The organism is Agrobacterium sp. 5Ca50, assembly GCF_055381905.1.
Map to the genome: position 1 here is coordinate 3,615,971 of NZ_AP026438.1, position 57,671 is coordinate 3,673,641.

The window sequence follows — 57,671 nt, forward strand, 5'->3', positions numbered from 1 at the left end:
ATATTTCACGACGATGGTTTTATTTTCGTATTTCTGCATGAAGGGCAGGGCTTGCGCCAGAAGCCGTGCTTGCATTTCGCTTTCAGAACTTGCCATGTAAAAACCCTCGTCGTTGGTTGCGGCCTTTTAGCGCAAGTTTTTGACGGAGGGAATAATCTCAATCGCTTAATGTGCCCGACAAATGGTAAAACCATAAATTCCTCGAGGGTGTGATTTTCCGGCGATTGACAGGCGCGGGGAATAGGCAGAGCTTGGTCGGATAGGGCACATTGTGCGGGAGGCGCATGTGTCAAAACAACAAAAGTGATGACAGGGAGTGGACGGCAGATGACCATGCCGGACAGCAACAAACAAAGCGGTATGAAAGACGAGATCCTGGCCGGTGAATATGTGCTGGGTGCATTACCGCCTGAGGTTCACGAGCAATTGACGCGGCGTATCCGGCAAGACCGGTCATTTGCGCTAATGGTCAGCCGCTGGCAGGCCAATTTGCAGCAGGTCGCGTTTGAAGAACAGGCCACTCACACAGCCTATGCCGGGAAATTACAGACACAGACTGCAGCCATTGCGATGATGCAGGCGCGGCAACACGCGACAAAAAGACTGACTCTGGAATATCTTTGGAATTCTGTGCGCTTCTGGCGCGCCATCGCCTTCGGGGCGATATTTTTTGCGGTACTCCTGTCATTCATGCACTGAATGACAGGAGCTGTATCTCAGACGTAGCCGACAGTCCGCACTATTTCAGCCCGCAATTCATCAAGGCCGGAAGATTTTTCCGACGATGTGGCAAGTACTTCCGGATAAGCGGCCGGGTGCTTGCGGATTTTCTCAAGCGTTTCGCCAATCAGACGCGGAACACCAGCTTCCTTGATCTTGTCGGTCTTCGTGAGAACCAGCTGATAGGAAATGGCCGCCTTGTCCAGAAGCGTAAACACTTCGTCGTCGTTTTTCTTCACGCCGTGGCGGGAATCGATCAGCACATAAACGCGCTTCAACGTCGCACGGCCACGTAGGTAGTCAAAGACTAGCTTGGTCCATGCATCGACCTGCTCTTTCGGAGCCTGTGCGTATCCGTAACCGGGCATATCGACCAGCGCCATCGGCGGAAGGTCGTTTTCCTGGCCGGAATAACCGTCGGGCACGAAGTAGTTGAGTTCCTGCGTACGGCCCGGCGTGTTCGATGTGCGGGCCAGTCCCTTATGGCCGACCAGCGCATTGATAAGCGAGGACTTGCCCACGTTGGAGCGCCCGGCAAATGCGATTTCCGGCGGTCCCTCAGGCGGCAGGAACTTCATGGCGGGTACACCGCGAATGAAGATCCAGGGCCGTCCGAACAGCGGTTTTTCCTGAGGCGAATCCGTCGTCATTTCGGTTCGGCCGTTTTGCGTTTGAACAAGCCCTTCAGATTGTCGAACAGCTCAATCTTTGCGCCATGACGCTTCATGATAAGCGCCTGCTGGCTGATCGACAGGGTGTTGTTCCATGCCCAGTAAATAACCAGACCGGCCGGGAAGGACGCGAGCATGAACGTGAAGATCAGCGGCATCCAGGTGAAGATCATGGCCTGTGTTGGATCTGGCGGGGTCGGGTTCATGCGCATCTGCAGGAACATCGTGATACCCATGATGAGCGGCCATACACCAATCATCAGGAAGTGCGGTACGTCATAAGGCAGCAGACCGAACAGGTTGAACAGCGAGGTCGGATCTGGCGCGGAAAGGTCGTGGATCCAGCCAAAGAACGGTGCATGGCGCATTTCGATGGTAACGTAGATAACCTTGTAGAGCGCGAAGAATACGGGGATCTGCAGCAGCATCGGCCAGCAACCGGCCACCGGGTTGATCTTCTCTTCCTTGTAAAGCGCCATCATCGCCTGCTGCAATGCCATGCGGTCATCGCCATGCTTGGCCTTCAGCTCTTCCATTTTCGGCTGCATGCGCTTCATGTTGGCCATGGAAGCGTACTGCTTGCTTGCAAGCGGGAAGAACAGCGCCTTCACGACGATGGTCGTCATCAGGATCGCAACACCGAAGTTGCCAAAATAACGGAAGAAGAAGTCCATCATTTTGAACATTGGCTTGGTGATGAAGTAGAACCAGCCCCAGTCGATCATCAGATCGAAGCGCGGGATGGACAGCGATGTTTCATAGCGGTCGACCAGCGGAACTTCCTTGGCGCCGGCAAATACCAGGCTCTTCAGTTCCGTGGACTGGCCAGGGGCGACCGTAATGGCGTCGGTACGATAATCGGCCTGGTAACGGGGCTGACCATCGGTGAAGTGCGAATAACGGCCTTCGAAAGGTACGGTCTGCGGCGGAACAATCGCTGCTGCCCAGTACTTGTCGGTGATACCGATCCAGCCGCCAGTGCCCTTAGGCAGGGTAAGCGCGCCTTCTTCAGCCTTCTTGTAAGTTTCTTCCGTCAGGCTTGCATCAGGACCAGTCACACCGATGAAGCCTTCATGAATAACGAAAACAGACGGGGTGGTCGGCTTGTTGTTACGTGTCACGCGGCCGTAAGTGGAGAAGGACACTGCTTCCTGTCCTGGGTTCTCGACCTTGTCGGCAACGGTAATCATGTAGTGTTCATCAATCGAAATGGTACGGGTGAAAACCACGCCCTTTTCGTTGGTGAAGGAAAGCGTAACCGGTGTCGTTTCGGTCAGCTTGTCGCCAGAAGCGACAGTCCAGACAGTCGACGGGCCCGGTACTGAGCCTGCGCCTTCGCCGGCAATGTAACCAAGCTCAGTAAAGTAACCGTCCTTGCTGTCCGATGGAGAAAACAGCGTGATGATCGGGCTCGAGTCATCAACGGTCTCATGGTAGTCCTTGAGACGGATGTCATCGAGGCGTGCGCCTGTCAGATTGATCGAACCGGCAACTGCGCTGGTATCGATTGTGATACGCTGTGACTTGGCTAGGGATTCTTCGCGGGTCGCGGTTGCCGCTGGTTGGCCTGCAGCACCTGGAAGCGTGCCGTCTACCGTTGCACCCGACGTGGTCGACGCGGCGCCATTGGCTGCCTGCGTCTGTTCAACCTGCGCCTTGCGCGCTTCTTCAGCCAGACGTTGCTGTTCTATGCGCGGGTTCATGTAAAAGAATTGCCAGGCAAGGACGATGACAACCGAAAGGGCTATCGCGATGAAGTAATTGCGGTTCTTTTCCATCATTCTTTCCTGGAGCGGGTCTCCTGGGACCGTTTCGGTTTCCCACGGCCTTCGATACGATCGGCAAGCTGGGAGGACAGTTGGGCGAAAGGTGTTTTCAACACGTCACGCCGTGCGACAATCACATAGTCATGTCCGGGTTTCATTGCAAACCCGGCTGACAGCCTGACGGCTTCCTTGAGGCGACGGCGCATTCGATTGCGCTCGACCGCATTGCCTTGCTTTTTGGTGACCGTAAAACCGACACGAGCGTCGCTCTCAGGTTCTTTGCGGTCAAGAACTTCAAGAAGGAAATTTGCCCCCTTGCGTCTCTCTCCCTTTTGCACGGCAAGAAAATCCGGCCGGTTTTTCAACCGCCCGGGGGATTTCTTCGTCTCAGTCATCTGCCCGCGACTTTTCAATCGGGCAATCGGCAATTAAGCCGACAGACGGGCGCGGCCGCGTGTGCGGCGAGCAGCCAGAACCTTACGACCACCAGCGGTAGCCATACGGGCACGGAAACCATGACGGCGCTTGCGAACAAGCTTGGATGGTTGGAATGTACGCTTCGACATTTATTTAATACCGCGGTGTGCGGCCCTTCTTGGCTTAGCCCTTATGGGCAGGAGCGTTTCGATTGATGCCCGGCACGCGCATTAAGCGCATAATAGCCAGACGTGCGGGCTTATAAGGGCTTAAGACCTCTAAAGTCAATTGCTGAACCGCAGCCTGTTTTGTCTGCAAGATAAACAGCCGGAACGACTTTGCCGCGTATTAGGAACAATTGCATCACTTCAGAATGTATAAATTTTGTTCCAGCAACGGCAAGTAATTAAAATCGGAAATTCTTTCTTAATGGTGCGTAGATAAATGTTGTTGTGACGAAAGGTCATGGCGGCTTCCTTTTTTCACTATTGCGTGAGGGAGCAGCACTTTGGAGGGATTGCAGTGAAAATACGGGGCAAGATTAATCTTCTCGTGGGGCTTTTAAGCCTTGTCGCGTGTACAATCGGGGGCTTGTCTATCTATGCCGTCAATGAGTACCACAGCCGGGTTGTTGCTTTTGATGCGGCTGCCGATCGTGCACATAAGGGGGAATCGCTCAATCGTCTGGTAACCGCCGTTGTTATGGAAGCACGCGGTATCTATGCGGCAAAGGACACAGCAACCGCATCGAAGTTTGGCGATGGCCTATTGAAGAACCTCGATTCCATGGAAAGCCTGATTGCCGCCTGGAAGCCAATGGTTCCTGCTGCACAGTCCGCCGCCTTCTCCAACCTTGAAAGCCGTTTTGCCGAATTCAGGAAGTTCCGTACCGAAACAGTCCGTCTTGGTCGCGATGTCAGCCCGCAAGCGGCCAATGAACAGGGTAATAATGACGCCAACCGAGAAAACCGTAAAGCTTATCAGGTTGATATCGACGCAATCGTCAAGGCTGACGTCGACGAGTTGAACGGGCTAAAAGCCGGTATCGAGAATTTCGGTCAGGCGATGTTCTGGATCGTGTCTCTGGTGACGGCTGCCGGCGTTATCGTTGGTTCGGCTTTTGGCCTTTACATTGGCTCCAAGCAACTGAGCGGCCCTATCCTTAAAGTCTCCGGTGTGATGAATGCTGTCGCTGAAGGTGATCTGGAGGCGGATGTCCCTTATCTTGACCGCAAGGATGAGATTGGTGAAATGGCCGCCGCCGTTGAAGTCTTCAAGCGCAATGGTCTTCAAGTGCGCCAGATGAATGCGCAGGAAGCTGCCATGCGAGCAAAGAGCGATGATCTTCAGGCCGGTATGGCCGAAGTTGTCGGCGCTGCCGCAGAAGGTGACTTCAGCCGCCGTATCAACAAGGATTACGGTGACGACAACCTCAATCGCTTCGCGCAAAACATTAACACGCTGCTGGTCAGCGTTGATAATGGCGTATCCGAAACCGGCCGCGTTATTGCAAGCCTTGCTGATGGTGATCTGACGCAGAGCATGCGTGGTGAATTCCACGGTGTGTTCAGTGAACTTCAGGGCAACGTCAACAATACCCTCGCCAAGCTGCGCGTCACTATGAGCGACGTTCGTTTGGGCACGCATAGTATTAATGACAGCGGTCTCGAACTCCGCTCGGCTGCCGACGATCTTTCCAAGCGTACCGAACAGCAGGCTGCGGCACTGGAAGAAACCTCTGCCGCTCTGGACGAGATTACCGCCGTCGTACGTAACTCGACCTCGCGAGCCCAGGAAGCCAGCACCATGGTTTCCGAGGCTAAGGAAACAACAGAGAAGTCTGGCAAGGTGGTTCGTGAAGCCGTTTCGGCAATGGGGCGTATCGAACAGGCATCGCGTGAAATCAGCCAGATCATCAACGTCATTGATGAGATCGCTTTCCAGACCAATCTCTTGGCGCTGAATGCCGGTGTTGAAGCCGCCCGTGCTGGCGAAGCCGGCAAGGGCTTTGCGGTGGTTGCGCAGGAAGTGCGTGAACTGGCGCAGCGCTCTGCAAACGCTGCCAAGGATATCAAGGCGCTGATTACCAAGTCCGGTTCTGAAGTGTCGCAGGGCGTAACACTGGTTCAGAAAACCGGTGAAGCGCTGGATGAAATCGAAAGCCGTGTTCTCAGCATCAATGAGCACATTCACTCGATTGCAACAGCTGCCAAGGAACAGTCGACCGGCCTGCAGGAAGTTAACACTGCCATCAACCAGATGGACCAAGTCACACAACGTAATGCGGCCATGGTCGAGGAAACCTCTGCTTCAACCCATAAGCTGACAGAAGAAGCTGGCAATCTGATGCGTTTGGTCAGCCAGTTCAGAGTTGGCGAGGGTAACCCGGTTGCACAGTCCCGTCCGACACTTGCCCGTTCCGGCCAGAATGGCATGACGGCGGTTGCCTCTCCAGCCCGTCGTATGATGGGTGATGTCGCCCGTGCGTTTAACGGATCGGCCGCTGTTGCCCAGAATACCCGCGAATGGGAAGACTTCTGATATCGTGAGTGATCAGCGGACATCCTCCGTGAAATAACAAACGCCACCTTTTCAGGTGGCGTTTCTGTGTTATGCGAGGAACGTGTTGGCAGGCATTGGAAAAACACGGATGACCCCTTATTATGTCTGTCAGATAATGCCCAACGGATGCCCGACACCTCAAATGGGGCATCGCAGACAGGAATGAGCCGTTGTTTTCAGAAGGAGCAGACAAGGCAGGTCCAGTATTGGAGAAAGCTCCCAATGACATGCCGGGGCTGACCAAAGGTCTGTCCGGACGTCTGCTGCTCTTGACCGTGATTTTTATCATGGTGGCGGAAGTGCTGATTTTTCCACCATCTGTCGCCAACATGCGCCTGTCCTGGCTCAATGACCGCCTCAACACAGCTGCTGCGGCCGGTGCCGTCATCGATGGTTTACAAGCGGAACTTCCTCGCTCCGTGCAGGATGACACATTGTCGGCAATAGGCGCAAAGCTGATTGCCCTTCGTAAAGACGGAACCTCGCGTCTTCTGGCGGCGACCGAAATGCCACCAAGTGTCGATCAGCAGTTTGATCTCTCCCACATGTCGCAACTCGGCGCCGTCAGGGATGCCTTCTCCACTCTGCTTTTTGGTGGTGATCGCATGATGCGGGTGTTCGGCGTGGTCGGTGAGACCGACACCATCATTGAACTTGTCATGCCGGACAAACATCTGCGCAAGGCAATGCTCGCCTATGCTGGCAATGTCTTCCTGCTGTCGATCGTCCTTTCGATGATTACCTCATTTCTGATTTTCGTTTCGATCAACCGCATCATGATCCGGCCAATCCGCCGTATCACCCGTGGCATTCAGGACTTTTCAGAGCAGCCGGATAATCCGTCACGAATTTTCACGCCCGATAATGGTCCTGATGAGCTCTCGGTGGCCGGACGGCATCTCGCAGATATGCAGACACAGCTTCACCGGACGTTGAAGCAGCAGAAAAACCTCGCTGACCTCGGTCTTGCCGTATCCAAGATCAATCATGACATGCGCAATATTCTGTCATCGGCGCAACTGATGTCGGACAGACTGGTGGACGTAAACGATCCAATGGTCCGCAGTTTTGCGCCCAAGCTTCTGAGAACCATCGACCGGGCCGTTGGTTACACAAATGAAGTGCTGACCTACGGTCAGGCCACCGAAGCCGCGCCAAGACGTCGTCCATTGAGATTGAGCACAACGCTGCAAGAAGTGCGCGATATTCTGGCCATTGGCCCTCAAAGTGGCATTGAATTTGTGTCGCAGCTGCAGTCGGAACTGGTTGTCGATGCCGATGCAGAGCAACTGTTCCGCATTATTCACAATATCTGTCGCAACGCGGTGGAAGCATTGTTGAATATGGAGTGGGACGAAAGCATGCCGCCGCGCACGCTGATTGTCTCCGGCCAGCGCAACGGCAATTCTGTGAGCATCACCATTGATGATAATGGCCCGGGCATGCCACTCAAGGCACGTGAAAACCTGTTTTCCGCGTTTCGTGGCTCTGCCCGCTCCGGCGGCACGGGCCTTGGCCTCGTCATTGCCCGTGAACTTGTACTTGCCCATGGTGGTACGATTGCGCTGGTGGAAAAGCCGGAGCCGGGAACCCGTTTTCGCATCGAAATATCGGATCGGGCCGTTACAACCGAAACCGGAATGAAAACGGCCTGATCTTTATAAAGACGTCAGCGGTTTTTTACTTCAAAAAGTCAGGACCGAAACCAAGGATTTTGTCATCGATATCGCCGATGGCTTTTTTATCCTTACCCTCGTAATCGATCGATTTAAGAATGTGCTGGATGACATTGATGCGTGCGCGCCTTTTGTCGTTGGCACGGACAACTGTCCATGGAGCGTCATCCGTATGGGTCTTATCCAGCATCTGGTCGCGCATTGCGGTGTAATCGTCCCACTTTGTTAGCGCGGCGATGTCCATATCCGACAGTTTCCAGCATTTCAGCGGGCTGTGACGGCGATCATGGAAACGCTCGATCTGCGTTTCACGACCAATATCCAGCCAGAACTTGAAGAAATGCACATCGTCATGGACGATCATTTTTTCCAGCCGTGGCGTTTCCTTCAGGAAGCGCTTGTGCTCTTCCGGCGTACAAAAACCCATGATCGGTTCAACGCCGGCACGGTTGTACCATGAGCGGTCAAACAGCACGAGCTCGCCTGCTGTCGGGAAGTGGGAGATATAGCGCTGGAAATACCATTGACCGCGTTCGGTTTCCGTCGGCTTGGTCAGCGCAACAACCCGTGCGGAGCGAGGATTGAGGTAGGCTTTGGTGGCGAAAATCGTACCGCCCTTACCGGCAGCGTCCCGGCCTTCGAAGACCGCCATAACCTTCTTGCCTGTTGACTGCAGCCAGAACTGCACTTTTACCAGTTCAATCTGCAACGCTTCCAGCGCATTGTCATAATCTTCACGCTTCATTTTCTTGTCGTAGGGATAACCTCCGGCGGAAAGCTTGGAGTCTTCGACCCAGGAGGGCAACGTTGGGTCATCAATATCGAATGTCCGTGTCTTGCCATTGATATCAAGCTCAACTGCCCGGTTCTTGCTGGTATCAGCCATGGTATCTCCCTTTTCCACGCGCACAGGACGTGTAATTATCCACCAATCAGCACATATTGCATGTTGAAATTCAAGCAATTTCAAGAACAGATTTTTGTCGCCGGCTAAGGAAAATGGCCCTTTTTTATTCTCGGGGATAATGAGCTGTTTAATAACCGCCGGCTTGATGAATATCTGTCATGAAGTCACGATATGACGGATCGATGCGCCAAACGTTTCGCGATTCTGCGGACATGATGTGCAATGCATTATAACTGGCGACGTTTGGAAGCGGACATGGCAATGGCGACGGATGACAACAACAATGCTGGCAACAGTGTCATCGCTAAGATGGGACGGAACTGGCTCGTTATCTTGTCTTTGACCTTGCTGGCGCTTCTGGCTGTTCTGGAAAAAGGTTCGCCCTGGCTGGTGGGCGGCGCTTGGATATTGGCGCTGGTCGCATTGTTGCTGCGCGATAAATCAGCCCGTCCAGAAATCCCCCGCATGCTGCCACCTGTTGTCGTCGAAGCCGATGATGCGGTGCCGGAAAGCTTCGCTAGCTTCAAGGCCGGTCTCGCCGTGCTGGACAGCCCAATATTCATTCTGGACAAGTCGGCGGCCATTCTGTTTGAAAACGAGGCTGCTGAAAAAATCTTCGGTCAGCTTACCACCGGCACGCATATTTCGGCCCGCCTGCGTTCGCCCAGTATACTGGACATGATCCGCGAAACCATCATGACTGGAGAGCCGAACCAGATCGAGCATTCCGAAAGACTGCCGTCCCAACAGGTCTTTATTGTCCGTATTGCACCGGCCGACCTACCGAAATCGCAAGACAAACGTTATTACATCCTTTCATTCCGCGACATTTCCGAACTTCGTCGTATCGACCGCATGCGCAGCGACTTCGTTGCCAATGCTAGCCATGAACTGCGTACACCGCTCGCCTCTTTGCGTGGATTTATTGAAACCATGTTGGGACCAGCCAAGAATGATCCTGCGGCGCAGACGCGCTTTCTGGGCATCATGCTCGATCAGGCAACCCGCATGAGCCGGCTGGTCGATGATCTCATGTCATTGTCGCGGCTGGAGCTACGCGCTCATATTGCTCCGGATCAGAAGGTCGATCTTGTGCCGCTTCTCGGACATGTGCGGGATGCTCTGGTGCCGTTGGCCAATGAACTTGATGTCTCGATCAATCTGCATGTGCCCGAAGGGGCCGTCGAAGTGCAGGGCGAGCGCGACGAATTGGTGCAGGTATTCCAGAACCTGGTCGAGAACGCCTGTAAATACGGCCAGGAAGGCAAGGTCGTTGATATCTGGCTGAAGACACCGCCCGGAAAGCCGGTAGAAGTCAGCGTTATTGATAAGGGGCCGGGCATTCCCAAGGAACATTTGCCGCGTTTGACGGAGCGGTTTTATCGCGTGAGCGTCACTGATAGTCGCTCCAAAAAGGGCACAGGTCTCGGTCTTGCGATCGTCAAGCATATCCTGACGCGCCATCGGGCACGGTTGATCGTGAAATCCGAATTGGGCGAAGGAACCGAGTTTACCGTCAGATTCTGACATACTCAGTCATCAAGTTTTTCAACTGATATAAAATAACATTTTATATCAATGGCTTGGTGTGTCACAAATGTTTCATTGAAATGACATAAAAGCATAAGCCAAGCGCGGCTAATAAGGACGCGCCGAACGCAGGAAAGTGCGAGTGCCGCATAGGCTGCGTCCTTACAAACCCATAATGGGAGAGACAAATGAACATCGTTAAATTGACCGCAGCAGCTTTGGTGGCTTCCGTTGCATTTGCAGGCGCCGCCGCTGCTCGCGACCAGGTACAGATCGCAGGTTCTTCGACCGTTCTTCCATACGCGAAGATCGTTTCCGAGACGTTCTCCGAAACCTTCCCGGCCTTCAAGGCGCCAGTTGTTGAATCCGGCGGCACCGGTGGCGGTCTCAAGGCATTCTGCTCCGGCGTTGGTGAAGGCACCATCGACGTTGCCAATGCGTCGCGCGCAATCAAGGGCGAAGAGCTCGAAGCTTGCAAGGCTGCTGGCGTCACTGAAGTTCAGGAAGTCAAGATCGGTTATGACGGCATCGTTTTCGCGATGGACTCGTCCAACCCAGACGTCAAGTTTGAGCCGAAGGACATCTACCTCGCTCTCGCAGCTGAAATCGTTCAGGACGGCAAGCTCGTTGCCAACCCTTACAAGAAGTGGTCCGAAATCAACAAGGAACTGCCTGATGTAGCAATCGCTGCTTACATCCCTGGTTCCAAGCACGGCACACGCGAAGTCTTCGAAGAGAAGATTATGGCTGAAGGCTGCAAGGAAGCTGGTGCAACTGACGCCATCAAGGGTCTGGTTGCTGATGCCAAGCAGGCTGCTGCTAAGTGCGTAGCTGTTCGTAAGGACGGCGCTTCGGTTGATATTGACGGCGACTACACAGAGACCCTGGCTCGTATCGACGCCAACAAGACCGGTCTGGGCGTATTCGGCCTGGCTTTCTACGAAAACAATGCTGACCGTCTGAAGGTTGCTACCATCAGCGGCGTTGTTCCTTCCACGGAAACCATTGCTTCTGGCAAGTACCCAGTATCCCGTCCGCTGTTCTTCTACGTGAAGAAGGCTCACCTGGGCGTTATCCCAGGCCTGAAGGAATACGTTGAGTTCTTCACGTCTGAAGAAATGATCGGCCCAGACTCTCCGCTGGCCGCTTACGGTCTGGTTGCTGCGCCTGACGCAGAGCGCGACGAAATCCGCGCTAACTTCGAATCCGGTAAGACTCTCTAATATCTTGACGGCGCGGGGTTTTCCCCGCGCCGTTTATTCCCTTGGGTGTCTGGCTTGTTCCGGTTTCACCCTTGGCGTATTGGGATTGTGAAAACGGTCAGGCTGCCCACAGAGGCGTGTTATTTGCCACCGTTACGTTGTTTTGCTGCACCCTGCCGCCCCGGCATGCCGAGGAAATTTTATGAACACATCGATCCTTTTGCTCATACTGGCATTGATCGGCATTGCCAGCTACCTGCTTGGTAGCCGCCGTGCTGCGGCGCTTGCCGGCGGCCGTTCCGCCGTCATGCATTCCCGCTCGGGTTATCACGGTTCTTATGTTCTTTTGTGGGCCGTCATTCCAGCCGCCATCATTCTGGGTATCTGGCTGATTGTCAGCCCAATGGTCATCACCTCCACCGTGCGTGGCGGTTTCCCGGAAGACGTTCGCGCCCAGTCGCAAGCCCAGCAGGGACTGGCTTACGGCATGGTCGGCGCAATTGCGCGCGGCATGAACGCCCTTTCGGCTGAAGAACTCGCCGCGGTTGAGGCTGGCACGACAGATATCCGTCCGCTTCTGTCTACCCGTGGTATTGCCTTGGCCGGCGACCCTCAGCCCTACATGATCGTTTCTGCCAAGGAACTAAACGACCTGACCTCGATGAGCCGCATTGCGATGATCGTTGTGGTGCTTGGTCTGGCCCTTGGCGGTGCAGCCGTGTCTTTCCGTTCGATTGCGCCGCGCTTCCGCGCCCGTAACAGAGTGGAAAAATTCATTCTGACCGGTCTGATACTTGCCTCCTCGATCGCGATCCTGACCACGGTCGGCATTATCCTGTCGATGCTGACGGAAGCGATCCAGTTCTTCAATATGGTGCCGGCACATGAGTTCTTCTTTGGAACCGTGTGGGACCCACGTTTTGCGGCTGCTGGTGCAACGGACAGTTCCGGTCAGTTTGGTCTCATCCCACTGTTGATGGGTACGCTGTACATCGGTCTGGTTGCCATGCTCGTGGCCGTACCGGTTGGCCTGTTCTCGGCTATCTACATGGCGGAATACGCTTCGCCGCGTGTTCGCTCGATGGCCAAGCCACTTCTCGAAGTGCTCGCCGGTATCCCAACCATCGTTTACGGCTTTTTCGCCCTGACGACTGTTGGTCCGTTCCTGCGTGACATCTCCACCCAGATCAACGGTCTGGCAACGGGTAACTACACCACCTTCATCCAGGCACAGAGTGTTCTGACCGCTGGTTTCGTTATGGGCATCATGCTCATTCCTTATGTGTCGTCGCTGTCGGACGATATCATCACCGCCGTGCCGCGGGCACTGCGTGACGGTTCGCTCGGCCTTGGTGCAACCCGTTCGGAAACCATCAAGCGCGTTGTTCTGCCAGCTGCCTTGCCGGGTATTGTTGGTGCTATCCTCATGACGGCATCGCGCGCTATCGGTGAAACCATGATCGTTGTTCTGGCCGCCGGTGTTGCCGCGCGCATCCAGTTCAACCCATTTGAACCGATGACGACCGTGACCGTGAAAATCGTCAGCCAGTTGACGGGCGACCTTGAATTTACCTCGCCCCAGACGCTGGTTGCTTTTGCCCTCGGCATTACGCTTTTCACCATCACGCTTTGCCTCAATATCTACGCGCTTTACATCGTGCGCAAATACCGGGAGCAGTATGAATGACCGACGCAGTTTCCTCGCCGGCCTCCACTCCGTCTGCCAAGGCGTCCACAAACCGTCGCGATATCGGTATTAAGCGTCGCTACGCTGCTGAACGCCGGTTCCGTGCCTATGGTGTCGCTGCGATCTCGTTTGGCTTGATTTTTCTCGCGCTGTTGCTGTGGTCGGTGATTGGCAAGGGCTATACCGCCTTCCAGCAGACGATGATCACGGTGCCTGTCGAGTTCTCCGAGCAGGTTATCGACCCGAACAATGAGCGCGCTCAGAATCCGGCAAAGTTGATGACCGCCAACTACCCGATCCTGGCACGCGACGCTGTTGCCAAGGTTCTGGGTATTGCACCTGACAACCGTGCAGACCTGCGCGCTGTCAATGCCATGATCTCCGATAGCGTGCGCACTCAGCTTCGCGATATCGTGACCAAGGATCCGTCGGTTATCGGTACGACCCGCAACGTGTCGCTGCTGGCGGCGGGCGACATCGACTCTGCTTACAAGGGTCAGATCGACCTGTCTGTGGCCGAAGCCAGCCGCAAGGTAAAAGACAATCAGGTTGGCTGGATGAACCAGCTTGCTGAGGCTGGCCAGTTGGCCAAGCACTTCAACACCGGCATCTTCTTCAATGGCGCATCCAGCCGCCCGGAAGCCTCTGGCGTGGGCGTTGCGCTGATCGGCTCCTTCTACATGATGCTGATCGTTCTGGTGCTGTCGCTGCCAATCGGTGTTGCCGCTTCCATCTATCTGGAAGAGTTTGCTCCGAAGAACCGCTTCACCGACCTCATCGAAGTCAACATCAACAATCTCGCGGCCGTTCCGTCCATTGTGTACGGTCTGCTTGGTCTGTCGGTGTTCATCAACTTCATGGGCTTCCCACGTTCGGCATCGATTGTTGGTGGTCTGGTTCTGACCCTGATGACCCTGCCAACCATCATCATTGCTACCCGTGCGGCACTCAAAGCAGTTCCGCCATCTATCCGCGCTGCGGCCCTTGGCCTCGGTGCATCGAAAATGCAGACGATCTTCCATCACGTATTGCCTCTGGCCATGCCGGGTATTCTGACCGGCACGATCATTGGTCTTGCACATGCTCTGGGTGAAACCGCACCGCTGCTTCTCATCGGCATGGTGGCCTTCGTTGCCAACTACCCGACCACACCAATGGACCCTGCTACTGCCTTGCCAGTCCAGATCTACATGTGGGCAAATGAAGCAGAACGCGCTTTCGTAGAGCGTACATCGGGAGCAATCATCATATTGCTTCTGTTCCTGATTGTTATGAATGTAGGCGCAATCCTTCTGCGTCGACGTTTCGAACGGCGCTGGTAAAAGGAGCTTGAAGCAGATGAACATGATGTCGGAAGCAGCAGTTGAAAAGGCGCTGGACAAGAAAATGAATGATGTTTCGCTTAAGATGATCGGCAAGGACGTTTCGGTTTATTACGGAGAGAAGCGCGCGCTTTTCGACGTGAACCTCAACGTTCGCGAAAACACCGTAACTGCGCTGATCGGCCCATCGGGTTGTGGTAAGTCCACATTCCTGCGCACATTGAACCGCATGAATGATACCATCGATGGCTGCCGCGTTACCGGCAAGATCACGCTCGATACGGATGATATCTACGATCCGGCCATCGACGTGGTGGAACTGCGTGCCCGCGTCGGCATGGTGTTCCAGAAGCCAAACCCGTTCCCCAAGACGATCTATGAGAACATCTCTTACGGCCCACGTATTCACGGCCTGGCAAAGTCGCGTGCGGACATGGACCAGATCGTTGAATCCAGCCTTCACAAGGCCGGTCTCTGGAACGAAGTAAAGGATCGCCTGCACGAATCGGGTACCGGTCTTTCCGGTGGTCAGCAGCAACGCCTCTGCATCGCCCGTGCGGTTGCCGTCAGCCCGGAAGTCATCCTGATGGATGAGCCTTGCTCGGCTCTCGACCCGATTGCAACGGCACGTGTGGAAGAACTGATCCACGAACTGCGCACCAACTACACCATTGTCATCGTGACGCACTCGATGCAGCAGGCAGCTCGCGTTTCGCAACGCACGGCGATGTTCCACCTCGGCCATCTTGTCGAAGAAAACGACACTGACAAGATGTTCACCAATCCAGACGACCAGCGCACGCAGGATTACATCATGGGACGCTTCGGCTAATCCTGGAGTAATCGCCCGCTGTTAACGTGAAAGAATTGTGCCGGAGCGACTTGGAGCCATTTAGCTTCGTCTCGCGTCCTTGCAGAAGCCGGAGACTTTGAAATGACATCGACACATTCGCATATCTTGTCTGCTTATGACGATGAGCTGAAATTCCTGACACGCCGCATCTCTGAGATGGGTGGTCTTGCAGAACAAATGTGCGCGGATGCAGTTCGCGCATTGGTCAACTCCGATGCGGCTTTGGCCCAGAAGGTCATTTCAGAAGACGTCGTACTTGACCACGCGGAACGCGAAATTGGTGACAAGGCAATTGTGACCATTGCCAAGCGTCAGCCAATGGCGGCCGACCTGCGCGAAATCATCGGTTCCCTGCGTATTGCAAGCGACCTGGAGCGCGTTGGCGACCTTGGCAAGAACACTGCCAAGCGCGTAATCGCTGTTCAGGGCACGGGCGTACCACGCAAGCTGGCACGCGGCCTGGAGCACCTGTCCGAGCTGGCACTGGTTCAGCTCAAGGAAGTGCTTGATGTTTACGCAACGCGTTCTGCCGAGAAGGCCAATGCCATCCGTGAGCGTGATGAAGAAATCGACGCTATGTATACCTCGCTGTTCCGCGAACTGCTGACATACATGATGGAAGATCCGCGCAACATCACCACCTGCACGCATTTGCTGTTCTGCGCCAAGAACATCGAACGTATCGGTGACCACGCAACCAATATCGCCGAAACCATCTATTACATGGCAACAGGCAGCCAGCTTGAAGGTGATCGTCCGAAGGACGACAGCTCCAACACGCTCGGTGCTGTAACCGAATAATAGATAGACGGACTTGAGCGGAGTACAGCCATGTTGCCGAAGATCGCAGTCGTAGAAGATGAAGAAGCCCTGAGCGTTCTGCTGCGTTACAATCTAGAAGCCGAAGGCTACGAAGTCGACACGATCACCCGTGGAGACGAAGCAGAAATTCGTTTGCAGGAACGGGTTCCTGACCTTCTGTTGCTGGACTGGATGCTGCCGGGTGTTTCCGGCATCGAACTGTGTCGGCGCCTCAGAATGCGGCCTGAAACAGAACGCCTGCCGATTATCATGCTGACGGCGCGTGGTGAAGAAAGCGAACGCGTTCGCGGTCTCGCCACCGGAGCGGATGACTATGTCGTCAAGCCGTTCTCCACGCCAGAGCTGATGGCACGTGTGAAAGCTATGCTGCGCCGTGCGAAGCCCGAGGTGCTGTCTTCGGTGCTAAAATGCGGTGATATCGAGCTTGATCGTGAAACGCACCGCGTTCACCGTAAAAGCCGTGAAGTGCGCCTTGGGCCAACCGAGTTCCGCCTGCTGGAGTTCCTGATGTCCTCACCGGGGCGCGTGTTCTCACGTTCGCAGCTGCTCGACGGTGTCTGGGGGCATGATATCTACGTCGACGAACGCACCGTTGACGTGCATGTAGGACGTCTGCGCAAGGCGCTGAACTTCTCCAATATGCAGGATGTCATTCGCACGGTTCGTGGTGCGGGTTATTCGATGGAAGCTTGATCCGGTCTTTCATCATGTAAAAACATCAAAGGCGCGGCTCATAGTCGCCCTTTTTGTTTCTGGGAGAGCTTTCACTACCCATGAGTTCACAACTCATCGATGCCACCGTTGCTCGATATGAGAACGCGGCATATCCAGTTTGGTGCAAAATTGACCTGAAAATTTGCGGTTTCAGACACGCCCAATCCGACGAACAAAACGATGGTTCGAATTGGTCGAAATCTATCATTTTCAGACAGGCTGTGAGGAGTAACTAGGCCCTAAACGCAAAAAAGCTCCGGAGACCGGAGCTTTTTTGCAGGCTGATTTAGATAACTAAATCAAGAAATTGGTGCCCAGAAGAGGACTCGAACCTCCACACCCTTGCGAGTACCAGCACCTGAAGCTGGCGCGTCTACCAATTCCGCCATCTGGGCGACGGAGAGCGATGTACGGCGAGCAGCGCTCTATGTCAACGGACTTTTTTATTTTTTATGACAAATTGTTTTCAGTCATACGGATTGGCGATTCAACTAATTGAAAATAAATAGTATTTTTACGTGAAAATTTCCGCGCATGGTTTTGCACAGCCTCTAAGCCCTTGTTTTATGCGGATTCTGCGTTTTGCCTGATTTGCCAAGATGCTGGTTTTGCGTGGCACCAATTCCCTCACATATCAGAGCCTTAAATAAGGCTGGCCTGTATCGATACAGGAATCTCTGGTTGTAACAGAATAAATCATATCTTTAGGCAAAAAGGGGGCTTCCGCCTCTGCCTCTCGTGATGCTAAGACAGCTTTTCGGTTACAGCGCCCGTTATTTTGGCAATGGGGGCAGCGAGGCTGGAACAGCAAAACGGAAACTGCCTTGTGAAGCTCTTCCCGTGTTGTGGCTCCGGCATCGGAACAGACTGAAATTACGATAATGACTCAACCATTCCCGTCTGTTGGCACAAACGGGAACATAAAAGTGGGAGCTATACATGAATTCCAAAATTGGCCTCATTGCGGCAGCCTTGCTGTCTGCAACATGCTTCGCCAATGTAGCAAGCGCGAAAACCTTCGTTTACTGCTCCGAAGGTTCTCCAGAAGGTTTTGACCCGGGCCTCTACACCGCCGGCACCACCTTTGACGCCGCTGCACACACTGTTTACAGCCGCCTGCTCGAATTCGAGCCCGGCACAACCAAGCCAGTTGCTGGTCTTGCTGAAAGCTGGGAAGTTTCGGAAGACGGCACGGTTTACACCTTCAAGCTGCGTCCGGGCGTAAAGTTCCAGACAACTGATTTCTTCACGCCAAGCCGTGAACTGAACGCCGATGACGTTGTTTTCTCCATCGAGCGCCAGATCAAGACTGACAACCCATGGCACCAGTATGTTGCTGGTACATCCTGGGAATATGCTGCCGGCATGGGCTTCCCAGAGCTGATCAAGTCGGTTGAAAAAGTCGACGACATGACGGTCAAGATCACCCTGAACCGTCCTGAAGCACCTTTCCTGGCAAACCTTGCGATGCCATTCGCTTCGATCGTTTCGAAGGAATACACCGACAAGCTCGCTGCTGACGGCACCAAGGAACAGCTGAACCAGAAGCCAGTTGGCACCGGTCCGTTCGCATTCGTCGGTTACCAGCAGGATGCCGTTATCCGTTACAAGGCTAACAAGGAATACTGGGGCGGCGCGCCTAAGGTTGACGATCTCGTATTCGCGATCACCACCGACGCTGCTGTTCGTTACCAGAAGCTCAAGGCTGGCGAATGCCACCTGATGCCGTTCCCGAACGCTGCTGACGTACAGTCCATGAAGGCTGATCCAAACCTGCAGGTTATGGAACAGGAAGGCCTGAACGTTGCTTACCTCGCCTACAACACAACGCAGGCTCCGTTTGACAAGGTCGAAGTCCGCAAGGCGCTCAACAAGGCTATCAACAAGCCAGCTATCGTTGATGCAGTGTTCCAGGGCATGGCAACGCCTGCCAAGAACCCGATCCCACCGACAATGTGGTCTTACAACGACAAGATCGAAGATGATTCTTACGATCTCGACGCTGCCAAGAAGATGCTTGAAGAAGCAGGCGTGAAGGACCTCTCCATGAAGGTCTGGGCAATGCCGGTTTCGCGTCCTTACATGCTCAACGCACGTCGCGCTGCTGAAGTTATCCAGGACGACTTCGCAAAGATCGGCGTAAAGGTTGAGATCGTGTCCTACGAATGGGCCGAATACCTCGACCGTTCAAAGGCTAAGGACCGTGACGGCGCTGTATTCCTAGGCTGGACTGGCGACAATGGCGATCCAGACAACTTCCTCGACACACTTCTCGGCTGCGAAGCTGTTGGCGGTAACAACCGTGCGCAGTGGTGCAACAAGGAGTTCAACGATCTGGTGAAGAAGGCCAAGGTTACGACCGATCAGGCTGAGCGCACCAAGCTCTATGAAGAAGCTCAGGTTATCTTCAAGAAGGAAGCTCCTTGGGCAACCATCGACCACTCCCTGTCCATCGTTCCGATGCGTAAGGAAGTCAGCGGCTTCGTTCAGAGCCCGCTGGGTGACTTCACATTCGAAAATGTGGACATCGCTGAGTAAGCTGTCATCGTTAAGCGTGCCGCGTGCCTTTTAATAAAGGCGCGCGGCATTTGCTTTGTGCAGTTCCGACAAATTAAGATGTAGGCAAAATCGCCACACCTACCAACGAACAGGTTCCTGAAGGAACAGATCGAAGGTCTACTATGATTGGCTTCCTTGTACGGCGCATAGCTGTGCTCATCCCGACATTCATCGGGGTTTCTATCGTTGCATTTTTGTTCATTCGCTTGCTTCCGGGTGACCCGGTTGCCCTGCTGTCGGGTGAACGCGTCATGTCCCCAGAGCGCCACGCACAGATCAGTGCTGCGCTCGGCATGGATCGCCCGCTGGTCATCCAGTATCTGGATTACCTTGGCGGCGTCCTCACTGGCGATTTCGGCACATCCATTGTGTCCAAATCGCCTATTCTCGGCCAGTTTCTTGCACTATTCCCGGCAACGGTTGAACTGTCCTTCTGTGCGATCGTGCTGGCTATCGCTATCGGTATTCCGGCCGGCATCATTGCCGCCATCAAGCGTGGTTCTGTCTTCGATCAGGGCCTGATGGGCGTTGCTCTTGTTGGTTACTCCATGCCGATTTTCTGGTGGGGGCTTCTGCTGATCATCCTGTTCTCTGGTATCCTGCAATGGACACCGGTGTCAGGACGCATCTCGCTGATGTTCTTCTTCCCGCCTGTTACCGGCTTCATGCTGATCGACTCGCTGCTATCTGGCCAGAAAGGCGCATTTGCGTCGGCTCTCAGCCACCTGGCGCTGCCATCCATCGTTTTGGCCACCATTCCGCTGGCTGTTATCGCCCGCCAGACACGTTCGGCCATGCTGGAAGTGCTGTCGGAGGATTACGTCCGTACCGCACGCGCCAAGGGCCTGTCGCCCTTCCGCGTTATCGGCATTCACTCGCTTCGTAACGCCATGATCCCTGTCATCACCACCATCGGCCTTCAGGTCGGCGTGATGTTGGCTGGCGCTATCCTCACCGAAACGATCTTCTCCTGGCCGGGCATCGGCAAGTGGATGGTCGATTCGGTCTTCCGCCGTGATTACCCTGTCATTCAGGGTGGTTTGTTGTTGATTGCGGGCATCATCATGATCGTCAACCTTATCGTTGATGTTCTGTATGGCCTCATCAATCCACGTATCCGGCACTAAGAAGGAGAAATTCCCATGGCCGATACCGCCATTTCCAAATCCGCAGAGCCGGTTTCCGCCTCTGCGATGCGTCGCCAGATGCTCAAGGAGTTCTGGTTCTATTTTTCTGAAAACAAGGGTGCCGTCATTGGTCTCTATGTTTTCATTGCTCTGGTTATCGTTGCTGTTTTCGCACCGATCATCGCACCACATTCGCCGTTCCAGCAGTATCGTGATGCTATTCTTGTTCCACCGTCATGGATGGAAGGCGGACGCCTGACATATCTTCTCGGCACAGATCCGGTTGGCCGCGATATTCTGTCCCGCCTGATCTACGGTGCGCAGTATTCGCTGTTCATTGGTGTGTTCGTCACCACGTTGTCGCTCACCAGCGGTATCGTGATCGGTGTCATCGCCGGTTATTACCGTGGTTGGGTCGATACGATGATCATGCGCCTAATGGATATCATCCTGGCGTTTCCATCGTTGCTGCTGGCTCTGGTTCTGGTTGCCATTCTCGGACCAAGCCTGACCAACGGCATGATCGCGATCGCGCTGGTTCTGCAGCCACACTTCGTGCGCTTGACCCGTGCTGCCGTCATGGCGGAAAAGACCCGTGACTACGTCACCGCGTCACGTCTGGCCGGTGCTGGTCCGTTCCGCCTGATGTTCCGCACCATTTTGCCGAACTGCACCGCACCACTGATCGTTCAGGCAACCTTGTCCTTCTCCAACGCCATTCTCGATGCGGCCGCTCTCGGCTTCCTTGGTATGGGCGCTCAGCCTCCTGCACCGGAGTGGGGCACGATGCTCGCCGAAGCACGCGAATTTATTCTGCGCGCATGGTGGGTTGTTACATTCCCTGGTCTTGCCATTCTCATCACCGTTCTTGCCATCAACCTGATGGGCGACGGTTTGCGTGATGCGCTTGACCCGAAACTGAAGAGGTCCTGATATGGCACTTCTGCAAATTGATAATCTCACCGTTGAGTTTGAAACCGCCAATGGCTGGTTCAAGGCTGTTGATGGCGTTTCGATTTCGGTCGATCCGGGTGAAGTTCTCGCCATCGTTGGTGAATCGGGCTCCGGCAAGTCGGTGTCAATGCTGGCTGTCATGGGCCTTTTGCCGTGGACTGCGCGCATCACCGCTGACCGTATGTTGTTTCAGGGCAAGGATATCCAGAAGCTGTCTGCTGCGGAACGCCGCAAGCTGATCGGCAAGGATATTGCCATGATCTTCCAGGAGCCGGTTGCAAGCTTGAACCCTTGCTTCACCGTCGGTTTCCAGATCGAGGAAGTTCTGCGCATTCACCTTGGTCTTGGCCGCAAGGAGCGTCGTGAACGTGCTCTCGAACTGTTCCGGCTGGTTGGCCTGCCTGATCCGGCTGAAAGGCTCAAGCATTACCCGCACCAGATGTCCGGTGGTCAGTGCCAGCGTGTGATGATTGCCATCGCCATTGCCTGCAACCCCAAACTTCTGATTGCTGACGAACCAACAACGGCGCTTGACGTGACCATCCAGAAGCAGATTCTCGATCTGCTGATGTCGCTGCAGGCGCAGAACGGCATGGGTCTGATTATGATCACCCATGACATGGGTGTCGTGGCGGAAACGGCTGACCGCGTGGTCGTGCAGTACAAGGGGCGCAAGATGGAGGAGGCCGACGTGCTGACCCTCTTCGAAAACCCGAAAAGCAACTATACCAAGGCTTTGCTTGCCGCATTGCCGGAAAATGCAACAGGTGACCGGCTGACGACCGTTTCCGCATTTTTCGATGGCGCACCAACGCCTGCGGGAGAAACAGCATGACAGCGAACCAATCCAACAAGACCATGCTGGAAATTCGCAACCTGAAGAGGGATTATGAACTGCCGGGCGGCATGCTCAAAAAAGGCAGAACAATCCATGCCGTGAAAGGTGTGTCCTTTAAGCTGGAAGCCGGCAAAACATTGGCAATCGTCGGTGAATCCGGTTGCGGCAAGTCTACGCTTGCCCGCATGCTGACCTTCATCGACGAGCCGACCTCTGGTGAACTGCTGATCGATGGCAAGACGGTTGATACCCGCCCAGGCCATCTGACGGCGGAAATGCGCCAGAAGGTTCAGATCGTGTTCCAGAACCCATACGGTTCATTGAACCCGCGTCAGAAGATCGGCGATGTTTTGTGTGAGCCTCTGCTCATCAATACAAAGATGTCATCTGCCGAGCGTCGTGAACGTGCAACGGAAATGCTGATCAAGGTCGGTTTGGGTCCGGAACACTACAATCGCTATCCGCACATGTTCTCCGGTGGCCAGCGCCAGCGTATCGCCATTGCGCGTGCCTTGATGCTGAACCCGAAGCTACTTGTGCTGGACGAACCGGTATCGGCGCTCGACCTTTCGGTTCAGGCTCAGGTTCTCAACCTGCTGGCTGACCTGCAGGACGAGTTTGGCCTGACATACGTGTTCATCAGCCACGATCTTTCTGTGGTGAAATACATCGCTGACGAAGTCATGGTGATGTATTTTGGTGAAGCGGTGGAGTACGGCACGCGTGAAGAGGTCTTCTCGGATCCGAAGCACGAATACACCCGCACCTTGTTTGCGGCCACGCCGCAGGCGGATATCGAAAGCATTCGCAAGCGCATGGCAGCCAAGGCTGGCGCCCGCGAACAGCGCGCATAATCGAAAAGAAATGCCGGGTGCTGTGCGAAAGCGGCACCCGGCATTCAATTATCCAAGGCAAAACAGGCACAAACCGTGGTAAAGGGTGGCATGCCCACAACTCTTTCAAACCCTGTTTATACGCCGCCGTTGGAGCCATACCTGTCCATCGTCCACCGGGATGACGACATTCTTGTCCTCGACAAGCCAAGTGGCCTTTTGTCTGTGCCGGGGCGTGACCCTGTTCTTTACGACAGTCTGGCGACCCGCGTTCAAAAGCAGTTTCCCAAGGCATTGATGATCAACCGGCTGGACAAGGACACCTCCGGTCTTGTCCTGATGTCGTTGAACCGCAAGGCGCACGCTACCATTGCTGCCCAGTTCGAAAACCGCACGACACGCAAATCCTACATAGCCGTTGTCTGGGGGCATCTTGCGCAAGAAAGCGGCCTAGTTGATCTTCCGTTGGCAATTGATCAGGACAACAAACCGCGCCACCGCGTCGACCATGAAAATGGCCGTTCGGCGCAGAGCGAGTGGCATGTGCTGGACCGCCTGCCATTACCGGCTACCCGGGTCAAGCTGCACCCGTTGACAGGCCGCACCCACCAGCTGCGCGTTCACATGCAGGCGATCGGCCACCCAATTCTCGGGGATGCTTTCTACGCCAGTGGTGACGCGCTTGATGCAGCGGATCGCTTGTTGCTGCATGCCGAGGAAATCGGTTTTCGTCACCCGGACGGACGTGATGTGTCGTTTCGCGTTACGTGTCCGTTTTGAGGTGGCTGCGTGAGCAAGGAACCAAACAACACAGATCTGGTCGTGGATTTTGTCGGTGGCGCTGTCGGTCACCGCTTTCGCGCCGGCGAGGGGCGGGGACAGGCCCTGGCAAAGGCTGTAGGGCTGACCAAGGGGCGCTTACCGACTATCGTTGATGCAACGGCAGGTCTCGGCCGCGATTCCTTTCTGCTTGCTTCACTTGGTGCCAATGTCACGATGATCGAGCGGTCGCCGCAGATGCATGCGCTACTGGCGGCAGGACTTGAGGCCGCAATGGCCGAAGGTGGTCGCTACGCTGAGACCGTGGGCCGCATGACCCTGCTGCACGGCGACTCCAGACTGCTTTTGCCCGGGCTGGAAACGGACGTCGTGTTGGTCGACCCTATGCATCCTCCCCGCCACAACAGCGCACTCGTCAAAAAGGAAATGCGCGATCTCCGCGACATTGTCGGCGCAGACGATGACCAGGCCGAATTGATGCGCGTGGCGCTTGGCGTTGCAAAAAAGCGTGTGGTTCTCAAATGGCCACAAAAGGCGGACCCGATGCCCGGTCTGCCGAAACCCAATCATCAGATCGAAGGTAAAAATACACGTTATGACGTGTTCATGATCTTTGGAAAGACGGATGAAACGGCAACAGGGCAGGGGTAGCGCTTGCCCGCAACAAAGTAAGGTATTCTGATGTTTTTAAGCAATGACGACCTTGTTGAATTGACCGCATTTCGCCGGGAGCTGCACCGGTTTCCGGAAGTCTCCGGAGAAGAGAAAGAGACCGCGCAGCGCGTCCGCACTTACATTGAGCAGATGAAACCGGAAAGGATCATCGAAGGTCTGGGCGGCCATGGTCTGGCTGTGATCTTCGAAGGTCGTGAACCCGGTCCCTCACTGCTCATTCGCTCCGAGCTGGATGCCTTGCCGATCTTTGAAAAGACCGGTCTTGCCTACAGCTCACAAAGTGATGGCAAGGGCCATTTGTGTGGACATGACGGGCACTCCACCATTCTTGTGTCGCTGGGCCTTGGACTTTCACGGCAGAGGCCGCAAAAGGGCCGCGTTATCCTGATGTTTCAGCCGGCAGAAGAAACCGGCGCTGGTGCCGCCGCTGTATTGGCTGATCCGCGTTTCGCCGAGATTGTGCCTGACGTTTCCGTTTCACTGCACAATCTGCCCGGCTTGCCACTTGGCCATGTCAGCATCATGGAAGGCGTGGTCAACTATGCCTCGCGTGGCATCAAGATCAGCCTCAGCGGCAAAACTGCCCATGCATCGTCACCGGAACAAGGCATCTCACCGATGCTGGCACTGTCAGAGTTGATGCCTGCGCTGGTTAAACTGGGTGTAGGGCTGCCAAAGGCCGACGAGCCATTTTTGCCGGGTGCCGACTTTCGCATGGTCAACGTCACCCATGCCAGTATGGGTGAAGCCGCCTTTGGCATTTCCCCTGCCGATGCCGAGCTTTGGGCGACATTGCGCACATTGTCGGATGACAATATGGATACCCTGTGCGCTCAGGCGGAAGAGCTCGTCACAGATATTGCCAATAAAAACAGTCTGAAATTTTCCATAGCCTACGATGATATTTTCCTGCATTGCGAAAATTCGCCCGAGGCGACCGCACATATCATAACCGCACTAAAGGCCGAGAACATTCCCTATACCGAGGATTTTCTACCGATGCGCGGATCAGAAGATTTTGGACGTTTTGGCGCTGTTTCACAGTCTGCTATGTTTTTTCTGGGGGCTGGGCAGAGCCACGCAAATCTGCACAATCCGGACTACGACTTTCCCGATGAGTTGATTGATATTGGCGCCCGGATTTTTATGCGGATCATCCGCAATATCAATGGATAACAACGGATATGGTCACGAACAAAATGACCAGAATCGGTGTCAGCCATCATCTCATCAGTGGTTACAGAAACGAGAGAGTGATGATGTTCTGATGGCTGATGTCGAGGTGATTGCACCAACATGAGCGGGATGGGCGCAGTTTTCTTGACCGCTTCGACATAAACTCGTCACGAACTGCACATTACCCCTTGCACGCTCCCGTTTTGCCCGTTATGAGAACGCCGCACTTGAAGCTTTATGGCTTCCTGTGTCCGCGGAGAGGTGGCAGAGTGGTCGAATGCACCGCACTCGAAATGCGGCATACGGGCAACCGTATCGTGGGTTCGAATCCCACCCTCTCCGCCATAACAGCCTTCAATATAAGGCATTTCCCTCATTATCAAATAATAGCCAAAACTGATCTGTATCTATCGTCACGCGCTATTTCTTAAGATAGCGCCACGCGACCGTCGGCAGCAATTTGGACGCACGACATGGTTGCGACAGCCGATACATAAGTTCGATCCCGTCGTTAATCGACCTTCGTCGCCATTTCGTCTCTCCATGTCGTTCTCACGGCAGTCGATGAGAGAGGTTGATGTTCTGCTGGCAGGGCTGAGTTGTACTGCCGATCTGGCATAATCTTTTCGTGGAGGAAAAGGTTTCGAACCCGGCTGAACTGCCGTGTCGAAAGAATTGCCAGCCGAGCAGCAACAGTTTCGAATCTAAACCCAGAGGAGGAATGGGAATGAGCAGAAACAGAGGTGTCGTGTATTTGCGGCCGGGCCAGGTCGAGGTGAGAGATATTGACGATCCCAAGCTCGAGGCACCGGACGGGCGTCGGATCGAGCATGGAGTCATCCTGAAAGTCATCTCTACCAATATTTGCGGGTCCGACCAGCATATGGTGCGCGGTCGCACGACGGCCTTGCCAGGTCTCGTCCTTGGCCATGAAATTACGGGTGAGGTCATCGAGAAGGGTGTCGATGTCGAGATGCTGAACATCGGCGATATCGTCTCGGTGCCGTTCAACGTCGCATGCGGCCGTTGCCGCTGCTGCAAGTCGCAGGACACTGGCGTCTGCCTGACCGTTAACCCATCACGCGCGGGCGGCGCCTATGGCTATGTTGACATGGGCGGCTGGATCGGTGGCCAGGCCCGTTACGTCACCGTTCCCTATGCCGATTTCAATCTGCTGAAATTTCCCGATCGCGACAGAGCTCTATCGAAAATCCGCGATCTCACAATGCTGTCCGATATTCTACCGACTGGTTTTCACGGTGCGGTGAAAGCGGGGGTTGGTGTCGGATCGACCGTCTATGTAGCAGGCGCCGGTCCGGTGGGTCTCGCGGCAGCGGCTTCAGCGCGTATTCTCGGTGCAGCGGTCGTAATGATCGGGGATTTTAACAAGGAACGCCTTGCACATGCTGCCAAGGTTGGCTTCGAGCCGATTGATCTGTCGAAAAGCGATCGTCTCGGCGAGATGATCGCACAGGTTACAGGAACGGATGAGGTCGATAGTGCCATTGATGCCGTCGGTTTTGAGGCCCGCGGCCATTCGGGCGGCGAACAGCCGGCCATCGTTCTGAACCAGATGATGGAGATCACCCGTGCGGCAGGCTCCATCGGTATTCCGGGCCTCTATGTCACGGAAGATCCTGGTGCGGTCGATGATGCTGCCAAAAAGGGTAGCTTGTCCCTTCGGTTGGGCCTTGGTTGGGCGAAGGCGCAGTCTTTCCACACTGGCCAGACGCCCGTGCTGAAATACAATCGTCAGCTCATGCAAGCCATCCTTCACGACCGGCTGCCAATCGCCGACATCGTCAATGCAAAAATCATTTCGCTTGATGACGCCGCGCAGGGCTATGAAAACTTTGATCAGGGCGCGGCAGTAAAATATGTGCTGGACCCTCATGGTGACCTGATGAAGGCTGCCTGATCGTCTCAAGCAGCCTTGCGTCTCGCTGTCCTTGTCCGCCTCAGTAACGAGGTCGGACTAAGGACAGCAGTTCAGCTATGCCATCATCTAACGCGATGGAGAATGGATCATCATATCAGTACTTTAGGTGTTCCCACGGCCATTAAGGAGAAATGCGTTGCATTCTATTGGGCATCCGCACATGGCTCTAAATATCGCGGGGGCGTCGTATCGATAGACTCCGGGTCGCCCCTTTGTCACCGGAGAGTTGCAATCTCGCAAAACTCGCGTATAAGCACAGCATCTTGATTTCTGGAAAGGGAGCGGATCGATGCAAAATATCTCCTCACGCCCCATCGGGGCCTCGGTCTAGCTCAGTATAAGCTGACTTAGGTCGCTCCAACCGCTGTCATCGACGGCGGATAGCGAACACGTATCCAGAGTTATCATTCATGGGCACTTTTTCCGGGGACGCTTTTGCTTCCCACGAGCCAGCACGTTTGCCGGCTAATATTCATCATTATTTCTCCAGCAAAAGCTGGATTGAGGGTGCAGCTCTCGACCAGCTTGAAAAAATGTCGCGTTTGCCGGGTGTCAAAGCCGTCGCGGCATTCCCTGATCTTCATCCTGGCAAGTACGGTGCAACCGGTGTTGCCCTGCTGTCTGAAAGGCTGCATCCGCTGCTGGTCGGTAACGACATCGGCTGCGGCATGTCTTTGTTCGAGCTGGATCTTCCGGTCCGCAAGCTTAAGCTGGACAAGGCGGCAAACCGGCTGCGTCGCATGGATAGCGTCAAGACTGACGATGCATCGCAAAGGCTTGGCGACATCGACCTGCCAAATGACCTCTTCTCGCACGCCTTGGGGACGATCGGCGGCGGCAATCACTTTTGTGAGCTGCAGGCGGTCGAAAGTCTGCTCGGCGACGTAGAGGGGGCTGCGTTGGAGAAGCAGAGCTCATATCTGCTTGTTCATTCCGGTTCCCGTGGTTTGGGTGCAGATGTGTTTTCAAGCATTTATGCACACATACCAGACCTGGTACATGGCCTTGACGCCGTCACTGACGCTGCGGTTTCATGGCTGGAAAAGCACGATCAATGCGTAACCTGGGCGTGGCTCAATCGACGCATGATCGCCGAAAAGGCAGCTTCTCTACTCAACGCCGATCTTCGTCTTGTGGCGGATGTGCCGCATAATCTGGTTCGCAGAACATCAGATGGTTTCGTCCACTACAAGGGCGCTGCAGCCGTAACGCCGGGAGAGATTGCTCCCATCGCAGGATCGCGGGCGACACTGAGCTATGTCGTGAAGGCAACCGACAAGGTTGGTGTTTCCCTAGGCGGCATTTCCCACGGTGCCGGGCGCAAATATGACCGTGCCACCATGCACGGTCGCGTTGGCAAAACACGGTCGGAACGGGACGGCCTCTTGCGCAACAGTTGGGGTGGCGTGGCGATCTGCGATGATCGTGATCTGGTCATCGAGGAAGCCTCATCCGCGTACAAGGATGCGGGACAAGTGGTAACGGACCTGCAGGCCGAGGGGCTGATCGACAGCCTTGCGGCCATGCGCCCGCTTGTTACCTACAAAAAGGCAGTGGGGGAGGATGGCGTTACCCAACATACTGGCAAACCCGATCACCGTCGCAAGGAAGGCCACAAAAAGGGAGGTCATAAAGATGACCGCTATTGATCTGTTGATTACGTCAGGCAATGGACCGACGGAATGCCGCATCGCTGTCAAAGCGTTGCTGGATATTCTTCAGAGGCAGGCGCGCGAAAACAACTGCCTGTGTGAATTGAACATGGGGCCGATGCCTGACGCACATGGTCCCAAGTCTGCTCTGCTGAACCTTGAAGGAGAGGCGGCTGCACAACTGGCTGCGGACTATTGTGGCACTGTGAAGTTCCTGTTCAAGAGCCCTGTTCGGCCGGGCCATAAACGCCAGAACTGGTTTGTTTCGGTGCAAAAAATTGACCTTGATGTCGGCGAAGATGTCGAAATTGATGCCAAGGACCTACGCTTTGAAACGCTCAGAGCCGGAGGTCCAGGCGGTCAGCACCAGAACACCACCGATAGTGCCGTGCGTGCAATCCACACTCCGACGGGATTACGCGTCATTGCCAGAAATGAGCGGTCGCAACACCGCAACAAGGCTCTGGCGGTGAAACGACTGGCTTCCATGCTTCAGCATCTTCAGGACAGGAAAACCGTCACGGCAAAATCGGAGCGTTTTATTGCCAATCGTTCAATCGAGCGTGGCAATGCCGTAAAAACCTTCAGGCTGTAGCCGCAATATCTTGGCGCATCGGTAGGTAACTGGTGCGCCAAGATGACGGGTTTTGTGCACGGCCCAATCATCAGTATTATTTGCTTTCGAGAATATCGACGATTTGCTGATAACCCCGGGTTTGCGCATGCTGAAGCGGTGTTATGCCATCATTGTCGGCGATATTTTTATCGGCACCTGCATCGACAAGCAGTTTGACAATTTCGACGTGTTTTGGGCCGCCATCGCTCAGAATGATCGCCTCAAGCAGTGCGGTCCATCCGAGGTTGTTGACGTGGTCGATATCAACACCTGCGTCGATCAGCGTTTTCACTGTCTCGACATGACCGCGTTCCGAGGCTGGTATCAGCGCCGTTCCACCATAGCGGTTGGTGCTTTTCAGATCAGCACCATGCGAAAGCGTTAATCGCAGAATTTCCAGGTGCCCACGCGCACCGGCGTAGAGATAGGGGCTGTCCTGAATAGCGTCCTTTGCGTTGACGTCAGCTCCCGCCTCGATCAACATTTTCGCCGACTCGACATCATTGGCATGGGTGGCAATCAGTAACGCAGTTTGGCCACGCGCATCGCGTAGCTCCAATGCAGCACCGGCTTTGATTGTCGATGCGATGGCAGGATGGTCACCGCCTCGCACGAGTTCCAACAGATCTGGTTTTGTGTCCGCCATTGCCGCTCCCACCATCACGCTATAAAGAGCGATTGCCCGGATGACGACCCTTAGTGATCTCTGCATGAGCGGCCATGTCCTCAACAATCTAAGCACTCCCTTGTTTTCACTCCACCGTCTTACAGCCGTTAAAAAGGCAGAGATATGTCTCGGCTTGACGTGTCGGATCAATCTGCCGTGAGCATGATTGCCGGTGGCAGACACTTGATGAACCGTTCACTTTATGCCCTATGCTGTCACCAATGTCGCGCATGAGGGGTTGTGCAGAGGTGGTTAAAGGCACGTATTCCCGGTTGAATTGGATAATCAGCATTCTTGCTGTCTGGCTCGTTTGCGTCGGCCTTTATGGGGCTGTTTCCGTCAATATCTCCCTCAAACGGGCCACTGATGAGCTGAATGATGCGGGGTTTCTTCTGCATCGTCTGATCTCGCAGCGCGTGGCACAACATGATGCACATCTGACGACACTGGTATCGCTCATCCTCGCAGGTGACGGTGGGCAAATACAGCCGCTGTCACAGGTCAGCGAGAGCATCATTCACTTTTATCCTCGCATCACCGCTATTCAGGAAATTGAACTGGCATGGCAGGAGCCGTCTGCTGCTACGGATGTGCGACAGGTACTGTCGGTTCCGGAAAATGCCAGGGTTGCGGATTACGCACCAATTGCCAGCGCGATATTTGCGCAAAAGGCCGGTGAGGGGAAAAGTTATGTGTCTCCGTCGCTTGGCGACAATTACCTGCTGACCAAGAAGGTACGAGACACCAATCCCGCATTGTCCATTGTGCTGCAGATCGATCCGCAAAGGCTGGTGGATCTGGAAGAAGTACCGACCTGGCTGACCATGCGGCTGCAATTGAACGGCACCGTGGTCATGGAACGTGTCAGCGAACATCAGAAATCCAACTGGCTGTCTATGCCGTCGTTCAGCCGCATGATCGACAGCCGGTCGCAGCCTCTGTTGCTGACGATGGAACGTCCGATTTCGGTGTTTGACCTCGTCGATTTCGTTTCGCTTGCTGTGGTGGCCGCCATCAGTCTTGCCGCGCTTTTACTGCTCGCCTACATCATACGGCAGAGGCGGGAAGCTCAACGCCTGCAGGCAGCAGCGCTTGTGGCAGAACAGCGTAGCGCACTGCTGGCGCGTGAAACGCGCCTTGCCCACGCCGCCAGGGTCAATTCGCTTGGTGAGCTGGCATCCGGCATTGCCCATGAGCTCGCACAACCCTTGACCGCATTGATGAGCCAGAGCCGCGCTGCCGAGCGTTTGCTGGAGCAGGCAGGCATCGATAATACCCTCTTGAAGACGGCATTGGCGTCCAATGTGCGTGAGGCAAGACGGGCCGGCGATATGCTCAAGCGTATGCGGGACTATATCAGTAATCGGCCACCGAGACCGGTCGCGGTCGAGGTTAACCGGGTTGTCGCCGATACGGTTGAGCTGATGCGCGCCGAGCTCGACAAACGCCATATCGCGCTGCAATGGGAACTCGGTGCCGATTTACCGCTGCTGATGGCCGATCCGGTCGAACTTGAGCAGGTCTTTAACAACCTCATCCGTAACGCTGCCGACAGCATTGAACAACTGAATGGCGCTGGGTCTCAGATCACGATTGAAACGATGCGGGACGGTGATTGGGTAAGAATAGACATCCGCGATAATGGCCCCGGCATTGACGAGAAGGTGTTGCCGCATCTTTTCGAGCCGTTTTTTACCACCAAAAAGGATGGCATGGGGTTGGGTCTGGCGTTGTGCTCGACATTGGTCGAACGTGTCGGCGGACAGATCGAAGCGCAAAATAATGCCGCTGGCGGAGCCTGTTTCATTGTCCGGTTGCCGGTTCAAACACGGGAGACAGGCGCTTGACTGCAACACGCATCTATCTGGTGGATGACGACGAAGCTGTGCGTAACGCGCTGTCATTGCTGCTTTCAACCTACGCCATGCAGGTGGAGACCTTTGCCGACCCCACCACCTTTCTGGCGCATGTAGAAACGAGGCAGCCCGGCATATTGCTGCTTGATCTGCGCATGCCATTGATCAGCGGCTTACAGGTGCAGCAGAAATTGACTGAACGGAACATCGACTGGCCAATTATCATGATAACAGGTCATGGTGATGTGAACGCCTGCCGCCGTGCGTTCAAGGCCGGTGTCAGCGACTTCCTGAGCAAGCCGATCGATGAGGATGTGTTGCTCGATGCGATCCAGTCGGCACAAGGTCTTTTGCAGGCAACGCTGGAAAGACAGGAAGCCATAGGTCTTCTGGCCAGTCTGACCAGCCGGGAGCGAGAGGTGCTTGATCTTGTCTGTCAGGGTTTTGCCAGCAAGGATATCGCCAGCGCACTTGATATTTCCGCTCGCACCATAGATGCACACCGGGCCAATATTGCTGAAAAACTCGGAACCAGTTCGGTGGCGGAGTTCGTGCGACTGACTGTTGCCGCGGCCTCTCGGTAGAATTACCTAGGTGCACCTGTGGAACCGCGGATTCAATCAAACCCGGGCTGCCGTTAAAACCGGCGTCAGAAAGCAAGCAGCTTTCGAGACATGGTTTTAAGGAGACCCGACTATGAAGCGCATTCTTCTCGCCGCTACCGCTGCCGCCGTATTGACCTCGGTTGCTTCCGCCCAAGTTCTCGAAGAAAAGAATATCTCGATGGAACTGGCCAGCACCATTGCACGCGAAGCTGTCGCAGCCTGCTCGGCTGAGGGTTACAATGTTTCTGCTGCTGTTGTTGACCGCGCCGGTGTACTTCGTGCGCTTTTGCGGGCTGACAATGCTGGTTCCCACACCCCGGAAGCGGCGCGCCAGAAGGCCTACACTTCGTCGTCATCCCGCATGCCAACCAGCGCAATGGCAGAAAACATTGCCAAGAACCCAACCGCTGCTGAACTTGCCTCGATCGACGGTTTTCTGGTTCTGGCCGGCGGCATGCCGATCAAGGTTGGCAACGCAACCATTGGCGCAATTGGTGTTGGTGGTGCTCCAGGCGGCCAGTTCGATGAAGCCTGCGCCGTTGCCGCCATCAGCAAGGTCCAGGCTCAGCTGAAGTAATCAGGTCTGAACAGCAGCGCTGCCTCGTCCCCGGCGGCGCTCGCATGGCGCTTCAAACCAACGTTTGAAGCGCCAATACCATGTTGGGGGAACTTTTCTGATTTAGATCGGCTGTCCAGTTTGTTGAATAAAAAGCATTAATTTCTAGTGCAGTTATGCCTTGCCTTACGAGGTTCAGTCGTTAGCCAATAGTACTGTAAAAGACACGTGTTTGTTTTGTCTTTTGGAGGGAGTTATTTACAAAAAATTGGCCTAAGAATTTGATTAGGTATATTTTTTTCGAGCGTTTTTTTTGTTTGTAATAAACTGTTTACTCAGCTCATAACTTGCTCATCGTAACCTACGAAACACGATCTAAAGGCATTGACTGGCAGCGCGAGTCCTCTATTTTTTCACCTTATAATTGTGGAAAAGCCATGGAAGACCGTTCGCACACTCTAATAATATCTGAGCCTGCTACCGACTTAGCAGATTGCACGCAGGAAGCTTTTAAAAAGCGACTGCGGGAAGAGAGAACACTCAGCCTGTGGTCTCAGGACGCTGAAGGCGTAAAATTCAATATCCGGTCAAAATCAATTCAGCATGTAACTATTCGGCGAGCACCGCACGCCGAGGAACACATCGATGAGACTTTAATAGAAGGGGTCTACTGCATTGATCGTGTAGGGTCCAAAAAAGGTTATCTTATTACTGGGTGTAATACTATTCTTGGACATTTAAAGGAAATCTCGGAAGATAATTCCAGATTAAAATTTGAGGTTACCTTTCGCAAACCAACTGGTCGGGAAGTCGCCGAATGGCTGGAGGGAAACTTTGACCCACAGCGCAAAGCTCTCGGAGCGATTCTTGGTGAAATGTGCGCCGTCACTGAAGAGGCAAAGGCGGAAATCAGTGAGCTCCTGAAAACAACTGAGAACAATTTGAGTGAGCTTCGTACCCTCAATCGAAATATGATCCGCGAAGGACGAAAGGCGGAACAGCAGCGGATTGAAGGGTTCAAAGCAAAAAAAGTGGGCGTTGTTATTGCTGTGTCAGGCTTCGCATTGGGCTCGTTGTTGGATCTCGGCTTGTTGGAAGATCATAAAATTATTGAACTCACCAATAATCAGATAATTGGTGGGCTATCAGCTTCGATTGTCGTCATTACGTTTTTTGGACTACCCATAATGTGGAGTGCGTTTAGACGTAAATACTCTGGTTGATTGTGGAAGGTTTGAATTTTTAGATTACGCTGCATGTTTCCGGTATCAGGGTGACACATTCCAATCGAATTACTCTTGATCTGCAACCAACCGATAACCCACACCGGGTTCGGTCCTGATAATCGCCGGATTGACCGGGTTCTGTTCGATTTTTTGGCGCAGTTGGCCAATGAACACCCGCAGGTAATGCAGGTCGTCGCTATGGGCCGGTCCCCAGACGGAGGTCAGCAGGGTCTTGTGGGTCACCACCCGCCCGGCATGGCGGGCGAGCAGGGTCAGCAAATCATATTCCTTTGGCGTCAGCCTTATGGGCTGATCACCGCGTGACACGGTCCGTTTTACCACATCCAGTAGCAGACCATCCGCCTCGAAAACCGAAGGCATGGCGTCGGCCTTCTGGCCGCGGTGGCGCAGTGCATTGCGTATACGGGCCGTCAATTCACCGATACCAAAGGGTTTTTCAACATAGTCGTCTGCGCCGAGATCAAGTGCCGCAATCTTTTCATTTTCGCGGTCGCGGGCAGACAGAATGATGATCGGAATATCCGACCAGCCACGCAGACTGGCAATCACTTCCTTGCCATCCATATCTGGCAATCCAAGATCGAGAATGATCAGGTCAGGAGCGGCCGTTGCCGCGGCCTTTAGGGCGTCCGCTCCGGTCCCGGCTTCAATGACAGTGTAGCCTGCCGCCATCAGTGCCGGTTTCAGGAAACGCTGTATCTGCGGTTCGTCATCGACAACAAGGATATTGGCAATCGTCACGGTCATCTCGGTCAGTAGGCTTTCTTGTGTTTGGCCGCCGGAAAACGCATGACAATGCGCGTTCCTTTTTTCTTCACGGCCGGGCTTTCGGCATGGATGTGGCCGCCCATAGCTTCCACGAAACCGCGCGCAATGGATAGTCCCAAGCCAGTACCAGCGGCGCGTCCATCCGGTTTTCCACGACGGTAGAATTTCTCAAACACCCGGTCCAGATCCTCTGGTGGAATACCCTTGCCATGGTCAGTTACCGACACCAGAACGTCGTCTCCATCACGCCGGGCATAAATGTAGACCGGTTCCTTGCCGCCATATTTTACCGCATTGTCCAAAAGGTTGAATAGAACCTGCCCCAGCAAAACGCTGTCGCCTTCGATCAGAGGAAGGTCTGCGGCAATGCCGGTTTCGATCACGCGATCGGGGAAATATTTGCGGATACGTTCGGCGGAGGCATGCACCACGTCGGAAACATCAATCCAGTCATGACGCGGTTTGAGATTCCCGGCCTCAATACGGGTCATGTCGAGAAGGTTGGCCACAAAACGGCTCATTCTGCTGCCTTCCTCCTCAATGGATTGCAGAAGATCGTCGCGACTTTCCGGCGGCATTTTGTCGCCAAGTTCCCTCAGGCTGGTCACCGCACCGGTGATGGTGGCAAGCGGCGTTTTCAGGTCATGCGATATCGAAGACAACAGCGCTTCACGGTATTTCTCACCCTCCAGCTTGGCCGCCTGCGTCACGCTTTCTTCTGCAAGCCGGGCGCGATCCAGGGCGATTGCTGTCTGGTCGAGAATGGCCGAGAGCGCACGTTCTTCATTGATATGGAGCCGCTCGCTAATTTGCTCGACACCGCACACGCCAACCACGCCATGTGGTCCTCGCAAGGGACGAAACTCGAAACGGCTGTTGGGCAGCGTGCCGGTGCCGTGGCCTGCGGTTTCCTGTTTGTCGTGGCTCCAGCGGGCTGCGGTCAGATCGGTAATGTCCAGTTCCGTGTCCGGGGGCCATGCGGCAGCAACCTTGACGTCGCTGTTGTCGGGCAGCAACAAAACGACATTGCGCTTGAGGCTGGCCTGCAACTGCGACACCGCCAGCCAGATGGCGTCATCGGCCTTGGCGGTCGTCGAAAGTTTGCGTGAAAAATCGTAGAGCGACTGCAAGGCCGTGGCCCGCACACGCGCGACGGAGGCCTGCTCCTTGATACGAGAGGCAAAACCACCGGCTATCATCGCCACTGCCAGGAATATGAACAGCGCAAACACTTCATGCGGTGTGGAAATGGTGAAGGTCCGGAACGGGTCGATGAAGAAAAAATTGTAAGCCAGCGTGCACATCAGCGCAGCAAGAAAAGCAGCCATGTAACCGCCCGTGACGGACGCGCCGAGAACCGCAAGCAAAAATAACAAGGAGATGTTGGGCAGGTCGATAAAACGGTCAATAATCAGCGCGCTTGCCGTCGTTATCAGCGTAAAGCCAATGGCAAACAGTGCTGATTGCCGCAGCGCCACCAGATTTGGTAACCGAAAACGCAATTTTCGATCGCGTTTTTCGCTGCGTTCCGGTGTCACCAGATGGATGCCAAGCCCTGCGGCGCGCCGTGATAATGCTTCATGCAGTGATTGCGCCCCAAATTTGACCCAACCGCGAAGTTGCCCGGTGCCGATGACGATTTGCGTTGCATGTTCCCTACGAGCGCATTTGAGGATTTCTTCTACAAAGTCGCTACCGATAATGTGTTGTGTCTCAGCGCCCAGCTGTTCAGCCAGTCTGAACAGTGCCTCCATGCGTTGGAAATGTTCGGCACTGCTGACCTCTCGGTCGGCGCGTTCGACAGACACGACGATCCATGGCGCATTGAGACCGGATGCCAGACGGCTGGCGACACGAATGACCTTTTCCGAGAGATCATCGGGGCCGATGCAGACAATCAACCTTTCGCCGGTGGCCCAAGGTCCCTCAATGGCATTTTGCCTGAGATAATCAACCATCTGGTCGTCAACGCGGTCGGCGGTTCGGCGCAGCGCCAGTTCACGCAATGCCGTCAGGTTTCCCAAGCGGAAAAAGCGATCCACCGCCCGGCTGGCGCTATCGGGCAGATAAACCTTACCCTCTTTCAAACGCTCGATCAGTTCTGTTGGTGGCAAGTCGACCAGCAGAACATCGTCGGCCCGTTTCAACACGGTGTCGGGCACACGCTCACGCACGGTCACGCCGGTAATCTGCGCCACCAGATCGGCAAGGCTTTCCAGATGCTGGATGTTCATTGCCGTCCAGACATCGATGCCGGCAGCAATCAGCTCTTCAATATCCTGGTAGCGCTTGGGGTGCCGACTGCCATCCGGGTTGGAGTGGGCCAGCTCATCGACAATAACAATGCGCGGCCGACGCGAAAGAGCTGCGTCCAAGTCAAACTCTTCCAGCATGCGGCCACGATGAGCAACCCGGATACGCGGCAGGATTTCGAGCCCATCGATCAGAGCGGCTGTTTCACTCCGGCCATGGGTTTCCACCAGCCCCACCATGATATCACAACCGTCGGCCTTCAGCCGCCGTGCTCGCGACAACATGGCGTAGGTCTTGCCGACGCCGGGTGCAGCACCCAGAAAAACGGTCAGCTTGCCCCTGCGTTCTTTCTCCGCAAGGGCAAGCAAGGCATCCGGATCTGGTCTGCGCACAGGGTTGCGGTCAGTATCCGCCATGCGGTGCCTCACGGTTTCAGGGAATCGAGCGCCATATTGATGTCTAGCACAGTTACACGCGGTTCGCCGATGAAACCAAGATCACGACCTTTCAGATGTGTGGTGACGAGATCCGCCACGGTTTGTGGCGGTAAACCACGTGCCTTGGCAACACGCTCGATCTGTGCGCGGGCATAGTCCACCGAGATGTGGGGGTCGAGGCCCGACCCGGAGGTCGTGACAGCATCTGCCGGTAGTGGCATGCCTATGTCGGCAGTTTTGAGGTTTTCAACATCTGCAGCAACGCGGTCGCGCAGTTTGATGGACGTGGTGCCGAGATTGGAGCCGGAAGAGGCTGCCGCATTATAGGCATCCGGTCCAGTCGCAGAAGGACGTGGCCAGAAATATTTGTCAGAGGAAAAGTTCTGGCCGATCAGCTTTGAGCCGACAATGGTTCCGTTGTGTTCGACAAGACTGCCATTGGCCTCACTAGGGAAAACGGTCTGCGCAATGCCGGTAATGGCAAGCGGGTAGGCAAGACCGGTAAGTGCCGTCAAGGCAAACAGCAATGTCAGGGCAGGGCGAATATGGTTCAACATGGTTACACCAGATGGAGAGCTGTAATGGTGAGATCGATGATCTTGATGCCGGCAAAGGGCAGGAGAAGACCGCCAAAGCCGTAGATCAGCAGATTGCGGCGCAGCAGCACCGCGGCACTTGCCGGACGATAGGTGATGCCCCGCAGCGCGAGCGGAATAAGTGCGATGATGATCAGTGCGTTAAAGATCACCGCCGATAGAATGGCCGACTGTGGCGACGCCAGCTGCATGATGTTCAGCGCATCCAGTGACGGATAGGTCACCACAAACAAGGCCGGGATAATGGCGAAATATTTCGCCACGTCATTGGCAATGGAAAAGGTGGTCAGGGAGCCGCGGGTCATCAGCAGCTGTTTGCCGATTTCAACGATTTCTATCAGCTTGGTCGGGCTGGAATCGAGGTCAACCATGTTGGCTGCCTCACGCGCCGCCTGGGTGCCGGTCTGCATGGCCACGCCGACATCGGCCTGCGCCAGTGCTGGCGCATCATTGGTACCGTCGCCACACATAGCGATCAGACGACCACCTTCCTGCTCGCGGCGGATATAGGAAAGTTTATCTTCCGGCGTTGCTTGCGCAAGATAGTCATCGACACCGGCCTCGGAGGCAATGGCCGCCGCAGTCACCGGGTTGTCGCCAGTGACCATCACGGTGCGGATGCCCATGGCTCGCAAGGCGGCAAACCGTTCTTTGATCCCGGGTTTGACGACATCCTTGAGGTGGATGGCACCAAGCAAACGTTGCCCGTCTGTCACGGCCAGTGGCGTTCCACCGCTGCGCGCAATGGCATCCACGGACTGGCGAAATGCTGCGGGGGCTGCGTCCTCGCTCACGCCTGCAAATTTGAGGACGGAATCAACAGCTCCCTTGCGCAACCGGCGCTGGCCGATATCGACACCGGACAGGCGCGTTTCCGCAGAGAAGTGGATGATATTGTCAAATGTGCTGTTTGGCGTGGCAATACCAAATTCACCTTTCGCAAGGGCCACGATGGAGCGGCCTTCCGGTGTTTCATCAGAAAGGCTGGCCATAAGCGCAGCCTCTGCCAGCTCGGTCTGGCTGACACCGGGAGCGGCAAGAAAATCGCTGGCCATACGGTTGCCGAAGGTGATGGTGCCGGTCTTGTCCAACAGCAGCGTGTCGACATCTCCTGCAGCTTCCACCGCACGGCCGGAGGTGGCAATGACATTGAAGCGCACCAGGCGGTCCATGCCGGCAATGCCAATAGCCGACAGAAGGCCGCCAATGGTGGTTGGGATCAGCGTCACAAGCAGTGCGGCAAGTACGGTAACCGACAGCACTGTGCCAGAGTAACCCGCCAGGCCCCAGATGGCGACACATACGAACAGGAAGATCAGCGTCAGACCCGAAAGTAGAATCGAAAGCGCAATCTCATTTGGTGTTTTCTGGCGTTTGGCGCCTTCGATCAACGCAATCATGCGATCGACAAAACTGGAGCCGGGAGCAACGCCAATCCGGATGCGGATTTCATCCGACAGTACCTGTGTACCACCGGTGACAGCAGAGCGATCACCACCGGACTCACGGATGACCGGCGCAGATTCACCCGTTATTGCACTTTCATTGACGGATGCCACACCTTCAATCACATCGCCATCGCCGGGAATAAGCTCCCCGGCAGAAACGACGACGATATCGCCAACTTTGAGGTTCGTGGCAGGCACGGTTTCCGTTTTGCCTGACGACAACAATCTGCGGGCAACCAGTTCGGATTTGGTCTTTTTGAGACTGTCGGCCTGGGCCCGACCTCGGCCTTCAGCAACCGATTCTGCAAAGGTGGCAAACAGTACCGTAAACCACAGCCATGCGGCGATCTGGCCGGAGAAAGTTGCCTGGGAGGGGTTGTAGCCAACGTCACGCAGGAACAGCAGGGTCACCACCAGCGCAACCACCTCGGTTACAAAGATCACCGGATTGCGCACCAACTGACGTGGGTCGAGCTTGATAAAAGCGTCGCGCATCGCTGGCAGCACAATGGCAGGGTCGAAAAGTCCAGGAGCTTTATGGTCCTTTGACATGATGTATTCCTTTAGAAGCTCTGGTTGGCAAGCATCGCAAGGTGCTCGACAACAGGGCCGAGTGCGAGCGCAGGGAAAAACTGCAGACCACCGAGAATGAGGATGATGCCGACCAGCAGACACACAAACAGCGGGCCATTGGTCGGAAATGTGCCTGACGATGCTGGCACTCTGACTTTGCCGACCAATGATCCGGCAATGGCCATGACCGGCACGACATAGGCAAAACGACCAAGCAACATGGCGATCCCCAATGTCGTATTGTACCAGACGGTATTGCCGCTGAGGCCACCGAAGGCCGAGCCATTATTGCCGGTTGCCGACGTGTAGGCGTAGAGAATTTCCGAAAGTCCGTGCGGACCTGCGGTTCCAACACTTGCCACCGCAAAGGGCAACATGGCGGACACGGCGGTGAAACCAAGAATGACCAGGGGCAGTATCAGCACTGCCAGCATGGCAAATTTCATTTCCCGGCTTTCAATTTTCTTGCCCAGAAACTCCGGTGTGCGACCCACCATCAGGCCGGCTACAAAAACCGAGAGAATGGCAAAAACCAGCATTCCGTAAAGACCGGAGCCAACACCGCCGGGCAACACTTCACCAAGCTGGATCAGGAACATTGGCACCAATCCGCCAAGTCCGGTGAACGAGCCATGCATGCCGTTGACGCCACCGTCAGACAGGCCGGTTGTCACGGCGGCATAAAGCGCCGTCATGGCCTGTCCGAAACGGACTTCCTTGCCTTCCATATTACCGAGAGAGGGGTCAACGCCAAGGGCGGTCATAATCGGGTTGCCCTGCGCTTCCGCCCAGTAGGTGACGGTAACCCCTGCGATCAACAGCGCCGCCATGGCTGATATCAGCGCCCAGCCTTGACGGCGGTTCCCGACCATCTGCCCGAAGGTGTAAACCAGCGCTGCAGAAATCGACAGCATCGCGAACATGTTCAGGTAGTTGGCGTAGGTGGTCGGGTTTTCAAATGGATGCGCGGCATTGGCATTAAAGAACCCGCCGCCATTGGTGCCAAGTTGCTTGATCGCTTCCTGCGATGCGACCGGACCCAGCGAGATAACCTGCTGGGTACCTTCGAGCGTCGTGGCATTGACAGCGGCCTGAAGCGTCTGCGGCAGACCCATGGCAACAAAAGCAATCGCAACCAGCACGGCGATAGGCAACAATATGTAGAGAGTGGCCCGGGTCATATCGACCCAGAAGTTGCCAAGCGTCGATACCTTGGACCGGATGAAGGCACGTGTCAGCGCCATAGCAAGCGCCATGCCGGTGGCGGCAGAAAGAAAGTTCTGTACCGTCAAACCGGCCATCTGGCTGAAATGGCTGAGCGTGGTTTCACCAGCATAGTTCTGCCAGTTGGTATTGGTAACAAAGGAAACGGCGGTGTTAAACGCAAGATCAGGGGCCATGCCGGCAAAACCCTGGCTGTTGAACGGCAGATAGGCCTGGCCTCTCAAGATTGCATAAAGCACCACAAAACCTGCGATCGAGAACACAAGCATGGACAGCGTATAGCCAAGCCATCCCTGTTCCCTGCTGGGGTTAACCCCGGCGGTGGTGTAGAGACCGCGTTCCAGCGGGCCGAATATCGATGACAGAACGGTGCGCTCACCTGAAAAGACCCGAGCCATGTACAGGCCAAGGGGTTTGATGGTGATAAGCACGGCGAGGAAAAGGAGGCTGATTTGCAGCCACCCGATAATAGTCATGAGAATCTCCTGTAGAATCAGAAGCGTTCGGGCCGCAAAAGCGTGACCACGAGATAAACGCCGAGGGCGAGAGCGACGAGAAGGCCGAAAAGGGCTTCAATCATGGTGTGCCCCTTTAAAGCCTGTCGAGGGCGCGGGCATAAAGCGCCAGAGCCAGTAGGGTGCCAAAGCCCACTCCCACAAAGATGAGGTCGGACATGTCAGGTTCTCCTGTTGATATGGCTAAAGGGTAGAGCCGCATCAGGTCAGTTTTCGATTGGGAATTTGTCGCCACGACATAAGGAAAAGATAAAGACGAAAGACCTCTCTTATGGCTCAATTAAATCTTTGTCTGGGCGGTAAAATCTATAAGACTTTGTAATTAAATATATTTTAGGAATTTTTCTGCCGAGTTTTCAAGGTTTTTGCACCGCATAATGGCTTAAAATGCAAATTTATGACGAAAAGCGCTTGCATTCAGTCAGAGGACGTTTTAGAGGATCGCCACGCAAGCAAAACAAGTCTTCGCGTTACGCACCCGTAGCTCAGCTGGATAGAGCATCAGACTACGAATCTGAGGGTCAGGAGTTCGAATCTCTTCGGGTGCGCCATTTCTTCCTTTGTTAAAGTGAATATCTAATCACGTGGTCATTGTTATTTTGACTGCCTTTAAAACTATTTGTGTTTTGCTTGTCTGCCTGAGACAGGACTTGTCCAGCCAGACACAAGCATATTTTTATAAACACGCATAAATTACAGCTGTAGAAGGCCAGTTTTTATGCATGTTGGTTCCTCATCTATCTTTGGGCATTCAGATGTATCCCGCTATTCCGAGGGTGCTCCACATCGAATTCGCGTTAATCTCGAAGTACCGGAGGAGTGGTTTGGTAGCTCGCTTGATGGTGAGCGTCATCGACGTATGTTTACGTCGCTGAGCGCTGCTCTTGCTAAAATGCCGGTGACGATCGAGATGTCGATTGTACCGTGGGGATCTTATCGTGCACCGAGAATAGCGCCAGAAAATGGTGTAACATTTTCTTTTCATTCCATCGGCGATGTCGATAACGTTTGGCGATTGAAAGAAACGTCTATCATAGACTTTTATGCCTTCGACAGGCATGGATATTCTGGCTGGAGTTCACTTGCTCGCTTCCCAGAACGCTATAAAGCTCAAGTAGATTCCTACGATACGGAAAAGGCAAAGGGTTTTGTTGCGTCGCTTCGTGACAAACTTCGTAATGCCAATACATCTAAATATACTCAATCCACTGAATTTTTTAATCCAGGTCGGCCGTATGTTTATTTCCCAATGCAACTGCTTGAAGATCCTGTTGCCGAATTCAATCGGGTTCATCCTCTCGCGGCACTGGAAAAAGCAGCTGAAATAGCTCAGAAAACTGGTGTTCTGCTGGTTGTTAAGCGCCATCCGCTTTGCCGTAACGAAGCAGTTCGCATGGCATTGGACAAAGTTATTACCGGCAATAGCAACGTTCAGGTTTCGTCTGCCTCGGTTCACAATCATTTAAACGGATGCCAAAGTGTTTTGGTTGGTAACTCCGGCGTTGGTTTGGAAGCTTTGCTTTACGACAAGCCACTTTTCACATTCGCTGCAAGTGAATATGAACTCGCGTCAACACCATTGTTGACAGTTGAAGATATTGAGTTCGCTTTCCAAGGTAATTCCAAGAAAACCTCTGAGGACCGTGCTCGTTTTCTAGCCTACTATCTAAACGTCTGGTGCTTTTCGCCTGCCGACGCGCAGTCGGTAAATCGTTTTGTCACACAGTCTTTGGAAAATATTATGCCGACCCAGAGTTCGGCGTTTGTTGATCGAAGCACAGAGTTGATGAAGGCTCATGCTGAAGTTGAGCATTTACGCCGCGCTATTCTTAATTTGCAGACTGACAATGCTAAACTTAAGAAAATTGCGGACGATGCTCTCAAGATTAGCCAGCAGTTGAATGCGGCCACCAGTTCCACTGGGGAGGCAGCAACTGAGGCGGTAGATTTCGCCTTAAAGCTGCAGGGGGCAGGCTTCGAAAATCGCATTGAGTACAGGGCAATGGAAAAAATTGCCTGTAACGCGTTTTCATCTTATGCCGAACTGGCAACAAAAATGCGTCAGTTTGTTAATGTTGATGCAGAGCTCCTTAGATCGGGCTATGCAGCGGGCCTGGATTCATCCATTACACATCGCAATATTACGGCGTCGGATTATCAAAAGCTTCATGATTTTGATGCGGGTTATCAAGCTAACAACTGGCTGGTGGACCATTCAAACGTTATTTGGTCAGCTCGGCCCCGCACGATAGTTGAAGTTGGGTGTGGCAACGGTAGATTTTTGAAAAAGATTGCTGAGACCGTTGAAAAAGTTGTTGGCCTTGATTGGGCGCGTTCGCCTCTGCTTGGGCAACTTCCTCATAACGTTGAGTTTGTTCGTACCAACGTACTAACTGACGATATATACCCGGGTGACATTTGTTGCTCTGCAGACGTGCTTGAACATTTTGAGCCAGATGCTTTGCCTATGATACTCAGAAAGCTGCACAATAGCGCCCCAATAAACTACCATGTGATTGCATGTTACGATGATGGCCATAGCCATTGCGCTGTATTGCATCCTGGTCAGTGGCTCGGCCTGTTCCAAGCGCTCAGCAGTCAATATAGGCTGGCTGCCGTTATTCCACGCAGAAGCAGGCCGGACCAAATTGTTTGTGTTATTACGAATCTTCCTGGCGCTGCAAATTTCTTTCCTTCTGTAGGAAATATCGTTGGCACTTGGGCGACAAACTCTGGTCAGAAAGTTGTATTTGACCAAAACTTTAATGTGCTTATCGGAGGACAAGCGCAGGCAATTTGGCATAATCTAAGTGATGGGTCCGTATGCATTAGGTGGACGGAGAATAAAATGCTGGATATTGCAACGCTTTCTGGTGGCGGAAACACATTGGAAATTAAGAATATGAAGGGTGAGCAATTCACCGTTCAGAGAGCTACGTTCTAAGAATAGTTACTCTGTTAGAAAATATTAGGCGTTCTGACGTCATCGTCCGGAACGCCTTCTATGTGTTCATAGCCGTTTCTCATGCGTAACCAGACGCGTTCCACCTGAATGTTGCTGTGAGTTTACCCGGTCAATCCCACGATATGATATGCTGGCCGAAAGTAGATTTTATATTGGGGTTGGGTAAGCTTCATCCAAGGTTCTTCCCCGCAGCAAGAAAGTATGAAGGCCAGCTGATTATCAGATCGAAACTCCCGACTTGCATCGGCAACAGTGATCATGAGCCCCCAATATCATAAAATGTATGTCCGCACTGTTATATAGGTAAATAAATTATCCTTAGGCCGACTACTGCATCTAGTGTTGGTCAGTTCTGCCTGAGCCTCTGGAAAGCGCCAGTGCTCCGCTCCGCAATCAACTGAATGAGCTATATCACGTTGAGGACACCGAGTATGCCCTCGCTTTTTTCTGCGAATATAGAACGAAGCATCTCTACTCCACTGTTTGAACCGTTATACCGGCGTTAGTTCGTACAAACGCAATTTTTGCAGGAGTAAAGTCGTCAAGTTCTCGATCAGCTATCGCACGCTCTAATTGCCCTAACGCAGCGGCTGGATCTGCGTAACGAATTCCAGGTAGTTTGCTTTTGTCTAATACGTAGTTCCACCACTGTAAACGTTGCAAACGTTCGATTATAATGGCTGGAAATCGAGAACGAATTGGTTTGGCGGGGGAGCCTGCAACTATCATGTACGGCTCAACGTCCTTGGTTACCACTGAACCCGCGCCAATAATTGCGCCGTCTCCGATTTTGACGCCACGTCGAATGTACACGCCGTAGCCAATCCAAACGTCATTTCCTATAAATGTAACTTCTTCATTTTGTGGAAACTCTTCATTCGTGCATATCGCCTGATATTCTGGTAATGTCGAGAATGGTCCCAGATTACTATGTGTAAATGTGTGGGTACTCAACCAATCGGTTGGATGTTCCGTTGCGGCAATCATTACTCTATGCCCGATCGAGGTAAAGCGACCCAAGACTGTAGAATAAATGATGCTGTCTTGGTTCAAATACGTGTAAGCCCCGATGTAGTTTTGGCCCCTAAAGTCACCAAGATGCAGGGAGGATGGTCGTTCGGCTACAAGAATTTCGGAGAAACGGAGTGGACGTTGGAAGTCAGGCAGACTGTTCATTGAAATGTTCATTGTCGAGTTCTCCGAATCGTTGCAGCAATCATAAGATGCACGCAGGAGCTTATTAAGCAATTATTTCATACATTGAGGCCTTAGACTGCAAAGTCTCAACTCAAGTCCACACTATCATCGTGAAGTCGCGGACCTTTCTAATATGGCGGACGCAGCGATTCAAAACTCTGGATCCGGCACCGTAACCTCTTCGGTGGCAAGAGCCTGTCACCTGAGGACCAGTCGCTTGTTTCGCAGCTGCTGGAAGAGGTGAAAGTTAACAGCGCGGTTGGGGATGCCAATCTGGAGCGGCTCGATCGTCTGTGCTCCAAACTGCGCCTGTCAGGGGTGGATACCATTCTGCTCGGTTGCACCGAACTGACCAGCCTTATGCCGCGTTTTGCCCAGCATGGTCTGAAGGTTTTCGATTCCAATCAGGCACTGGCTGGCAGCGCGTTCAGGCTTGTCATGGGGAAACAAAACCAGACCAATTCCGACACGACACCTTCAGCGCTTTCCGCCTGATACGACAGCGATTATTCGACCAGCCTGACAATATGCTGGTCGAAAGCCACATCAGTTAGCCTGTCGCCAAAATGACCATCATAAGATGACACGATGATGCCCTTGGTTGCAGCGGCAACGCCTGCCGCCTCACGTACTGTCGTTGCCGACAGAACGCGGCCCGTCGCCTCATCAAGCAAAACTGCAGCATTGCCATTGGGTGAGGTCAGTCCCACCACTCCGTCACGGCGGTTCACCGCGATGGCTCCGACATAATTGGCCAGTCGTTCGGTCGTCTCCTCCGGCAGGTCAATGAAGGTGATATCCTCGCCCTTGGAGAAATATCCGACCAGCGGCGGCAGGTCGTTGCGCGGTCCTTCGTATTGGCAGGCAAACCAGATGCGCCCATCCTCACCAAGATCGACGTGACGCGTGGAAAGCTGGCTCAACTTCTCCGGCATAGTGTGTTTCTGCACTAGATGCCCGCTTTTGGCATCAAGCAGCACCAGAGATGGCTGCATGCAGTCAATATTGAGTTTGGTGCGCCCGAAGTCTGGATGGGTTTCAATGCCACCATTGGCGATAACAAGCAGGCGTCCGTCATCGCTGACGGTCATGTCATGGGTGCCGATGCCATGTGCATCAAACTCGGCAATGCGCCTGAAACCGTCCCGCGCATCATAAAGGCCAATGACACCACGATTGCCCTCAAAATCGTTTTCGCTGGCGTAAAGAATGGAACCATCGGGCGAAAATTGCCCATGCCCGTAAAAGTGTCGATTTTCCGGGGTGTGCATGACAATGGGCTCGACACCACCGCCGGGGTCGAAGGCCATGGCAAAAGTACCGGGCCGGCGGGCAAACGCCACCGTCATGCCTGACCTGTGGCAGGTAGCCATGCCATGGGCACGTGCTGGCAATTTCAGCCGATCGATGATCTCACCGCTCTCGCTCAATGTCGCAATGCCGTAGGAGCCATCGCGTGCCCGAAAGCCTGACGCAAATACCGCATCAGCCCGCTCGAGCGCATAAAGTGAGCGCGGGCCAAGGGCTGCAAGGAAGGACGCACCGGCGGCTTCGATGAAATGGCGCCGGTCGATCAACAGAGTGCTTTTCGCGCCTGTCATCATTGAGCCTCAGTCGCCATCAGAAAAAGAGAAACCGGAACTCAGACCGATAGCTCCGCCATACTGGTCGTTCAGTCGGTAGATGAAATCCCGGCCATTCAGCAGAAGGTAATCAACCTTGGCGCGTTGCTCGTCATTGGCCAAGGCCTTTTCGACATCGGGATCGATCGTGCCAGCAACCCGCACCATGGATTTGGCGAGAAAGTCGATGGAACCGCTGATCGAGCGTTGGTCGGATGGCAAAAGGTCAGCCATGCCGGCTGTTTTCATCAGGCTTTGCACGGCCGTGACGTTATCGGCGATGCTTTTCCATGTCTGCCCTGAGCGCCAGTAGATCGCAGTGCGCGGAAATTTCACCTTTTCCGGACCCTTGTAGAAAGTCTCGATGCGCTGGTCACGAATGGTTTCCGAGCCGTGCACCAGAATGCCGAGCAGAGCGACGATCGCTTCCCGCTCATCACGGAATACCGGATTGTCCTGACCCGGCTCCGTCCAGTTCTTTGCAGCACCATCGGGCTCGTCCCACACGGCCTGAAGATGCTTGGCAACATTGGCAATGTTGCCAGCAACCGCAGCACCGTATCTGCAACGGAAGCCGTCTTTTTCCTGTCGCAACGCTTGGGAACCGGTGCCGTAAAGAACAAACTCCAGTGCGCCCAGACCCTGCGCGGCAACGCTTTTGCCTTTCAGGGTCTCCGCATTTGTAACAGTTTCGTCTTTTTCGGTCAGGTAACGCTGAACTTGCTTGAGACCGAGGCCCTTGCGATCAGGGTAATACAGAATACGCTCAAATCGGTTCTGTTCAATGACCGGGCCAACACGGACGATTTCGATCGTCGACCACTTCTTGACTGTGTCGGCAAATGCAGCGGTAGCAGCGTCCAGCGTTTCCTTTGACGGTGCCGCACACAACGCTTTCATGTTGCCTTCCAACGACGTCGCAGACACCGCAAGCGCTGCATAACCCGGCCTGATAAAACCATCGACAGCCTTCTTCATGATGACCCGCACCTTGGCAGGATCAAGCGGCGGCGGTGGAGAGAGTTCCACATCCTGCGCTTTGGCGTTAAACGCCGTCAGAACCAGCATCATTGGCAGAAGGGACAAGGTTTTTCGCATGACAGGTCGCATCAAAGGGACTCCAGAAACGCCAGCAAAGCCTGCCGGTCAGATTTTTGCAAGGCTGCAAATACATCCCGTGCGGTCTGCGCTTCTCCGCCGTGCCACAGAATGGCTTCGGTCAGGTCGCGCGCGCGCCCGTCATGCAGATAAAACGTATTTCCATTGACGGTCTTCGTGAGACCTATGCCCCACAAAGGCTGTGTGCGCCATTCCCGGCCGTTTGCCTCGCCCACCTGCTGCCCATCGGCCAAACCATCTCCCATATCGTGCAGCAAGAAGTCGGAATAGGGCCAGATAAGCTGGAAGGCTTGCAACGTGTCGGTGGCGTCACGGCGCGTGACATATTTCGGCGTGTGGCAGGTCGTGCAGCCGGATGTGTAGAACATCTCCTTGCCGCGCAGAACCTCAGCGTCACTCACCTTACGCCGGGCAGGGACGGCAAGATTTTCGGTATAAAAGGTCACAAGATCCATAACAGGGTCCGGCGCCTCGGTCGTGCCCAACCGGGGTTGAACCCCGGTCGGCAAGGCAAGACAGTCGGTCTGTGCGGGTGTGCAGTCACCATAGGCGTTTGGTCTGTCCGGCGTGGAAATGCCGATGTCATGGGAGAATGCCGCTGCGCTCTGGTCACGCACATTGGCGCTTTGCGCTTTCCAGCCAAAACGGCCGAGTTTGAGATCGCCCGTTCTTTGGTCTCGCACCCAGGCAGGTTTGCCGGAAATGCCGTTGCCATCCCGGTCTTCAGGGTCGGCCTTGGCCAAAATATCGTCTTCGTGGATGGCTTCGATCAGCCCTAGACCAAGTGTTGGCTGCGCAATGCGTGCCGATAGGGTGGCGGCGGGATCAAGTGGACCATAGTTCAGCCCGTCAATGCCATAGGTCGGCTTGCGCAGTGTTATGACTTCACCGTCACCAAGTACAACCGGCATATCCTGATAGGTAACGGTCAGCCGTCCTTCGGATTTCAAGCCGGGAATGGCGAGGTTCTGTAATTGCCCGCCATAAATTGGATCGGGAAAATTCAGGACATCATGGCGAGCGATGGCGTCCCGTTCGGACTGACTTGATGCTGCGCGGGCCAGCCGCAGAAACATCGAAACGGCGTCCTCTCCCTCGCGGGGTGGGCGGCCGCGCCCGTCATTGACGTGGCAACTCTGGCACGAGCGGGCATTATAAAGCGGCCCCAGACCGTCTGACGCCTGTGTGGAGGAGGGTGAGGACACCCATAATTTCTGAAATAATGCGTTGCCCAGCTTGAAATCCTGCCGCCGCTCGAACGGCATATTGGCGGAAAAATGCGAAAAAGCGCCGCTATTTGGTTTTGCCCGGCTGGTGGTTGCTCCAGCAGACATCGCTTCAAAAGGTTCCGGCTTTGAAAAGTCCACCGTCGGTGCCGTGACCACACTCACGCGGTTGCGGTCTTCGTCTGAAAGATCGCTGCGCAACGCGGAGGTTTTGTCATCGGCTAAGGAAGGGCGCAGCAGGCTTGTTGCCGCCAACGCACAAAGAAGCAACCGGGAGGGCCGGAAATGGGGCATGGGGGGACCGGGCCGCACAGATATGTACGGCCCGCCTCATTCTTACTGGAAAACAGCGTTCGGGTTGTCGAGGCTGTCAGAGCCTTCCAACTCGATCTTGCCGAGGTCGAGGGCAGTGATCACGCGCTCGATGCTCTTGGTCTGATCAACGAGACCGTCGATTGCTGCCTGAACAACGGCATTGCCTTCAGCGTTGCCTTCACCAATCATCTGGTCATAGGCTTCGCCGGCTTCAGCGCGCTTTTCCATGGCATGCATGGCGTCCAGCGTCTTGTTCAGCTTGCCCTTAACCTCTTCGTCCAGCGCCTTGTCCTTTTCCGCGACCAGTTCGGAAACGGAAGGACCGGCCAGCTTGGTGCCGTCAACGCGGGTGTATTCACCGGTATAGGCCGAAGCGATGCCAATGGCGTCGTTCAGGTGCGAGGCATGGGTGTTGTCGGAGAAGCAATCATGCTCTTCTTCCGGATCGTGCAACAGAAGACCAAGCTTCATGCGCTCACCTGCCAATTCGCCATAGGAGAGCGAACCCATACCGGTCAGGATGGCAGTGATGCCCGCCTTGGGATCGGCTGTGACATTCTTGGTGGCTTCACCTTCCGGTGCCCAGGCGGTGACCATATCCTGCAGGTCAGCAACCAGCAGCGTGGTTGCAGCCTTGAGGTAGGCAGCGCGGCGGTCGCAATTGCCGTTGGTGCAATTCTTGGTGTCGTAGTCGGTGTAAGGGCGGTTGCCTGCACCGGGGCCGGTGCCGTTCAGATCCTGTCCCCACAGCAGAAACTCAATGGCATGGTAACCAGTGGCGACGTTGGCCTCAACTTCACCGGCTTCATGCAGGCTCTGCAGAAGCTCTGGTGTGATGTTGGTAGCATCAACATCTTCGCCGCTGATTTTCAGCGTCTTGTTGGCGATCACATTGGCAACGTAAAGTTCATTTTCATCGCTTTCAGTGCCGTAGGATGCGTCGACGTAATCGATCAGGCCTTCGTCCAGCGGCCAGGCATTGACCTTGCCTTCCCACTCGTCAACGATCGGGTTGCCAAAACGATAGACTTCTGACTGCTGGTAAGGAACACGCGCCTTGATCCAAGCGACGCGGGCGGCTTTCAGCGTATCTTCGCTTGGTGTCGCGATCAGCGCGTCTACAGCCTTTTCAAGTTCCTTCGCCGTGTTCAACGAGTCTTCGAATTTGGCATGTGCGAGCTCCGCATAATGCTTGACGACAGCAGCCGGGTCGGTCGCTGCACGGGCAGGAATAGCGGTAAATGTGGCCGAGGCGGCCAGAAGCGCCAGGGTGGCGCCGAGAATGGATTTGCGGATCATGGTCCCTCCTTTTGCGACGCTAATATCCTGCGCCGCGGGCAGCCGAGTTCTGAACCAATCACAAACCTGTGTCAAATTATCTAGTTTAGAACCTTTTCAAACAGAACGGTCGAATTTGACACCCGTCATTTTGACGGGCGTCAAATGCTCGAGGTCAGGCGGATTTCTGCATCGCGCAGAAAAAGAAGCCGTCCGTATCTGTTGAAGCAGGTGTCAATGTAATGGTGTCGCCATCGGACGAATGCGGGCGTTTGCCAGCCTTTCCAAACAGGCTGTCCCACTGTGGAAGTGCCGACTGAATGCTGAACTCCGGGTTCTCTGCGCAGAAATGCCGGACTTGGCGTTCGTTTTCCTGCGGCAGAACCGAGCAGGTTACATAAAGCAGGAAACCGCCGGGACGCACAAATGCCTTGGCCTGTTTCAGCGCATCATTTTGCTGTTCCACACGCTCGTCAAGATTACGGGTGGTAATGCGCCATTTGGTGTCCGGGCGTCTGCGCCAGGTACCGGTGCCTGTGCAGGGCGCATCGACAAGCACACGATCAAATTTGCCAAGGAATGAATTAAGGCCCGCGGCGCGATCATGGACCTGCACGTTGCGGGTTCCGGCGCGCTTGAGACGCTCGATAATCGGCGCAAGCCGTTTCCGGTCTGCGTCAAAGGCGTGAACCTGGCCCTTGTTGTTCATGGATGCGGACATGGCCAATGTCTTGCCGCCGCCGCCAGCGCAATAGTCGAGAACCTGTTCGCCCTCTTGTGCACCGGCCAGATCGGCAACGATCTGCGAGCCTTCATCCTGCACTTCGAACCAGCCTTTCTGGAAGGAAAGTTCGGCCGTGACATTTGGCAGACGCGATGGGCCTGTGCCTGCGGGAATTCGGATGCCCTGCCGTGCAATCAGCGTCTTTTCCGCCCCGGCGTCGTCCAGGGCCTTCAGAACCTTTTCACGGGTGGCTTTCAAGGTGTTGGCACGCAGATCGAGCGTTGGACGCTCATTCAGCGATTGTGCCTGCTGCAGCCAGCTTTCACCAAACGCTTCCTCAAACGAAGCCTGCACCCAGTCAGGAATATCACCTTGAACATGCAGGGGGGCATCGGAAAGGTTCCGCGATTGAAATGCATTGAGTGCACTGTCGGACAGCGCCTCTGGTGCAAACTTGTCGCCATCGAACTCGGCCCGCAATGCATCTGCGGTCATGTTCCATTGGCGCAGCATCACACCGTAACCCAGCGCGGTTGCGCTATCGTCGTCCATCAGCCAAGCGTGGGAGAGTTTCATGCGCAGGGCATCGTAAACGATGTTGCCAATGGCTGCCCTGTCACCGGAACCTGCAAAACGATGTGCAAGTCCCCAATCCTTCAAGGCATCGGCCACAGGGCGCTTGCGCGTCTCGATATCGGCCAGTACCTCGATTGCCCCGGCTAAACGCCCGCCCAAACGCATATGCTACCTCTCAACTATGATAGTCTGGTTGGTAGCGGTGAATGGCGGCGAGAGCAAGGCTTTCACGTTGTTTACCCGATTTCCGGGTAAAGCCGTATTATCAGGGCTTAGCTGATGATCTGGTAGCAAACTTTTGCAGTACCGGAGCTGACCATGCCGATATGCTGTGCGGCAGCCTTGGAAAGATCGAGAACACGACCCTTGATGAACGGTCCACGGTCGTTGATGCGAACGATCACAGCCTTGCCATTGCGGTTGTTGGTAACCTTGACCTTGGTGCCGAACCGAAGCGAGCGATGGGCCGCCGTCAGGTTGGATGGGTTCATGCGTTCACCGGAAGCAGTCTTCGAGGTTAGTGCGTACCAGGATGCCCCGCCGCAGCCATTTGCTGCATTGGCTTGAAGTGGAGCAATAAACGAACAGCAAACTATAGTCGCAACGGCGATAGTCTTGTGGCCGATCTTCATCAAATTGTGCTTCCCTTTATCATCAGCGGGCGCCGGTTGATCTGTGCGGCGCTTAGAAAGGGCGAAAAATGGCAAAAAAGAGCCTTTTTCTAATCACGAAATATAAATGACTGTAATAATCATGATTTTATCGTGATGATTGAAAATGTTGAGCTTTTTGAGAAACAGTGAAAAATTTCTTTAGAATCAACAGTAAATTGAAAAGCAATTGCTAATGAATTTTAAGTTCTGACCGTTCACAAAACTGTTATGAAAAAATTTTCCAAGACTGTGAATCTGGCGCCCTAAATCCGGTTTAACCAAATCTTAATGTGGCAAATTCTTGATAAATTCATCCGCTAAACTGGCTTTGGATGAATTTTTCATGCCAAAACAGCCACTGGATTCAGCCATCCGCTGCCCCTTGCCAGACCTTGTCGTCCCACATTTGCAGTAACGACATCCGGTAATCCGGGTAGCGAAATTCAAAGCCCATCTGTTGGATACGACGATGGGAGACGCGTTTGTTTTCGCCGTAGAAGGAGCGGGCCATCGCGGAGAGTTCAGCGGTTTCGAAATCCTGCTCTGGAGGTGGCTCAAGCCCCATCAGTTGAGCAGCGTAGGTCACAACATCCTGCGGCGGGCAGGGCTCGCTATCGGTCACATTGAAGATACCGTCAGCCTTCCGGGCAAAAAGCAATGCACATGCCGCACCGATGTCCTCCACCCGAATGCGATTGAAGACCTGATCCTTTTTGACCAGCCGGCGTGCTGTTCCGTTTTCCAGGTTTCGAAATGCATTTCGACCCGGACCGTAAATACCGGAAAGCCGCAAGATCGAGAGTGGCAGGCCGGAGGTTTTGGCCTGCACCATCCATGCGTCCTCTGCCGCCACTCTTTGAACTGAGCGAACCGAGACCGGACGGCAAGCTGTGTCTTCGTCCACCCATTCTCCGCCGTGGTCGCCATAAACGCCAACTGTTGACAGGTAGCTTACCCATTCCAGTTTCGGCATCAGGCTTTGCATCGGTGTGTTGCCGATAAGGCATAACAGCGGATCACCAGCGTCGTTCGGTCCGATGGATTGTATGAGGTGAGTTACACTTGAAAATGTGTCACGCAATGCGTCACTCAGCTCTTCTCCGTTAAAAATAAAGGGCTTTATGCCGTTTTTTGCAAGCTGATCGGCCTTGTCGGCTGTGCGTGTTGTGCCTGAAATTTGCGAGACATGGGCTTGAAGGTTGGTCGCTATCGCCTTGCCGGAATATCCGGCTCCCAAAATCATCGCATGCATTATAGTCTTATGCTCCTGCCAGTCGCCATTCTTCAAGCACGTCCGGATCATCTTCCGAACCGCGTGTTGCAGCGTAAGAGTGGAAGGCCTGTTTGTCCATCAGTCGCGACAAGGCCCAAACGGCCATGCCACGCACATCAGGCGAGGGATCTTTCACGAGATCAAGACATTGGTCGATAAATGTCGGGTCACCGGAATTGCCAGCGGCAATCAACACATTGCGAATGAAACGGTTGCGACCGATACGTTTGACCGGAGACCCGCTAAAGAAGGTGCGAAAGGTCGGATCATCAAGCGTCAGCAGGAAGGCGATGGATGGTTCGCTGAGGTCGTCACGTGCCTTCAGCTTCATTTCTGATGCACTTTGCGCAAACTTGTTCCACGGGCAGGCGGCAAGACAGTCATCGCAGCCATAGATACGGTTGCCGATCAGTGGACGGAAGTGAGGGTCGATGATGCCCTTGTGCTCAATCGTTAGGTAGGAGATGCAGCGGCGGGCATCCAGCTTGTAGGGCGCTGGAAAGGCGCCGGTTGGGCAGGCATCGACGCATGAGTTGCAAGACCCGCAGTGATCACGCTCCGGCCTGTCAAAATCCAGTTCTGCCGTGGTGAACAGGCTGCCGAGAAACAGCCAGGAACCATGCGTGCGGCTGACGATATTGGTGTGTTTGCCCTGCCAGCCGATACCGGCTGCCATCGCCAGCGGCTTTTCCATGACAGGTGCGGTATCGACAAACACCTTCACATCCTCACCGGCACGGGCAGCAAAGCGCGTTGCGACCTCCTTGAGCCGGCCCTTGATAAGGTCGTGATAGTCGCGGTTGCGGGCGTAAACGGAAATTGCAGCCTTGTCAGGTTTGTCCAGCAGGGAGCGCGGGTCTTCATCCGGACCATAATTCATGCCGAACATGACGATGGAACGTACGCTGTCCCAGAGGACACGTGGGTCGGAACGTCGTTCTTCCGTCTCAGCCATCCAGCTCATGGTGCCGTGGTAATCGGCCTCCAGAAAATCTCTGAGCCGTGCTGGCGCCTGCGGAATGCTGTCAGGCGCCGTGATGCGACAGAGATCGAACCCGACTGCCGCTGCCTCAGAGCGCACAAAAGCGGTCAGCTTCGCGCGGCGTTGGCTGTCGCGGTCGTTTGAGGTCGCTGTTTGTGTCACCGGGTCAGAAATCGAGGTCCGCATAGTGTGAAGAAGGTGCAAGGCCACGGATCCGTTCCCCGAGCATCGGGCGGAAGGACGGCCGGGACTTCAGCCTTTGATACCATTCCTTGGTAATGGGGGATTCGAGCCAGTCGATCTCTCCCAGATAATCCAGCACGGAAACACCAGCTGCCGCCGCAAGGTCGGCGTAACTCAGACGGTCTCCGGCAAGCCAGGTCCGTGAGCCGGACAGCCACTCGAGATAACGCATATGCTGGCGAATGTTGGCGCGGGCGGTGCGCAGCAGTTTGGAATCCGGGGCCCCACCGCCCTGTGCGGCGGTCATCTGCAGTTTATAGACACGTTCCCGTACCAAGGGGCGGGTGACGTCATTTTCCATCTTTTGAAGGAACCATTCGGTCAAGCGGCGAATTTCGGCGCGCTGGAACGGGTCTTCGGCCAGCAGACGACGATCTCTTTTCAGCACACCGTGGGTTTCGTCCAGAAACTCGGCAAGCACATTCGGGCCGCAAAGTGCTCTCATATTATCATCAACATACACCGGCAGCGTGCCGGCCGGGTTGAGCGCCAGAAATTCCCTACGCTTCTCCCACGGCTGCTCCTCCACCAAATCGCACTGAAAGCCGTATTCTGACAGAATAAGACGTACAAACCGGGATGCAGTAGACATCGGTGAATGATAAAGAGTAGGCATTGATGCTCGAATTTAGAGATTGGTGATTTGTGAAAAGCTCGTGCTGCAGTGCTGCAAATATGCGCCTGTGGCAAAAGCTATAAGAGCTTAGCTATTTCAAAACAAGTTTAAACCCAAGAGACCATCATCCACATTCTCC

General features: G+C 54.4%; 50 protein-coding genes and 3 tRNA genes (1 of these 53 cut by a window edge). 29 read left to right on the plus strand and 24 right to left on the minus strand.

Going from position 1 to position 57,671, the window contains the following annotated elements; translation table 11 throughout:
• Window positions 1-96, minus strand: partial view of an acetylglutamate kinase gene (gene argB, locus ACZ5FM_RS17335; protein ID WP_192486680.1) — the start only. It extends 789 nt beyond the left edge of the window; 96 of the gene's 885 nt are visible here — the first part of the coding sequence; its start codon is at window positions 94-96; the stop codon falls past the left edge of the window.
• Between the two features lie 231 nt (window positions 97-327).
• Here argB and ACZ5FM_RS17340 point away from each other — a divergent pair, with 231 nt between their 5' ends.
• Window positions 328-699: a hypothetical protein gene (locus ACZ5FM_RS17340; protein ID WP_464039331.1), complete on the plus strand. Its 372-nt coding sequence runs from the start codon at window positions 328-330 to the stop codon at window positions 697-699.
• A gap of 17 nt (window positions 700-716) precedes the next feature.
• Here ACZ5FM_RS17340 and yihA read toward each other — a convergent pair whose 3' ends face one another.
• The 4 genes from yihA to rpmH are packed head-to-tail and all read right to left on the minus strand — an operon-like array spanning window position 717 to window position 3,723.
• Entirely contained in the window at window positions 717-1,370 is a 654-nt protein-coding gene (yihA, locus tag ACZ5FM_RS17345) for a ribosome biogenesis GTP-binding protein YihA/YsxC (protein ID WP_275640389.1), read from the minus strand.
• The gene (yidC, locus tag ACZ5FM_RS17350; protein WP_192486683.1) at window positions 1,367-3,169 is read right to left on the minus strand and encodes a membrane protein insertase YidC; all 1,803 of its coding nucleotides are present in this window, start codon (window positions 3,167-3,169) and stop codon (window positions 1,367-1,369) included. Before yidC ends, yihA begins: the two co-directional genes overlap by 4 nt.
• The gene (gene rnpA, locus ACZ5FM_RS17355; protein ID WP_192486684.1) at window positions 3,169-3,552 is read right to left on the minus strand and encodes a ribonuclease P protein component; all 384 of its coding nucleotides are present in this window, start codon (window positions 3,550-3,552) and stop codon (window positions 3,169-3,171) included. The genes yidC and rnpA overlap by 1 nt, the downstream gene beginning before the upstream one ends.
• A gap of 33 nt (window positions 3,553-3,585) precedes the next feature.
• Window positions 3,586-3,723, minus strand: coding sequence for a 50S ribosomal protein L34 (gene rpmH, locus ACZ5FM_RS17360; protein ID WP_111839965.1), 138 nt, complete (start codon window positions 3,721-3,723; stop codon window positions 3,586-3,588).
• 373 nt (window positions 3,724-4,096) lie between these two features.
• Here rpmH and ACZ5FM_RS17365 point away from each other — a divergent pair, with 373 nt between their 5' ends.
• Together ACZ5FM_RS17365 and ACZ5FM_RS17370 are read left to right on the plus strand one after the other, a co-directional pair.
• Window positions 4,097-6,115: a methyl-accepting chemotaxis protein gene (locus tag ACZ5FM_RS17365; RefSeq protein ID WP_464039332.1), complete on the plus strand. Its 2,019-nt coding sequence runs from the start codon at window positions 4,097-4,099 to the stop codon at window positions 6,113-6,115.
• 248 nt (window positions 6,116-6,363) lie between these two features.
• Window positions 6,364-7,791 carry a sensor histidine kinase gene (locus ACZ5FM_RS17370; protein WP_464040497.1) on the plus strand — a complete coding sequence of 476 codons (1,428 nt, stop codon included), beginning with the start codon at window positions 6,364-6,366 and terminating at the stop codon, window positions 7,789-7,791.
• 25 nt (window positions 7,792-7,816) lie between these two features.
• On the opposite strand, the gene ppk2 is transcribed toward ACZ5FM_RS17370, so the two are convergent.
• The gene (gene ppk2 / locus ACZ5FM_RS17375; RefSeq protein ID WP_464039333.1) at window positions 7,817-8,698 is read right to left on the minus strand and encodes a polyphosphate kinase 2; all 882 of its coding nucleotides are present in this window, start codon (window positions 8,696-8,698) and stop codon (window positions 7,817-7,819) included.
• Between the two features lie 276 nt (window positions 8,699-8,974).
• Here ppk2 and phoR point away from each other — a divergent pair, with 276 nt between their 5' ends.
• From phoR to phoB, 7 genes are all read left to right on the plus strand, one after another.
• Entirely contained in the window at window positions 8,975-10,246 is a 1,272-nt protein-coding gene (gene phoR / locus ACZ5FM_RS17380) for a phosphate regulon sensor histidine kinase PhoR (RefSeq protein ID WP_405049439.1), read from the plus strand.
• A 191-nt stretch (window positions 10,247-10,437) separates the two neighbouring features.
• Entirely contained in the window at window positions 10,438-11,472 is a 1,035-nt protein-coding gene (locus ACZ5FM_RS17385) for a substrate-binding domain-containing protein (protein WP_250983337.1), read from the plus strand.
• Window positions 11,473-11,653: 181 nt separating this feature from the next.
• Complete coding sequence (pstC, locus tag ACZ5FM_RS17390) at window positions 11,654-13,138, plus strand: phosphate ABC transporter permease subunit PstC (RefSeq protein WP_250983338.1); 1,485 nt, start codon at window positions 11,654-11,656, stop codon at window positions 13,136-13,138.
• On the plus strand, window positions 13,135-14,460 hold the full coding sequence (gene pstA, locus ACZ5FM_RS17395) for a phosphate ABC transporter permease PstA (RefSeq protein ID WP_192486689.1): 1,326 nt from the start codon (window positions 13,135-13,137) through the stop codon (window positions 14,458-14,460). The genes pstC and pstA overlap by 4 nt, the downstream gene beginning before the upstream one ends.
• Before the next feature lie 16 nt (window positions 14,461-14,476).
• Window positions 14,477-15,292, plus strand: coding sequence for a phosphate ABC transporter ATP-binding protein PstB (gene pstB, locus ACZ5FM_RS17400; protein WP_192486690.1), 816 nt, complete (start codon window positions 14,477-14,479; stop codon window positions 15,290-15,292).
• Between the two features lie 102 nt (window positions 15,293-15,394).
• The gene (gene phoU / locus ACZ5FM_RS17405) at window positions 15,395-16,114 is read left to right on the plus strand and encodes a phosphate signaling complex protein PhoU (protein ID WP_192486691.1); all 720 of its coding nucleotides are present in this window, start codon (window positions 15,395-15,397) and stop codon (window positions 16,112-16,114) included.
• Between the two features lie 30 nt (window positions 16,115-16,144).
• A complete protein-coding gene (phoB, locus tag ACZ5FM_RS17410; RefSeq protein WP_192486692.1) occupies window positions 16,145-16,828 on the plus strand; it encodes a phosphate regulon transcriptional regulator PhoB in 684 nt (227 codons plus the stop codon).
• Window positions 16,829-17,157: 329 nt separating this feature from the next.
• On the opposite strand, the gene ACZ5FM_RS17415 is transcribed toward phoB, so the two are convergent.
• A tRNA-Leu gene (locus ACZ5FM_RS17415) sits at window positions 17,158-17,244 on the minus strand.
• 544 nt (window positions 17,245-17,788) lie between these two features.
• Here ACZ5FM_RS17415 and ACZ5FM_RS17420 point away from each other — a divergent pair.
• The 12 genes from ACZ5FM_RS17420 (at window position 17,789) to prfH (ending at window position 29,977) form a co-directional block, all read left to right on the plus strand.
• Window positions 17,789-19,387, plus strand: coding sequence for an ABC transporter substrate-binding protein (locus ACZ5FM_RS17420; RefSeq protein WP_192486693.1), 1,599 nt, complete (start codon window positions 17,789-17,791; stop codon window positions 19,385-19,387).
• 143 nt (window positions 19,388-19,530) lie between these two features.
• Entirely contained in the window at window positions 19,531-20,535 is a 1,005-nt protein-coding gene (locus ACZ5FM_RS17425; protein ID WP_192486694.1) for an ABC transporter permease subunit, read from the plus strand.
• Window positions 20,536-20,550: 15 nt separating this feature from the next.
• On the plus strand, window positions 20,551-21,468 hold the full coding sequence (locus ACZ5FM_RS17430) for an ABC transporter permease subunit (protein ID WP_192486695.1): 918 nt from the start codon (window positions 20,551-20,553) through the stop codon (window positions 21,466-21,468).
• Between the two features lies 1 nt (window position 21,469).
• The gene (locus ACZ5FM_RS17435; protein WP_192486696.1) at window positions 21,470-22,324 is read left to right on the plus strand and encodes an ABC transporter ATP-binding protein; all 855 of its coding nucleotides are present in this window, start codon (window positions 21,470-21,472) and stop codon (window positions 22,322-22,324) included.
• The gene (locus ACZ5FM_RS17440) at window positions 22,321-23,181 is read left to right on the plus strand and encodes a dipeptide ABC transporter ATP-binding protein (RefSeq protein ID WP_464039334.1); all 861 of its coding nucleotides are present in this window, start codon (window positions 22,321-22,323) and stop codon (window positions 23,179-23,181) included. Before ACZ5FM_RS17435 ends, ACZ5FM_RS17440 begins: the two co-directional genes overlap by 4 nt.
• 90 nt (window positions 23,182-23,271) lie before the next feature.
• Window positions 23,272-23,940 (plus strand): pseudouridine synthase, encoded by a 669-nt coding sequence (locus tag ACZ5FM_RS17445; RefSeq protein ID WP_464039335.1) that lies wholly within the window; start codon window positions 23,272-23,274, stop codon window positions 23,938-23,940.
• 9 nt (window positions 23,941-23,949) lie between these two features.
• The gene (locus ACZ5FM_RS17450; RefSeq protein WP_312946607.1) at window positions 23,950-24,591 is read left to right on the plus strand and encodes a class I SAM-dependent methyltransferase; all 642 of its coding nucleotides are present in this window, start codon (window positions 23,950-23,952) and stop codon (window positions 24,589-24,591) included.
• A 30-nt stretch (window positions 24,592-24,621) separates the two neighbouring features.
• On the plus strand, window positions 24,622-25,791 hold the full coding sequence (locus ACZ5FM_RS17455; RefSeq protein ID WP_464039336.1) for an amidohydrolase: 1,170 nt from the start codon (window positions 24,622-24,624) through the stop codon (window positions 25,789-25,791).
• A 255-nt stretch (window positions 25,792-26,046) separates the two neighbouring features.
• Window positions 26,047-26,136: transfer RNA gene (locus ACZ5FM_RS17460), tRNA-Ser, on the plus strand.
• A gap of 382 nt (window positions 26,137-26,518) precedes the next feature.
• Entirely contained in the window at window positions 26,519-27,709 is a 1,191-nt protein-coding gene (gene fdhA / locus ACZ5FM_RS17465; protein WP_275640397.1) for a formaldehyde dehydrogenase, glutathione-independent, read from the plus strand.
• Window positions 27,710-28,140: 431 nt separating this feature from the next.
• Entirely contained in the window at window positions 28,141-29,379 is a 1,239-nt protein-coding gene (locus ACZ5FM_RS17470; RefSeq protein ID WP_464039337.1) for an RNA ligase RtcB family protein, read from the plus strand.
• Complete coding sequence (gene prfH / locus ACZ5FM_RS17475; RefSeq protein ID WP_250983347.1) at window positions 29,366-29,977, plus strand: peptide chain release factor H; 612 nt, start codon at window positions 29,366-29,368, stop codon at window positions 29,975-29,977. Before ACZ5FM_RS17470 ends, prfH begins: the two co-directional genes overlap by 14 nt.
• Window positions 29,978-30,053: 76 nt before the next feature.
• Here the strand turns inward: prfH and ACZ5FM_RS17480 are convergent, their stop codons facing one another.
• On the minus strand, window positions 30,054-30,710 hold the full coding sequence (locus ACZ5FM_RS17480) for an ankyrin repeat domain-containing protein (protein WP_464039338.1): 657 nt from the start codon (window positions 30,708-30,710) through the stop codon (window positions 30,054-30,056).
• A 227-nt stretch (window positions 30,711-30,937) separates the two neighbouring features.
• On the opposite strand from ACZ5FM_RS17480, the gene ACZ5FM_RS17485 reads away from it, so the two are divergent.
• The 4 genes from ACZ5FM_RS17485 to ACZ5FM_RS17500 all read left to right on the plus strand — a co-directional run bounded on the left by ACZ5FM_RS17485 (window position 30,938) and on the right by ACZ5FM_RS17500 (window position 34,905).
• A complete protein-coding gene (locus ACZ5FM_RS17485; protein WP_464039339.1) occupies window positions 30,938-32,512 on the plus strand; it encodes a sensor histidine kinase in 1,575 nt (524 codons plus the stop codon).
• On the plus strand, window positions 32,509-33,105 hold the full coding sequence (locus tag ACZ5FM_RS17490) for a response regulator transcription factor (protein WP_275640401.1): 597 nt from the start codon (window positions 32,509-32,511) through the stop codon (window positions 33,103-33,105). The genes ACZ5FM_RS17485 and ACZ5FM_RS17490 overlap by 4 nt, the downstream gene beginning before the upstream one ends.
• A gap of 112 nt (window positions 33,106-33,217) precedes the next feature.
• Window positions 33,218-33,703, plus strand: coding sequence for a GlcG/HbpS family heme-binding protein (locus tag ACZ5FM_RS17495; protein ID WP_275640402.1), 486 nt, complete (start codon window positions 33,218-33,220; stop codon window positions 33,701-33,703).
• Between the two features lie 416 nt (window positions 33,704-34,119).
• A complete protein-coding gene (locus ACZ5FM_RS17500) occupies window positions 34,120-34,905 on the plus strand; it encodes a hypothetical protein (protein ID WP_464039340.1) in 786 nt (261 codons plus the stop codon).
• A 69-nt stretch (window positions 34,906-34,974) separates the two neighbouring features.
• Here ACZ5FM_RS17500 and ACZ5FM_RS17505 read toward each other — a convergent pair whose 3' ends face one another.
• The 6 genes from ACZ5FM_RS17505 to kdpF are packed head-to-tail and all read right to left on the minus strand — an operon-like array spanning window position 34,975 to window position 42,808.
• A complete protein-coding gene (locus ACZ5FM_RS17505) occupies window positions 34,975-35,670 on the minus strand; it encodes a response regulator (RefSeq protein WP_259147845.1) in 696 nt (231 codons plus the stop codon).
• 11 nt (window positions 35,671-35,681) lie between these two features.
• Entirely contained in the window at window positions 35,682-38,366 is a 2,685-nt protein-coding gene (locus tag ACZ5FM_RS17510; RefSeq protein ID WP_259147844.1) for a sensor histidine kinase, read from the minus strand.
• Window positions 38,367-38,374: 8 nt separating this feature from the next.
• Window positions 38,375-38,944 carry a potassium-transporting ATPase subunit KdpC gene (kdpC, locus tag ACZ5FM_RS17515; RefSeq protein WP_464039341.1) on the minus strand — a complete coding sequence of 190 codons (570 nt, stop codon included), beginning with the start codon at window positions 38,942-38,944 and terminating at the stop codon, window positions 38,375-38,377.
• A 2-nt stretch (window positions 38,945-38,946) separates the two neighbouring features.
• On the minus strand, window positions 38,947-40,983 hold the full coding sequence (gene kdpB / locus ACZ5FM_RS17520; RefSeq protein WP_464039342.1) for a potassium-transporting ATPase subunit KdpB: 2,037 nt from the start codon (window positions 40,981-40,983) through the stop codon (window positions 38,947-38,949).
• Window positions 40,984-40,994: 11 nt separating this feature from the next.
• Window positions 40,995-42,704 carry a potassium-transporting ATPase subunit KdpA gene (gene kdpA, locus ACZ5FM_RS17525; RefSeq protein ID WP_464039343.1) on the minus strand — a complete coding sequence of 570 codons (1,710 nt, stop codon included), beginning with the start codon at window positions 42,702-42,704 and terminating at the stop codon, window positions 40,995-40,997.
• Window positions 42,705-42,721: 17 nt separating this feature from the next.
• Complete coding sequence (gene kdpF / locus ACZ5FM_RS17530) at window positions 42,722-42,808, minus strand: K(+)-transporting ATPase subunit F (protein WP_352230564.1); 87 nt, start codon at window positions 42,806-42,808, stop codon at window positions 42,722-42,724.
• Between the two features lie 409 nt (window positions 42,809-43,217).
• Here kdpF and ACZ5FM_RS17535 point away from each other — a divergent pair.
• Window positions 43,218-43,294, plus strand: a tRNA-Arg gene (locus ACZ5FM_RS17535).
• 167 nt (window positions 43,295-43,461) lie between these two features.
• Window positions 43,462-45,687: a capsular polysaccharide export protein, LipB/KpsS family gene (locus ACZ5FM_RS17540; RefSeq protein ID WP_464039344.1), complete on the plus strand. Its 2,226-nt coding sequence runs from the start codon at window positions 43,462-43,464 to the stop codon at window positions 45,685-45,687.
• Between the two features lie 492 nt (window positions 45,688-46,179).
• On the opposite strand, the gene ACZ5FM_RS17545 is transcribed toward ACZ5FM_RS17540, so the two are convergent.
• Entirely contained in the window at window positions 46,180-46,896 is a 717-nt protein-coding gene (locus ACZ5FM_RS17545) for a CatB-related O-acetyltransferase (protein ID WP_464039346.1), read from the minus strand.
• A 249-nt stretch (window positions 46,897-47,145) separates the two neighbouring features.
• Between ACZ5FM_RS17545 and ACZ5FM_RS17550 the strand changes: the two genes are divergently transcribed.
• Window positions 47,146-47,400, plus strand: coding sequence for an aspartate/glutamate racemase family protein (locus ACZ5FM_RS17550; protein WP_464039347.1), 255 nt, complete (start codon window positions 47,146-47,148; stop codon window positions 47,398-47,400).
• Window positions 47,401-47,411: 11 nt separating this feature from the next.
• Here ACZ5FM_RS17550 and ACZ5FM_RS17555 read toward each other — a convergent pair whose 3' ends face one another.
• The 9 genes from ACZ5FM_RS17555 to ACZ5FM_RS17595 all read right to left on the minus strand — a co-directional run bounded on the left by ACZ5FM_RS17555 (window position 47,412) and on the right by ACZ5FM_RS17595 (window position 57,532).
• Window positions 47,412-48,509 carry a DUF1513 domain-containing protein gene (locus ACZ5FM_RS17555; protein WP_464039348.1) on the minus strand — a complete coding sequence of 366 codons (1,098 nt, stop codon included), beginning with the start codon at window positions 48,507-48,509 and terminating at the stop codon, window positions 47,412-47,414.
• Between the two features lie 6 nt (window positions 48,510-48,515).
• Complete coding sequence (locus tag ACZ5FM_RS17560) at window positions 48,516-49,637, minus strand: imelysin family protein (RefSeq protein WP_464039349.1); 1,122 nt, start codon at window positions 49,635-49,637, stop codon at window positions 48,516-48,518.
• Window positions 49,637-51,166, minus strand: a complete 1,530-nt coding sequence (locus ACZ5FM_RS17565; RefSeq protein WP_464039350.1) for a di-heme oxidoreductase family protein — start codon at window positions 51,164-51,166, stop codon at window positions 49,637-49,639. The genes ACZ5FM_RS17560 and ACZ5FM_RS17565 overlap by 1 nt, the downstream gene beginning before the upstream one ends.
• 42 nt (window positions 51,167-51,208) lie before the next feature.
• Entirely contained in the window at window positions 51,209-52,486 is a 1,278-nt protein-coding gene (locus ACZ5FM_RS17570) for an imelysin family protein (protein ID WP_464039351.1), read from the minus strand.
• A gap of 154 nt (window positions 52,487-52,640) precedes the next feature.
• A complete protein-coding gene (locus ACZ5FM_RS17575) occupies window positions 52,641-53,930 on the minus strand; it encodes an RsmB/NOP family class I SAM-dependent RNA methyltransferase (RefSeq protein WP_464039352.1) in 1,290 nt (429 codons plus the stop codon).
• A 107-nt stretch (window positions 53,931-54,037) separates the two neighbouring features.
• Window positions 54,038-54,397 carry a septal ring lytic transglycosylase RlpA family protein gene (locus tag ACZ5FM_RS17580; protein ID WP_192487804.1) on the minus strand — a complete coding sequence of 120 codons (360 nt, stop codon included), beginning with the start codon at window positions 54,395-54,397 and terminating at the stop codon, window positions 54,038-54,040.
• A gap of 385 nt (window positions 54,398-54,782) precedes the next feature.
• Complete coding sequence (locus ACZ5FM_RS17585; RefSeq protein WP_464039353.1) at window positions 54,783-55,670, minus strand: SDR family oxidoreductase; 888 nt, start codon at window positions 55,668-55,670, stop codon at window positions 54,783-54,785.
• Window positions 55,671-55,677: 7 nt separating this feature from the next.
• A complete protein-coding gene (gene queG / locus ACZ5FM_RS17590) occupies window positions 55,678-56,859 on the minus strand; it encodes a tRNA epoxyqueuosine(34) reductase QueG (RefSeq protein WP_464040498.1) in 1,182 nt (393 codons plus the stop codon).
• Window positions 56,840-57,532 carry a glutathione S-transferase family protein gene (locus ACZ5FM_RS17595; RefSeq protein ID WP_192486735.1) on the minus strand — a complete coding sequence of 231 codons (693 nt, stop codon included), beginning with the start codon at window positions 57,530-57,532 and terminating at the stop codon, window positions 56,840-56,842. Before ACZ5FM_RS17595 ends, queG begins: the two co-directional genes overlap by 20 nt.
• Window positions 57,533-57,671 lie beyond the last annotated feature (139 nt).

What these genes read in the sequence shown, in the direction of transcription:
- yidC (WP_192486683.1), bottom strand. Translation starts at nt 3,169, where the DNA reads ATGGAAAAGAACCGCAATTACTTCATCGCGATAGCCCTTTCGGTTGTC.
- ACZ5FM_RS17495 (WP_275640402.1), top strand. Translation starts at nt 33,218, where the DNA reads ATGAAGCGCATTCTTCTCGCCGCTACCGCTGCCGCCGTATTGACCTCG.
- pstB (WP_192486690.1), top strand. Translation starts at nt 14,477, where the DNA reads ATGAACATGATGTCGGAAGCAGCAGTTGAAAAGGCGCTGGACAAGAAA.
- ACZ5FM_RS17340 (WP_464039331.1), top strand. Translation starts at nt 328, where the DNA reads ATGACCATGCCGGACAGCAACAAACAAAGCGGTATGAAAGACGAGATC.
- ACZ5FM_RS17540 (WP_464039344.1), top strand. Translation starts at nt 43,462, where the DNA reads ATGCATGTTGGTTCCTCATCTATCTTTGGGCATTCAGATGTATCCCGC.
- kdpB (WP_464039342.1), bottom strand. Translation starts at nt 40,983, where the DNA reads ATGTCAAAGGACCATAAAGCTCCTGGACTTTTCGACCCTGCCATTGTG.
- ACZ5FM_RS17510 (WP_259147844.1), bottom strand. Translation starts at nt 38,366, where the DNA reads ATGGCGGATACTGACCGCAACCCTGTGCGCAGACCAGATCCGGATGCC.
- ACZ5FM_RS17585 (WP_464039353.1), bottom strand. Translation starts at nt 55,670, where the DNA reads ATGCATGCGATGATTTTGGGAGCCGGATATTCCGGCAAGGCGATAGCG.
- pstA (WP_192486689.1), top strand. Translation starts at nt 13,135, where the DNA reads ATGACCGACGCAGTTTCCTCGCCGGCCTCCACTCCGTCTGCCAAGGCG.
- rpmH (WP_111839965.1), bottom strand. Translation starts at nt 3,723, where the DNA reads ATGTCGAAGCGTACATTCCAACCATCCAAGCTTGTTCGCAAGCGCCGT.
- ACZ5FM_RS17385 (WP_250983337.1), top strand. Translation starts at nt 10,438, where the DNA reads ATGAACATCGTTAAATTGACCGCAGCAGCTTTGGTGGCTTCCGTTGCA.
- ACZ5FM_RS17440 (WP_464039334.1), top strand. Translation starts at nt 22,321, where the DNA reads ATGACAGCGAACCAATCCAACAAGACCATGCTGGAAATTCGCAACCTG.
- phoB (WP_192486692.1), top strand. Translation starts at nt 16,145, where the DNA reads ATGTTGCCGAAGATCGCAGTCGTAGAAGATGAAGAAGCCCTGAGCGTT.
- phoR (WP_405049439.1), top strand. Translation starts at nt 8,975, where the DNA reads ATGGCAATGGCGACGGATGACAACAACAATGCTGGCAACAGTGTCATC.
- ACZ5FM_RS17445 (WP_464039335.1), top strand. Translation starts at nt 23,272, where the DNA reads ATGCCCACAACTCTTTCAAACCCTGTTTATACGCCGCCGTTGGAGCCA.
- ACZ5FM_RS17500 (WP_464039340.1), top strand. Translation starts at nt 34,120, where the DNA reads ATGGAAGACCGTTCGCACACTCTAATAATATCTGAGCCTGCTACCGAC.
- queG (WP_464040498.1), bottom strand. Translation starts at nt 56,859, where the DNA reads ATGCGGACCTCGATTTCTGACCCGGTGACACAAACAGCGACCTCAAAC.
- ACZ5FM_RS17480 (WP_464039338.1), bottom strand. Translation starts at nt 30,710, where the DNA reads ATGCAGAGATCACTAAGGGTCGTCATCCGGGCAATCGCTCTTTATAGC.
- ppk2 (WP_464039333.1), bottom strand. Translation starts at nt 8,698, where the DNA reads ATGGCTGATACCAGCAAGAACCGGGCAGTTGAGCTTGATATCAATGGC.
- ACZ5FM_RS17560 (WP_464039349.1), bottom strand. Translation starts at nt 49,637, where the DNA reads ATGCGACCTGTCATGCGAAAAACCTTGTCCCTTCTGCCAATGATGCTG.
- yihA (WP_275640389.1), bottom strand. Translation starts at nt 1,370, where the DNA reads ATGACGACGGATTCGCCTCAGGAAAAACCGCTGTTCGGACGGCCCTGG.
- pstC (WP_250983338.1), top strand. Translation starts at nt 11,654, where the DNA reads ATGAACACATCGATCCTTTTGCTCATACTGGCATTGATCGGCATTGCC.
- kdpF (WP_352230564.1), bottom strand. Translation starts at nt 42,808, where the DNA reads ATGATTGAAGCCCTTTTCGGCCTTCTCGTCGCTCTCGCCCTCGGCGTT.
- ACZ5FM_RS17580 (WP_192487804.1), bottom strand. Translation starts at nt 54,397, where the DNA reads ATGAAGATCGGCCACAAGACTATCGCCGTTGCGACTATAGTTTGCTGT.
- ACZ5FM_RS17595 (WP_192486735.1), bottom strand. Translation starts at nt 57,532, where the DNA reads ATGCCTACTCTTTATCATTCACCGATGTCTACTGCATCCCGGTTTGTA.
- ACZ5FM_RS17565 (WP_464039350.1), bottom strand. Translation starts at nt 51,166, where the DNA reads ATGCCCCATTTCCGGCCCTCCCGGTTGCTTCTTTGTGCGTTGGCGGCA.
- fdhA (WP_275640397.1), top strand. Translation starts at nt 26,519, where the DNA reads ATGAGCAGAAACAGAGGTGTCGTGTATTTGCGGCCGGGCCAGGTCGAG.
- prfH (WP_250983347.1), top strand. Translation starts at nt 29,366, where the DNA reads ATGACCGCTATTGATCTGTTGATTACGTCAGGCAATGGACCGACGGAA.
- ACZ5FM_RS17470 (WP_464039337.1), top strand. Translation starts at nt 28,141, where the DNA reads ATGGGCACTTTTTCCGGGGACGCTTTTGCTTCCCACGAGCCAGCACGT.
- ACZ5FM_RS17455 (WP_464039336.1), top strand. Translation starts at nt 24,622, where the DNA reads ATGTTTTTAAGCAATGACGACCTTGTTGAATTGACCGCATTTCGCCGG.
- ACZ5FM_RS17555 (WP_464039348.1), bottom strand. Translation starts at nt 48,509, where the DNA reads ATGATGACAGGCGCGAAAAGCACTCTGTTGATCGACCGGCGCCATTTC.
- ACZ5FM_RS17435 (WP_192486696.1), top strand. Translation starts at nt 21,470, where the DNA reads ATGGCACTTCTGCAAATTGATAATCTCACCGTTGAGTTTGAAACCGCC.
- ACZ5FM_RS17370 (WP_464040497.1), top strand. Translation starts at nt 6,364, where the DNA reads ATGCCGGGGCTGACCAAAGGTCTGTCCGGACGTCTGCTGCTCTTGACC.
- ACZ5FM_RS17545 (WP_464039346.1), bottom strand. Translation starts at nt 46,896, where the DNA reads ATGAACATTTCAATGAACAGTCTGCCTGACTTCCAACGTCCACTCCGT.
- kdpA (WP_464039343.1), bottom strand. Translation starts at nt 42,704, where the DNA reads ATGACTATTATCGGGTGGCTGCAAATCAGCCTCCTTTTCCTCGCCGTG.
- phoU (WP_192486691.1), top strand. Translation starts at nt 15,395, where the DNA reads ATGACATCGACACATTCGCATATCTTGTCTGCTTATGACGATGAGCTG.
- ACZ5FM_RS17570 (WP_464039351.1), bottom strand. Translation starts at nt 52,486, where the DNA reads ATGATCCGCAAATCCATTCTCGGCGCCACCCTGGCGCTTCTGGCCGCC.
- kdpC (WP_464039341.1), bottom strand. Translation starts at nt 38,944, where the DNA reads ATGTTGAACCATATTCGCCCTGCCCTGACATTGCTGTTTGCCTTGACG.
- ACZ5FM_RS17425 (WP_192486694.1), top strand. Translation starts at nt 19,531, where the DNA reads ATGATTGGCTTCCTTGTACGGCGCATAGCTGTGCTCATCCCGACATTC.
- rnpA (WP_192486684.1), bottom strand. Translation starts at nt 3,552, where the DNA reads ATGACTGAGACGAAGAAATCCCCCGGGCGGTTGAAAAACCGGCCGGAT.
- ACZ5FM_RS17430 (WP_192486695.1), top strand. Translation starts at nt 20,551, where the DNA reads ATGGCCGATACCGCCATTTCCAAATCCGCAGAGCCGGTTTCCGCCTCT.
- ACZ5FM_RS17575 (WP_464039352.1), bottom strand. Translation starts at nt 53,930, where the DNA reads ATGCGTTTGGGCGGGCGTTTAGCCGGGGCAATCGAGGTACTGGCCGAT.
- ACZ5FM_RS17420 (WP_192486693.1), top strand. Translation starts at nt 17,789, where the DNA reads ATGAATTCCAAAATTGGCCTCATTGCGGCAGCCTTGCTGTCTGCAACA.